The sequence below is a fragment of the Pseudomonas sp. LRP2-20 genome, assembly GCF_024349685.1.
Lineage (GTDB): Bacteria > Pseudomonadota > Gammaproteobacteria > Pseudomonadales > Pseudomonadaceae > Aquipseudomonas.
This window is the reverse complement of sequence record NZ_AP025944.1, coordinates 1,163,746-1,220,257: the sequence shown is the minus strand read 5'-3', so window position 1 is coordinate 1,220,257 and position 56,512 is coordinate 1,163,746. Positions and strand designations below refer to the sequence as shown.

Below are 56,512 nucleotides of genomic sequence, written 5' to 3'. Positions count from 1 at the left end.
TGGCAGTGGCCAGAGCAAGCCACTCCTCGCCCAGGCGGAACAGCAGCAGCGAGCGCCCGGCGCTGGTTTCGACGGGGGTATCTACATGCGCCAGGTCGGCTTCGATCAGTGCATAGCGGTCGAGCAGGCGCGTGGCCGCCGCCGCGTAGACTTCGCAGTTGCGGCAATGAATATGCCGCTCCAGCAACGGGCATTGCTTGTTGCCGTGTACGCCGATGCGGTTCCAGCAGTCGTCGATGCGCTCATCGTCCTGGGCCAGCAGCTCCATCGCCTGTTCGCCTTTCATCGTTCAGACTCCCGACCAACCCGTGCCGCGCGCTCCTGCAGGCGGCGGGCACCGACTTCGTCGCCCTGGGCCGCCAGCAGCGTGGCCAGGTGCAGCAATGCCTCAGGGTGCTGAGGCTCCAGGTACAGTGCCTTGCGGTAATGGGTCAGCGCCTGTTGCGCATCGCCTTCGGTATCGCTGAGCAGCCCCAGCCAGTAGTAGACCTGGGCCTTGGGTGCAAACTGGCGCAGATAGCGCTGGCAACTGGCGCGAGCCTGGGCGCTGTCGCCGGCATTGGCCTGGCGCGCGATACTGGCCAGCAACTCGCTTTCGCTCTCGCTCTCGCGCGGGGGCGCTGCCGAAGGTGCAGGCGCAATTGCACGCAGCGGCCGCGCAGGTGGTGCAGGCACGGGCCGTGGCCGACTTGGGGCCACGGGTTGCGCCACACGACTTAACGGCAGGGCCGGCACGGCGGGCTCATCCGCCGGTTGCCGAACGTAGGCAAACGACTGGGCGATCCCCAACGGCCGCATCCCCAACCGCGCCAGCAGACTGCCCTCGGCCGGGCCGATGAACAGCACGCCCTGTGGCTGCGCCAGGCGCTTGAGCACTTCGAATACGCGCTGCTGGGTCGGCACATCGAAATAGATCAGCAGGTTGCGACAGAACACGAAGTCGTACTGGCCATTGCGGCTGGCGAGCGCCGGATCGAGCACGTTGCCGACCTCCAGGTTCACCTGCTGGCGTACCCGTTCATCCAGCTGGTGGCCGTCATCGCGTTCACGGAAATGGCGCTCGCGAAACGCCAGTTCGCTGCCACGGAACGAGTTGCGGCCATAAAAGCCCTGTATGCCTTTGGCGACAGAGCTTGGACTGATATCGATCCCGTCGATGCGGAAATCCAACGGGCTGATACCGGCGTCGAGCAAGGCCATGGCAAGCGAGTAAGGCTCCTCGCCAGTGGAGCTCGGCAGGCTGAGCAGGCGCAACGGCCGCTCACCGGCCAGTTCGGCCAGGCGCTTCTGGGCCAGGCCGACCAGCGCGGTGAACGATTCCGGGTAGCGGAAGAACCAGGTTTCCGGAACGATCACAGCCTCGATCAGGGCCAGTTGCTCGTCCGGCGATTGCTGCAGGCGGACCCAATAGTCATCCAGATCGGCGGCATTCAGCGCGATGCAGCGCTGGCGCAGGGCCCGCTCGACCATCGGCACGCCCACGGATTCGACATCCAGGCCAATGCGCTCCTGCAGGAAGCGGAAGAAACGTCGCTCGCTCATGGCGTCACCTGCCTTGGCTCGTGCGGGAACAACAGCTCGCGCACGCTATCCGTCAGCAGGTCATCCACCACGATCCGCTGCAGCAGGCCCTGGGCGTCCTGGCGAACCGGGCCCAGGTAGCGCGCTTCGCCGTTGTCCAGACCATAGGGCTGGAACTCATCGGCCATGCAGCGCAGGGTTTCGGTGGCTTGCTCGAGGATCAACCCAAGCACTTGTTCGTGCCGGTAACGCACCAGCACCAGGCGCGTGCTGGCGCGCTCGGCTGCCGGCTGGGCAAAGCTCAGCGCACTCAGGTCGACCACCGGCACCAGCACGCCTCGATGCGCCAGGATGCCGGCCACCCAGGCCGGCGCCTGGGCAATCGGCTTGAGCGGACGACGCGGCAGCACTTCGATCACTTCGCGCACGTCCAGGGCAAAGCGCTGCTGGTTGAGGCGAAACTGCAGGTACAGCGTGCCCTTGGCACTGGCCGCTGCTGCCGGGTAGGGATGCAGGTTGGTCATGGTGATCAGACTTTGAAGCGCGATACACCACCGCGCAGGCCGGCGGCCACCTGGCTCAGCTCATCGATGGCGAAGCTGGCCTGGCGCAGCGATTCCACCGTCTGGGTGCTGGCATCGCTGAGCTGGGCCAGGGCCTGGTTGATCTGCTCGGCACCGGTGGCCTGGGCCTGCATGCCCTCATTGACCATCAGCACACGCGGTGCCAGGGCCTGCACCTGGTGAATGATCTGGCTCAGTTGTTCGCCCACCTGCTGCACCTCGAACATGCCGCGGCGCACTTCTTCGGAGAACTTGTCCATGCCCATCACCCCGGCCGACACCGCCGACTGGATTTCCCGCACCATCTGCTCGATGTCGTAGGTGGCCACGGCCGTCTGGTCGGCCAGGCGCCGCACCTCAGTGGCAACCACGGCAAAACCACGGCCATATTCACCGGCCTTTTCCGCCTCGATGGCGGCATTGAGCGAAAGCAGGTTGGTCTGGTCGGCCACCTTGACGATGGTCACCACCATCTGCGTGATGTTGCTGGCCTTTTCGTTGAGGATCCCCAGCTTGGCGTTGACCAGGTCGGCGGCGCCCATCACCTGGTGCATGGTCTCTTCCATGCGCGCCAGGCCCTGCTGGCCGGAGCCGGCCAGGCTGGAGGCCTGGTCGGCGGCGGAGGTGACCTCGGTCATGGTGCGCACCAGGTCGCGCGAGGTGGCGGCGATTTCACGCGAGGTGGCGCCGATCTCGGTGGTGGTGGCGGCCGTTTCGGTGGCGGTGGCCTGCTGTTGCTTGGAGGTGGCGGCAATCTCGGTGACCGAGGTGGTCACCTGCACCGAAGAGCGCTGCGCCTGGGCCACGAGGTTGGCCAACGCTTCGGCCATTTCGTTGAAGCCGCTTTCGATGGCGCCGAACTCATCCTTGCGGTCCAGGCTCAGGCGCATGCTGAGGTCGCCCGAGCGCAGTTTGTCGAGGGCATGTACCACGCGTTGCACCGGCGCGGTAATGGCGCGCATCAGCAGCAGGCCGCAGATACCGGCGGCAATGATCGCCAGCAGCAGCGAGACCATCATGCTGCCCTTGGCGGTGCTCACGGCACTGACAATTTCGTGGGTGGCGGCGTCCGCAGACTGGCGGTTGTGCTCGATCACCGTGTTCAGGTGCTTGCGCCCGTCCACCCAGGCCGGGGTGAGCACCTCGCCGATCAGCCGCTCGGCTTCGGCGTAGTTGTGCTGGCGGTAGGCGTCGAGTACCTGGCCGACCACCTTCAGGTAGTTTTCTTCGAGCTTGATGAACGTGTCGAAACGCTCCTGGTCGTCGGTGTCCTGGATGGTGCCCTGGTAGCTGGCCATGTACTGCTTGAGGCGATCCTCGAAGCTCTTGAACAGCTCCATGTCGGCCTGGGTGATTTCGCGGCGGTTGGACAGGCCCACCAGCTGCTGGCTGGTGACGTAGCTGTCGACCCAGGCGCTGCGGATCATCGAGCTGTAGTAAACACCTGGAATGCTGTCTGTCCCCACCGCTTCCTCGGCACTTTCGATCGTCACCAGCCGCGAGTAGGCGGCTACGATCATCAGCAGCATGATGGCGATGATCACGGCGAAACTTGCCAGGATCCGTTGGCGCAAGGTCCAGTTCTTCACATTCAGCCCTCAGGAATTCACAACGAGCGGGAAAAATCGCCGAAGTATAGCCCAGGCTTCCTACGCTTTTGCGGCTGAAATACGAGGTATTCAGGCCTCTATCGCTGGCGGACAGGCCATTTGCCAGTTCATTGGGCTGCGGCAAGCCGTACCTGGCTCTCCAGTTCCTGGCGCAGGGCCGGGTCGAGGCGCAGCTGGCGGGCCAGTTCGTCGAGGTAGGCGCGCTCCATGAAGTTTTCCTGATCGACCATCATCACGCTGGCCAGGTACATCTCGGCAGCCATCTCCGGCGTTTGCGCAGCGCGGGCGACTTCGGCAGGGTCCAACGGCTTGTTCAGCTCATCGTGCAGCCAGTGCTGCAGCTCGCGATCGCTGTCCAGGCGGGTGAATTCACCTTCGATCAGGGCCCGCTCGCGCTGATCGATATGGCCATCGGACTTGGCCGCTGCCACCAATGCGCGCAGCACCGCCTGGCTGTGCTGTTCGGCCTGGGCTGGCGGCAGGCGATCGAGGGTCTGCGGCTCGGCGCCCTGCCCTGTGCCCTGGCGCGCCTGCCAGTTGCCATAGGCCTTGTAGGCCAGCACGCCCAGCGCCGCCAGGCCACCGTAAGTGAGCACCTTGCCGCCATACTTGCGGGCTTTCTTGCTGCCCAGCAACAGGCCCAGCGCACCCGCCCCCAAGGCGCCTGTGCCGGCACCGGAGAGCAGGCTACCCAGCCCACCGGCGCCAGCCGACGGCTTGCCCGCCCCGGACTGCTTGTTGAGCAGTTCCTGGCCGGATTTGAGCAATTGATCGAGCAGGCCCCGAGTGTTCATGTGCATGTCTCCACGGTACGAAAGGGAAAGCCCAGCGTAAGGCTTGGCACGTGAACGGCCACGCCAGGATTTGCTTCCGGATGTTGCATTAGCTGGCAAAAAGCCAACTAGACTCGTGATCGCCAACCACTCGCACAGGCGACTACGCTTATAACCATTGCTTCACTGCTTTCTTGACGACTGCCCCGACCAAGATCTCCAAGAAGAGGGAACACCATGTCAGTGCACAAGACCGCATTGCTCGGCGCCATGACCGGCGCGTTGCTGGCCAGCGCCGGCCTGCAGGCCGCCGACCTGCCCAAGGCCGTGGGCGCCGGCGAAGGCCAACTGGATATCGTCGCCTGGCCCGGCTACATCGAGCGCGGTGAAAGCGACAAGGCCTACGACTGGGTCACCGGCTTCGAAAAGGAAACCGGCTGCAAGGTGAGCGTCAAGACCGCAGCCACCTCCGATGAAATGGTCAGCCTGATGACCAAGGGCGGCTACGACCTGGTGACCGCGTCCGGCGACGCCTCGCTGCGCCTGATCGTCGGCAAGCGCGTACAGCCCATCAACACTGCGCTGATCCCCAACTGGAAGCACATCGACCCACGCCTGCAGAATGGTGGCTGGTACGTGGTCGACAAACAGGTGTACGGCACGCCATACCAGTGGGGCCCGAACGTGCTGCTGTACAACACCAATACCTTCAAGCAGGCACCGACCAGCTGGAGCGTGGTGTTCGAGCCCCAGGACCTGCCCGATGGCAAGCCGAACAAGGGCCGCGTGCAGGCGTATGACGGGCCCATCTACATCGCCGACGCGGCGCTGTACCTGAAATCAGCCAAACCCGAGCTGGGCATCAAGGACCCGTACGAGCTCAATGAAGCACAGTACAAGGCCGTGCTCGAGCTGCTGCGCCAACAGCAACCGCTGATCCACCGTTACTGGCACGACGCCACGGTGCAGATGAGCGATGTGAAGAACGAAGGCGTGGTCGCCTCCAGTTCGTGGGGCTACATGGTCAATGGCCTGAAGGCCGAGAACCAGCCAGTGGCCTCGACCATTCCGAAGGAAGGTGCCACCGGCTGGGCCGACACCACCATGCTGCACAGCGAGGCCAAGCACCCCAATTGCGCCTACAAGTGGATGGACTGGTCGCTGCAGCCGAAAGTGCAGGGCGACGTGGCAGCCTGGTTCGGCTCGTTGCCGGCAGTGCCTGACGCCTGTACCCATAGCGAGCTGCTGGGTGCCGAGGGCTGCAAGACGAACGGCTGGGACAACTTCGACAAGATCGCCTTCTGGAAAACCCCACAGGCCCAGGGCGGCAAGTTCGTGCCATATAGCCGCTGGACCCAGGATTACATTGCGATCATGGGCGGGCGCTGAGGCCGGTTGAAGCCTGTTCTGGCCTCTTCGCGGGGCAAGCCCGCTCCCACAGAAATATCACTGGCCTGAAGGTTGTGAGAGTCCTGTGGGAGCGGGCTTGCCCCGCGAAGAGGCCCGTGCAGAAGACAGGAATCGAACGGAGCCAATGCAATGCCCCTAGCCGTCCAGTTCACCCAGGTTTCCCGCACCTTCGGCGAGGTCAAGGCCGTCGACCAGGTCAGTATCGATATCGAAGACGGCGAATTTTTCTCCATGCTAGGCCCTTCGGGCTCGGGCAAGACCACCTGCCTGCGCCTGATCGCCGGCTTCGAGCAACCCAACAGCGGCTCGATCCGCATCCATGGCGTCGAGGCCGCTGGCGTGCCGCCCTACCAGCGCGACGTCAACACGGTGTTCCAGGACTACGCCCTGTTCCCGCACATGAACGTGCGCGACAACATCGCCTATGGCCTCAAGGTCAAGGGCGTGGCCAAGGCCGAACGCTTGGCGCGCGCCGAAGAAGCGTTGGCCATGGTCGCCCTGGCCGGTTACGGCGAACGCAAACCGGCGCAACTCTCTGGCGGCCAGCGCCAGCGCGTGGCCCTGGCCCGCGCGCTGGTCAACCGGCCACGGGTGCTGCTGCTGGACGAACCGCTGGGCGCGCTCGACCTGAAGCTGCGCGAACAGATGCAGGGCGAATTGAAGAAGCTGCAGCGCCAGCTGGGCATCACGTTCATCTTCGTTACCCACGACCAGACCGAAGCGCTGTCGATGTCGGACCGGGTAGCGGTATTCAACCGTGGCCGCATCGAGCAGGTCGACACGCCACGCAACCTGTACATGAAGCCCGCGACCACCTTCGTCGCCGAGTTCGTCGGCACCTCCAACGTCATCCGTGGCGACCTCGCCGAACGCCTCAGAGGCAGTCGCTCGCCGTTTTCCATTCGCCCCGAGCATATCCGCCTGGTGGACCAGCCAGGCCAGGCGCAAGACGTTCAGCTCAGTGGCCTGCTGCGCGACGTCCAGTATCAGGGCAGCGCCACCCGCTACGAGGTACAACTGGACAGCGGCCAGCTTCTGGCAGTGAGCCACGCCAACGACCGCTGGCAGGAGCAGCCACGGCCCTGGCAGGCCGGCCAGCAGGTGCAGGTGCGCTGGCCACGCGAAGCCATGACCGCGCTGCAGGAAACCGTGCAGGCAGAGGTCCGCTGACATGCGCCGCCTATCCGACCTGCTGTACCGGCGCCCCAACCTTTACCTGGCACTGCTGCTGATCCCCCCGCTGACCTGGTTCGGCGCCATCTACCTGGGCTCGCTGCTCAGCTTGCTGTGGCAAGGCTTCTACACCTTCGACGACTTCACCATGGCAGTTACCCCGGAGCTGACCCTGGGCAACTTCGCCGCGCTGTTCAACCCGTCCAACTTCGACATCATCCTGCGCACCCTGACCATGGCCGTGGCCGTATCGCTGGCCAGTGCGGTGCTGGCCTTCCCGATCGCCTACTACATGGCGCGCTACACCAGCGGCAAGACCAAGGCGTTTTTCTACATCGCGGTGATGATGCCGATGTGGGCCAGCTACATCGTCAAGACCTATGCCTGGACCCTGCTGCTGGCCAAGGGCGGGGTGGCCCAGTGGTTCGTCCAGCAGCTGCACCTGGACGCCCTGCTGCAAGCCGTGCTGGCGGTGCCTGGCGTTGGCGGCAGCACGCTGTCGACCTCGCACCTGGGGCGCTTCATGGTGTTCGTGTACATCTGGCTGCCATTCATGATCCTGCCGATCCAGGCCTCGCTGGAGCGCCTGCCGCCGTCGTTGCTGCAGGCTTCGGCAGACCTGGGTGCCCGGCCCGGGCAAACGTTCCTGCAGGTTATTTTGCCGCTGTCGATCCCCGGGATTGCCGCCGGCTCGATCTTCACCTTCTCGCTGACCCTGGGCGACTTCATCGTCCCGCAGCTGGTCGGCCCTCCGGGCTATTTCATCGGCAGCATGGTCTATGCCCAGCAAGGGGCGATCGGCAACATGCCGATGGCTGCGGCGTTCACGCTGGTGCCGATCGTGCTGATTGCCGTGTATCTGTCCATCGTCAAGCGCCTGGGGGCCTTCGATGCACTCTGAAAAAGCGTCGGTCGGCCTGCGCCTGGCGGCCTGGGGCGGGTTGCTGTTCCTGCACTTCCCGATCCTGATCATCTTCCTGTACGCCTTCAACACCGAAGACGCAGCGTTCAGCTTCCCGCCCAAGGGCTTCACCCTCAACTGGTTCGCCGTGGCCTTCGCCCGCCCCGACGTGCTCGAAGCCATCAAACTGTCGCTGCAGGTGGCCTGCCTGGCCACGCTGATCGCGCTGGTGCTCGGCACCCTGGCCTCGGCAGCGCTGTACCGGCGCAGCTTCTTCGGCAAGGAGAGCATCTCGCTGATGCTGATCCTGCCGATCGCCCTGCCCGGTATCATCACCGGCATCGCCCTGCTCTCGGCATTCAAGCGCCTGGGCATAGAACCTGGCGTGTTCACCATCGTGATAGGTCATGCCACGTTCTGCGTGGTGATCGTCTACAACAACGTGATCGCCCGCCTGCGGCGCACCTCGCAGAGCCTGATCGAGGCGTCCATGGACCTCGGCGCCGATGGCTGGCAGACCTTCCGCTACATCATCCTGCCCAACCTCGGCTCGGCCCTGCTGGCCGGCGGTATGCTGGCGTTCGCCCTGTCGTTCGACGAGATCATCGTCACCACCTTCACCGCAGGCCACGAACGCACCCTGCCGATCTGGCTGCTCAACCAGCTCAGCCGCCCGCGTGACGTGCCGGTGACCAACGTGGTCGCCATGCTGGTGATGCTGGTGACCATGCTGCCGATTCTCGGCGCCTATTACCTGACCCGTGGCGGCGAAAGCGTTGCGGGCAGTGGCAAATGACCCACGAGGAGTCCCCCGATGCAAACGAAAATGCTGATCAACGGCAAGCTGGTCGCAGGCGATGGCCCGACCTGGACCGTGCTCAACCCGGCCGAGGGCAGCGCCCTGGCGCAGATCAACGAAGCCACCGAGGCCCAGGTCGATACCGCCGTGCGTGCCGCCGACCAGGCCTTCGACAGCTGGTCGCAGACCAGCCCCAAGGAACGCTCGCTGACGCTGCTGGCGCTGGCCGACACCATCGAAGCCCATGGCGATGAACTGGCCCGGCTGGAGTCGCAGAACTGCGGCAAGCCATTTGCCGCCGCCCTGAATGACGAAATCCCGGCCATCGCCGACGTGTTCCGTTACTTCGCCGGCGCCGCCCGCTGCCTCGGTGGCTCGGCCGCGGGTGAATACCTGCCGGGCCATACCTCGATGATCCGCCGCGATCCGTTGGGCGTGGTGGCCTCGATCGCGCCGTGGAACTACCCGCTGATGATGCTGGCGTGGAAGATCGCCCCGGCCCTGGCAGCCGGCAACACCGTGGTCATCAAGCCCTCGGAAATGACCCCGTTGACCGCCCTGCGCCTGGGCGAGCTGGCCAAGGACCTGCTGCCGCCCGGCGTGCTCAATATCCTGTTCGGCCGCGGGCAGACGGTCGGCAACCCACTGGTCACCCACCCCAAGGTGCGCATGGTGTCGCTGACCGGCTCCATCCCGACCGGGGCACATATCATTGGTGCCACTGCCAACAGCGTGAAGCGCATGCACATGGAACTGGGCGGCAAGGCGCCGGTGCTGGTGTTCGACGACGCCGATATCGACGCGGCCATCGACGGCATCCGCACGTTCGGCTTCTACAATGCGGGCCAGGACTGCACCGCCGCCTGCCGCCTGTATGTGCAGGCGGGTATCTATGAGCGCTTCGTAGAACGCCTGGGCAAGGCCGTTTCCAGCCTCAAGGCCGGCCTGCAGGATGCCGAGGACACCGAACTCGGCCCGCTGATCAGCGCCCAGCACCGCGACAAGGTGGCCGGCCTGGTCCAGCGCGCCATCGCCCAGCCACATATCCGCCTGGTGACTGGCGGCAAGGTGATTGCGGGGGATGGCTTCTTCTTCGAGCCGACCGTGCTGGCCGACGCCTTGCAGGATGACGAGATCGTGCGCAACGAGGTGTTCGGCCCGGTAGTGTCGGTGACCCGTTTCAGCACCGAGGAGCAGGCACTGGAATGGGCCAACGATTCCGAATACGGCCTGGCATCATCGGTGTGGACCCGTGACACCGGCCGCGCCCACCGCCTGGCGGCGCGTTTGCAGTATGGCTGCACCTGGGTCAACACCCACTTCATGCTGGTCAGCGAAATGCCCCATGGCGGGCAGAAGCACTCGGGGTATGGCAAGGACATGTCGATGTATGGGCTGGAGGACTACACCTGTGTGCGGCATGTGATGATCAAGCATTGAACGCAATGCCTGGATTGAGGCTTGGACCTCAATCCAGGAGCTTTCCTACATTGCATTAAGCCCGTTCCTGATCTTGCTTCCATTATTTTGTGATCTTCGAAAACGCACGATCAGAAAGCCAGAAAGCATGGAATATCGGGGACATAGAGCACTAGTGAAATACAGCAAAGAGGATCGCTTATGGGTGGGGCACCCTTGCACCACCCGCGATATCGTCGGGTTTCATACCCGATCACGTCGAACACTTTCTGCAACCTTCAAGGAAGCGGTGGATGACTATCTGGAGGTCAAACACCAAGTGCAGATTTAACGCAACCACTGTGGGAGAGGGTTCACCCGCGAACACCGGCAAAGCCGGTGCCATACACCGAGTCGCTTGCTTCGCGGGCATGCCCGCTCCTACGGGATTATCACTATCTTCCAGGCGTGCGCTGTACTTGTGGGAGCCGCGCTTGCCGGCGATGGGCCGCGAAGCGGCCCCACGATCTCAAGGTTTTTGCATAAACTGCCGGGGCCGCGCGGCCCATCGCCGGCAAGCGCGGCTCCCACAGGAATCGCGCCAGATTTAGGCAATTGAGCGAGACAGTTGCTCTCACATTGCCGCGATGGGTCAACGGCCCCTATCAATCTCGCAAATCGGACTCGTGAATCGGGTTGGCGCGGCTGGTCGCCCGTTGATACTGCGCAGGCCAGGTGGCCTTGTTACCACCCAGATCATCATCGGCATGCAACGGCCAGTAAGGATCGCGCAGCAACTCCCGCGCCAGGAAGATCACGTCGGCCTGCCCGGTGCGCAGAATATGCTCGGCCTGGGCTGGCTCAGTGATCATGCCGACGGTGCCCGTGGCAATCTCTGCTTCCTTGCGCACGCGTTCTGCAAAGCGGGTCTGATAGCCCGGGCCTGTTGGGATTTCGGCGTTGACCGAGGTGCCACCGGAGGACACGTCGATCAGGTCGACACCCAGCACCCGCAGGCGGCGGGCCAGTTCTACGGTTTCATCCGGGTTCCAGCCATCCTCGACCCAGTCGGTTGCCGATACGCGCACGAACAGCGGCAGTTCTGCAGGCCAGACTTTACGTACGGCCTCGACCACCTGCAGGGTCAGGCGAATGCGGTTCTCGAAGCAGCTACCGTACTCGTCACGGCGCTGGTTACTCAGTGGTGAGAGGAACTGGTGCAGGAGATACCCATGGGCCGCGTGGATTTCGACGACCTTGAAGCCGGCTTTCAGCGCCCGCTCGGTCGAGGCGACGAAGGCATTGATCACGCCCTGAATCTCGTCCTTGCTCAATTCGCGCGGAGGCGTGTGCTGCGGGTCGAAGGCGATCTTCGAAGGGCCCACCGGCTGCCAGCCACCGTCCTCGAGCTTCACACTGCCCTGCTTGCCCAGCCAAGGCCGATAGGTGCTGGCCTTGCGCCCGGCGTGGGCCAGCTGAATGCCCGGCACGGCGCCCTGGGCGGTGATGAAGCGGGTAATGCGCTGCAACGGCGCAATCTGGTCGTCGTTCCACAGGCCAAGGTCTTCGGCGGTGATGCGACCATCGGCAGTCACCGCGACGGCTTCGCTGATGACCAGGCCGGCGCCACCCACGGCGCGGCTCCCCAAGTGAACGAGATGCCAATCGTTGGCCAGGCCATCGATGGCGGAATACTGGCACATCGGCGAGACCGCGATGCGGTTGGGCAGCGTCAGCTGACGCAGGGTGTAAGGCTCGAGCAGCAGGCTCATGAGGGCACCTCCCAAGGACTCCAATGGTGATCCGGTCCGGACACTCAAGTGCACATCCCTGGCCCGGTGCCGGTCATTAATCAGACTAGACCAGATTGGTGGGGGGGAAGGTTCAGTGGGATGGCGGGGTGTTCGTCGGAAGGTTTGCGGCGCCTGTCAGATCGAGCGCCGCCCGCGCGGCGCATCGCGAGCTGTGCTCGCTCCTACGTTTGTTTCGGGCCAGTTGTTCCTGGGGGATTTGCGCGCGAACGCCTTGGCGCATGGCGCAATATCGAGTCGTACCAACAAGGCGGTCGCGCGCGCCTGCCACAGGCGTTACTGGCCGGAAACAAACGTAGGAGCGAGCACAGCTCGCGATGCGCCGCGCGGGCGGCGCTCGATTTCCGCCCCACCACAAAAACCGAGGCGGGCACCTGCGGTAAATTCAGCGCGGCTCCATATGCGCAATCATCAACTGCACGCTCTCATTCCCGCGAAACTCATTCACATCCAGCTTGTACGCCAACTCCACCCACCGCACCGTCGGGTTCGGCCACACATCACGGTCGATGCCAAACGCAATACCATCCAGCCGGACCGAGCCGCACTCGCTCTTGAGCACCACCTTCAAGTGCCGCTCGCCGACCACACGTTGCTCCACCAACTGGAACACCCCATGGAACAGCGGCTCGGGGAAGTGCTGCCCCCAAGGCCCAGCGTTGCGCAGGGCCTTGGCCAGGTCGAGGTGGAACTCCTCCACCGCCAGGCTGCCGTCCGACAGCAGACGACCGGTCAGGTCCTCCTCACGCAGCTGGCGCCGGACTTCTTCATCGAACGCTTCGGCAAACGCCGGGAAGTTGCTTTCGGGGAGGGACAACCCCGCCGCCATGGCATGCCCACCGAACTTGCTGATCAGCTGCGGCTGGCGCGCTGCCACGGCGTCCAGCGCGTCGCGGATATGGAAGCCCGGCACCGAACGCGCCGACCCCTTGAGCATGCCGTCGCCCGCATCGGCAAAGGCGATGGTCGGCCGGTGGTAGCGCTCCTTCAGGCGCGAGGCGAGGATCCCGATCACACCCTGGTGCCAATCGGCATCGAACAGGCACAAGCCATAAGGCATGGACTCGACCGGCAGGTCCTTGAGCTGGGCCAGGGCCTCGCGCTGCATGCCCTGCTCGATCGACTTGCGGTCCTGGTTCAGATCATCCAGCTGCTGGGCCATGTCCTGGGCCAAGGCCTGGTCTTCACACAGCAGGCATTCGATGCCCAGGCTCATGTCATCCAGGCGCCCGGCGGCATTGAGCCGTGGGCCGAGGATGAAGCCGAGGTCAGTGGAGGTGATGCGCCGATGGTCACGCCGTGCCACTTCAAGGATGGCCTTGAGGCCAGGCCGTGCACGGCCGGCGCGGATGCGCTCAAGGCCCTGGTGGACGAGGATGCGGTTGTTGGCATCCAGCGGCACCACGTCGGCAACGCTGCCCAGGGCGACCAGGTCGAGCAGCTCGCCAATGTTCGGTTGCGGCTGCGTTTCATAGCGCCCCAGGCTGCGCAGGCGTGCACGCAGGGCCATCAGCACATAGAAGATCACCCCGACCCCGGCCAGCGACTTGCTGGGGAAGCCGCACCCAGGCTGGTTCGGATTGACGATGGCGTCGGCGTCCGGCAACTGCTGGCCCGGCAGGTGGTGGTCGGTGACCAGCACCTTGAGCCCGGCCGCCTTGGCGGCGGCAACACCTTCGACGCTGGAGATACCGTTATCGACGGTAACCAGCAGGTCCGGCTGGCGCTCGAGCGCCACCTGGACGATCTCTGGCGTCAGGCCATAGCCGTATTCGAAGCGGTTGGGCACCAGGTAATCGACATGGGCCGCGCCCAGCAGGCGCAGGCCGAGCACGCCAACGGTGCTGGCGGTGGCGCCGTCGGCGTCGAAGTCGCCGACGATGAGGATGCGCTGGCGTTGGTCGAGGGCTTCGACCAGCAAGTCCACCGCCGCCTCGATGCCCTTGAGCTGCTGATACGGCAGCAGCCGCGCCAGGCTCTTGTCCAGTTCGGCTTCGGACTGCACGCCGCGAGCGGCGTACAGGCGGGTCAGCAAGGGTGGCAGGTTACCCAGAAATGGCAGGGTCGATGGCAGCGGGCGGGGTTCGATACGCATGGGGTCTTCGGCAGTCAGGTGTCAGTCGGTTCAGCCACGCTCACCGAGCAGCCATTGCAGTTGCACTTCGTGCTGGCCACGGTCGTCGGTAACAAATACGGTGCCCTCGCTGATCATCACATCCCACTTGATGGTGCGTGGCATGTCGGTGGCCAGGACTTCCAGCACCTCCTGCGGCACGGCGGCAATGCTCAGGTTCTTCAGGCCCTTGACCGCACCCACCACCTTGCCTTCCCACACCCGCAGGCTGCCGTAGGCCAGCAGGCTGGTGCGCTCGGTGCGGCGCGAGCACCAGGTCAGGCGATCGGCATCCGGCTGGCCGACTTCGATCCAGTGCAGGATGCGGTCGTCCAGGCTCTTTTCCCACAGCGCCGCTTCATCCACATCGGACAGGCCACGGCCGAACGACAGGTTCTCGTTGTACCACAGGGCATAGGCCAGCAGGCGCACGGCCATGCGCTCTTCGGTTTCCGAAGGGTGGCGGGCGATGGTCTGACGGACGTTTTCGTACACGCCGCGGTCGAGGTCGGTCAGGTTCAGTTCGAATTTGTAAGTGGTGGACGGCTGGGCCATGGTCGAAGGGGCTTCGTGCGTAGAAAAAAGTCACCTAGTCTAACCGATCCTGCCTGCGCTTGCGCCGGAGCAGTATCGGCCGCTTCGGACCTATGCTAAAACCACGGCTCTGACCAGTTGCCACGGATGCCTCATGTCTACGCCCAGCAAACCCCTCGCCGGCCTGAAAGTCATCGAGCTCGGCACCCTGATCGCCGGGCCGTTCGCCTCGCGAATCTGCGCCGAATTCGGCGCTGAAGTGATCAAGGTCGAGTCGCCGGACGGCGGCGACCCGCTGCGCAAATGGCGCAAGCTGTACGAGGGCACATCGCTGTGGTGGTTCGTGCAGGCGCGCAACAAGCAGTCGCTGACGCTTAACCTCAAGCACCCCGAAGGTCGTGAAGTGCTCAAGCGCCTGCTCGGCGAAGCCGACATCCTGATCGAGAACTTCCGCCCCGGCGTGCTGGAAAAGCTCGGCCTGGGCTGGGACGTGCTGCACGCCCTCAACCCGCGCCTGGTGATGGTGCGCCTGTCCGGCTTTGGCCAGACCGGGCCGATGAAGGACCAACCGGGCTTCGGTGCGGTCGGTGAATCGATGGGCGGGCTGCGTTACATCACCGGCTTCGACGATCGCCCGCCAGTACGCACCGGGATTTCCATCGGTGATTCGATCGCCGCGCTGTGGGGGGTGATTGGCGCGCTGATGGCACTGCGTCATCGCGAGGTCAATGGCGGCCAGGGCCAGGTGGTGGACGTGGCGCTGTACGAAGCGATCTTCGCCATGATGGAGAGCATGGTCCCGGAGTTCGACGTGTTCGGTTTCATCCGCGAGCGTACCGGCAACATCATGCCGGGCATCACGCCCTCCTCCATCCACACCAGCGCCGACGGCAAGCATGTGCAGATCGGCGCCAACGGTGACGCCATCTTCAAGCGTTTCATGCAGGCCATCGGCCGCACCGACCTGGCCAACGACCCGGACCTGGCCAGCAATGACGGCCGCGATGCCCGGCGCGACGAGCTGTACGGAGTGATCGACCGCTGGGCCAACAGCCTGCCGCTGGACCAACTGATGCAGGTGCTCAACGACGCCGAAGTGCCGGCCAGCCGGATCTACTCGGCCGAGGACATGTTCAGCGACCCGCAGTACCTGGCCCGTGAGATGTTCCTGCAAGCGCGCCTGCCGGACGGCAAGCCGTTCAAGATGCCGGGCATCGTGCCCAAGCTCTCGGACACCCCGGGTTCCGCCGAATGGGTTGGCCCGACGCTGGGTGAACATACCGACAGCGTGCTGGCTTCGCTGGGCTATGACCAGGCGGCGATCGCCAGCCTGCGCCAGGCGGGCACGGTCTGAGGCTGCTGCAGATGCGTTCACTGGCCCTGTGCTGCGCGCTGCTGCTTGCCCTGCTGGTGGCGCCGGCGCAAGCTAAGGAACGCCTGCTGTGGCTGGTGCGCGACCTGCCGCCATTCACCGTGTATGAAGGCACGGAGAAAGGCCACGGGGTCATCGACCAGATGCTGCCGCTGCTGATCGAGCAGATGCCCGAATACGACCACAGCATCATCCGGGTCAACCGTGCGCGTGGGATCCAGATGCTCCAGGACCCGGCCAGCTTCACCTGCGACCCGACACTGCTGTGGACGGCGGAGCGTGCGAAATTCGTGTACTTCTCAGAGCCGACGCTCGGCGTGCTGAGCAGCGGTGTGGTGGTGCGCAAGAACGGGCAGGCGCTGCTGGCACCGTTCCTCGACGGCCAGGAGATCGACCTCAAGGGTTTGCTCGGCAATACCCAGCTCAAGCTGGGCATCGTCGCCGAGCGCAGCTACAGCAGCCAGGTCGACGCGATCCTGCGCCAGCTGCCAGACTCGGCGTTCAGCCGCCATTACGGCAACGATGCCACCGCCAACCTGCTACAGATGCAACAGCTTGGGCGCCTGCAACTGGTGCTGGGCTACTGGCCGGAAGTGCGCTACCTGATTCAGCAACAGGGCGGCTCGCCGGCGGACTACCAGTTTCACCCGATTCAGGGCGTGAACCGCTACCAGTTCCTGCACGTAGGCTGCTCGGACACGCCACTGGGGCGCGCCGCCATCAGCCACATCAACCAGTTGCTGCCAGCCCTGCGCCAGAACACGTTGCCTGCCCTGTATGCTCACTGGCTTGACCCCGAGCTGCGCGCAAGCTACCTGGAAGAGAGCAGGCACTTCTTCGAAAACCGTTGAGCTGCAGTCAGTGGAAGCGGGGGCAAAAAGAAACCCCGGACGCTGGGGAAGACGCCCGGGGCCAATCGAAAGTCCTCATGGACTTCCAGCGGCAACCTGCCAGTACCGGAGCTGTGCACCGGCCGGCTGCCCTTGGTATTTCTGATACGCCAGTCAGGCAAAGGTTCCCTGTGGCTGCTGGCGCTGTTGCAATGCCGCGATCACACAGGGCTGCAAGCGCCCTTCGACAATCTGCAGGTCACGGTGCAAGCCGTCTACCAGGTCGATCAGCAGGCTTTGCTCCTGCAACTGGCGCAGGCTGACCGTACGTCGCAAGGCTGTGCCACCGAGGCTGTCGTACACGGTCAGTTGGCGATTGCCGCTGGCATCCGTTGCCCCCAGCTTGGCTTGGTAGGGGGTGAGGGCGTCGTTGAGCAGTCTGCAGATTCTTTCCATCCGGATCACTCGCTTGTAATGGGACATGAAGGAACTGACCAGCAAACGCGGCAGAAAGTTCGTTACGCCACGGCTGTGCTAGTGAGCATGCGTGGGTGACGTGACAGTTTGAATACGCTGCAGGGCTTGTTGCCAGCGCCCGACTGGCAGGGGCCAAGGCAGGTCAGCGAGGACCCACAAGCCTTGGCGCCGGGCCTCATCGGCGAGGTTCAGGCAGCCTGCGTTGGCGTGGCCGACGAACAGCACGGCACGGGTAGCGCTGGCCCGTTCGAGCAGCGCCAGCCCATTGCTCACGGCATGCTCAAGGATCAACAGATCGGCGCACGGCTTGCGGGCAAGGCAGGTGTCGAGGTCGGCCAGGTCGTGGGTGACGCGCACATTGAACAGGCCTTGGGCATTGCAGGCCTGGTGCAGGAGGATCTGATGGGATGGGCGTGCCGGGTGGATCAACACGTAGGGCTGTCGCATGTGCCGCTCCTTGGGGGAAGGACCGGTCACTCTAGGCAAGGCTTCCACAGCCTTACATAGGACAATTCCGTGAAAGGTATAGGAAGTTTCTGAACCTGGGGCTGCTCCGCAGCCCATTCGCGGGACGAGCCCGCTCCCACAGAGAGCCCACGTTCCTCAAGGACTGTGCAATGCCTGTGGGAACCGCGCTTGCCGGCGAAGCGGCCCCACGGTTTCAAGGTCGTTGCATGAATTGCCGGGGCCGCTTTGCGGCCCTTCGCCGGCAAGCGCGGCTCCCACAAGTACAGCGCACGCCTGGAAACGGGTGATAATCCTGTGGGAGCGGGCTTGCCCCGCGAATGGGCCGCAAAGCGGCCCCCGATATCAATGCGATTACAAAGGCTTGCCGCGATTACCATGCTGGCTGACAAAGGCTTGAACAGCCTTCAGGTCATTGGCCAGCACGGTGCAACGCTCTTCACGGCTGAACAGGTCGCTCAGGTGCGCCGGCAATTCCAGCGCCTTGCCGACACCGGCCTTCTCCACCGCTTCCGGGAACTTGACCGGGTGCGCGGTGCCCAGCACCACCATCGGCGTGTCCAGGCTGCGGCGGCATTCGCGGGCGGCCTTCACACCGATTGCGGTGTGCGGGTCGAGCACTTCACCGGTGGCGGCAAACACCTCGGCGATGGTCTCGCAGGTTTGCTCGTCGCTGACTGCCAGCGAATCGAACAGCTTGCGCGCCTCGGTCCAGCGGTCCTGTTCGACGCTGAAGCCGCCACCCTGCTTGAAGGTCGCCATCAGCTCGGCCAGCGCGGCGCCATTGCGGCCGTGCAGGTCGAACAGCAGGCGTTCGAAGTTGGACGACACCATGATGTCCATCGATGGCGACAAGGTCGCGTGCAGGGTTTCCTTCACGTACTGGTTGCCGCTCATGAAGCGGTGCAGGATGTCGTTGCGGTTGGTGGCAACGATCAGCTGGCTGACCGGCAGGCCCATGTTGCGCGCCAGGTAACCGGCGAAAATATCGCCGAAGTTGCCAGTCGGGACCGAGAACGCCACCGAACGGGCCGGGCCGCCCAGCTGCAGGGCCGCATGGAAGTAGTAGACGATCTGGGCCATGATCCGCGCCCAGTTGATCGAGTTGACCGCAACCAGGCGAGTGCCCTTGAGGAACGACTGGTCGGCGAAGCTGGCCTTGACCATTTCCTGGCAGTCGTCGAAGTTGCCTTCGATGGCGATGTTGTGGACGTTGTCGCCGAACAGGGTGGTCATCTGCCGGCGCTGCACTTCCGACACACGCTGGTGCGGGTGCAGGATGAAGATGTCGACGTTCTCGCAGCTGCGGCAGCCTTCGATGGCGGCGGAGCCGGTGTCACCGCTGGTGGCGCCGATGATCACCACACGCTCGTTGCGCTTGGCCAGCACGTGGTCGAGCAGGCGGCCGAGCAGTTGCAGGGCGAAGTCCTTGAACGCCAGGGTCGGGCCGTGGAACAGCTCCAGCACCCACTCGTTGCTGTTCAGCTGGCGCAGCGGGGCGACCGCCGCGTGGGCGAACTCGCCGTAGGTTTCTTCGAGGATCTTCTTGAAATCGGCATCGGCGATGCTGCCTTCGACGAACGGGCGCATTACCCGGAAAGCCAGTTCGTGATATGGCAGGCCGGCCCAGGAAGCGATCTCTTCCTGGGTGAAGCGTGGCAGGTTTTCAGGGACGTACAGGCCGCCGTCGCTGGCCAGGCCAGCCAGCAGCACGTCTTCGAAATTCAGGGCCGGAGCCTGACCGCGGGTACTGATATAGCGCATGGGTGCAAACCTTCGATGCTAGGGCCGCGCGAGCGGCCCGATTGGCAAATTAATTCAGCTGTTCGACGCGGATGCGCACGACCTTGCCGACCACGTCCTGCAGTGCTTCCAGGGCGACGATGGCGTCGTTGATGCGCTGCTCGACCACGCCGTGGGTCAGCAGGATCATCGGCACCAGGCCGTCCTGTTCCTCGGCTTCCTTCTGCATGATCGACTCGATGTTGATGCCGCGCTCCGACAGGATGCTCGCCACCTGGGCCAGCACGCCCGGGTGGTCCTTGGCCTGGATGCGCAGGTAGTAGGCGCTTTCGCAGGCTTCGATCGGCAGGATCGGGTGGGCCGACAGCGAGTCTGGCTGGAAGGCCAGGTGCGGCACGCGGTTTTCCGGGTCGGAGGTCATGGCACGGACCACGTCGACCAGGTCACCCACCACCGACGAAGCGGTAGGCTCCATGCCGGCGCCGGCACCGTAGTACAGGGTGGAACCGGCGGCGTCACCATTGACCATGACTGCGTTCATCACGCCGTTGACGTTGGCGATCAGGCGGTCGGCCGGGATCAGCGTCGGATGCACGCGCAGCTCGATGCCTTCGGCGGTGCGACGCGCCACGCCCAGGTGCTTGATGCGGTAGCCCAGCGCTTCGGCGTAGTTCACGTCAGCGGTGGTCAGCTGGGTGATGCCCTCGGTGTAGGCTTTGTCGAACTGCAGCGGGATACCAAAGGCAATGGACGCCAGGATGGTCAGCTTGTGCGCGGCATCGATACCTTCGACGTCGAAGGTCGGGTCGGCTTCGGCATAGCCCAGTGCCTGGGCTTCGGCCAGCACGTCGGGGAAGGCGCGGCCTTTCTCACGCATTTCGGTGAGGATGAAGTTGCCCGTGCCGTTGATGATGCCGGCCAGCCAGTTGATGCGGTTGGCCGACAGGCCTTCGCGGATGGCCTTGATCACCGGGATGCCGCCTGCCACTGCCGCTTCGAAGGCGACGATGACGCCCTTCTCGCGGGCCTTGGCGAAAATCTCGTTACCGTGCACGGCGATCAGCGCCTTGTTGGCGGTGACCACGTGCTTGCCGTTTTCGATCGCCTTGAGCACCAGATCACGGGCGACGGTGTAGCCACCGATCAGCTCGATGACAATGTCGATTTCCGGGTTGCTCGCAACTTCGAACACATCAGCGGTAATGGGGGTACCGGTAATCTGGCAGTTGGGGTTCTGCGAGCGCATGGCAATCTGTGCCACTTCAATACCGCGCCCGGCACGGCGGGCAATCTCCTCGGCGTTGCGCTGAAGTACATTGAAGGTTCCGCCACCGACGGTCCCCAACCCACAGATGCCTACTTTGACCGGTTTCACTGTGAACTCCCCATTGAACGGCCGGCGCCTTCACCGACCGTGAAACATGCCGTCACCCCATGACGACGGCGTATTGAATGAATTACTTGGCGGCCTGCTGCTCGCCAGCCAGGGCCAGCTTGGCCACTTGTGGTGCGGGCTGGTAGCCCGGAATCACCTGGCCGTTTTCAAGCACGATGGCCGGCGTGCCGTTGACGCCGATCTGCTGGCCCAGCTGGAACTGCTTGCTGACCGGGTTGGCGCACTTGGCGGCCTTGATTTCCTTGCCTTCGACCATCTTGTCCATCGCCGCGCGGCGGTCGCTGGAGCACCAGACCGCCTGCAGTTGCTGGTCACCCGGCGAGCCGAGGCCCTGACGCGGGAAGGCGACATAGCGCACTTCGATACCGCGGCGGTTGAGCTCGGGCACTTCGGCGTGCAGCTTGTGGCAGTACGGGCAGGTGGTGTCGGTGAACACGGTGATATGCGACTTGGTCTCGCCCTTGGCAGGATAAACCACGGTCTCGGCGGCCGGAATGCCGTTGATGAGCTTGGCTACGCCCTGACGCTCGGTCTTCTCGGTCAGGTTGACCGGCTTGCCATCCTGCAGCTGGTACAGGTAGCCCTGCATGACGTACTGGCCATCAGCGCTGGCATACAGCACACGGCCGCCCTGCAGCTTGACTTCATAGAGGCCGTTGAGCGGGCTGCTGCCAACGCTTTCCACCGGTACTTCGAGTTCGAGGTTCTGCAACGACTTGCGGATGGCTTGCTCGGCGCTGGCATTGCTGTCAGCCGCGGCTACGGCAAAGGTACTGGCCAGCGCCAACACGGCGGCGGCGAAAATCTGGGTCACGCGCATGGGGAACTCCTGGAGGCGGACAGGGGCCGGGGGGCGTCACCTGCGGAAAAAACGCGGCAACCGGGCGGCCCTTGATGCAAACCGCCCAAGCCTACCACATCACGCTGCTGGTGAAGGGGCCTGCAAGGACCGGTCGGCGGAACATGAAAAACATTCATCCACGCGGATGGTGCTGGGCGTGCAGCTGCTGCAGGCGCGCCTTGGCCACATGGGTGTAGATCTGCGTGGTCGACAGGTCGCTGTGGCCCAGCAGCATCTGCACCACGCGCAGGTCGGCGCCGTGGTTGAGCAGGTGGGTGGCGAAAGCGTGACGCAGGGTATGCGGCGACAGCGGCTTGTCGATACAGGCCACCCGCGCCTGGTGCTTGATGCGGTGCCAGAAGGTCTGGCGGGTCATCTGCTCGCCGCGCTGGCTGGGGAACAGCACATCGCTGGGGCGGCCGTTGAGCAGTTCGGCGCGGCCGTCACGCAGGTAGCGCTCCAGCCATACCACTGCCTCCTCGCCCATCGGCACCAGGCGTTCCTTGCTGCCCTTGCCCATCACCCGCAGCACGCCCTGGCGCAGGTTGACCTGGTCGAGGGTCAGGCTGACCAGTTCGGTGACGCGCAGGCCGCAGGCGTAAAGGACTTCAAGCATGGCGCGGTCGCGCTGGCCGATGGCTTCGCTCAGGTCCGGGGCCTGCAGCAGGGCTTCGACGTCGGCTTCCGACAGTGACTTGGGCAAGGGGCGACCAAGCTGCGGCATGTCGACCTGCAGGGTGGGGTCGACGGCGACCAGTTTTTCCCGCAGCAGGTAGCGGAAGAAGCCGCGCAGGCCTGAGAGAAAGCGTGCGGTGGAGCGCGGTTTGTAACCTTGGTCGAGGCGCCAGGCCAGGTGGTCGAGGATCAATTCGCGGCCGGCATCAGGCAAGGCCACCGAACGTTCCTGGAGCCAGCCGTTGAACAAGGCCAGGTCGCTGCGGTAGGAGACGCGGGTATTGTCGGACAGGCCTTTTTCGAGCCACAGGGCGTCGAGGAACTGGTCGATCAGAGGATGGTCTAGGGCGGGCATTCGGGGCTGCTGGGTGCTGGAAGTGGGCCTAGTGTTTCACAGCAGCTGGCAGGTTGTCTGTACTGGCCCTTTCGCGGGCAAGCCCGCTCCCACACGTGCTCCACAGGATTCAGAGGCTGCGCAGTACCTGTGGGAGCGGGCTTGCCCGCGAAGAGGCCAGCACAGGAGCGCTCAGGCCGCGGGCAAAACGGGCACCGGCCGCTTGTCCTCGTCGATGGCGACAAAACTGAACACCCCGTGGATCGCCCGCTCGCGGCCATCCAGGTACATGTTTTCGACGAATACATCCACCTGCACCTGCAAGCTGGTATTGCCCACCTTGATCACCGAACCCACCAGTTCGACGATCGAGCCTGCCGGGATCGGGTGCTTGAAATCGATGCGGTCGGTAGACACCGTCACCAGCGGCAACCGGCAGAAGCGTGTGGCGGCGATGAACGACACTTCGTCCATCCAGGCCAGCGCGGTGCCGCCGAACAGGGTGTTGTGGTGGTTGGTGGTGTTGGGGAACACGGCTTTGGTCACGCGGGTCACCGACAGCTCGGTGCGGCGCTGGATTTCCTGGTCTCGGCTGGTCATATCCGTCACTTTTACAGATTTCAGAAAGCAAAAAAGCAGCCCGAAGGCTGCTTTTTTCTCGCAAGGGGCCTTAGGCCACCGGGCAAACTGCACTCAGGACAGTTTTTCCTTGATGCGAGCGGCTTTGCCGGACAGGTCGCGCAGGTAGTACAGCTTGGCTTTACGCACGTCACCACGACGTTTCACGGCCAGGCTGTCGATCTGCGGGCTGTAGGTCTGGAAGGTACGCTCAACGCCTACGCCGCTGGAGATCTTGCGCACGGTGAAGGCGCTGTTCAGACCGCGGTTACGCTTGGCGATGACAACGCCTTCGAAAGCCTGCAGACGGGAACGATCACCTTCCTTCACTTTAACCTGGACGACGATGGTGTCGCCTGGTGCGAAGGTCGGGATTTCCTTGCTCATCTGCTCGGCTTCGAGCTGCTGGATGATCTTGTTGGTCATGCTGTGCTCCTAAGATGGATACTTGATCCACCATCGATACGTTTAACTATCGTCCCGCTCGCGGAGATATTCCTCGAGCAGCTTCTTCTCTTCTCCAGAAAGCGAGCGACTTTCCAGAAGATCGGCGCGTCGTTCGAAGGTCCTACCAAGGGACTGCTTCATCCGCCAACGCCGGATATGTGCATGGTTGCCACTTAGCAACACGTCGGGAACACGCTGATCCGCATACACCTCAGGCCGGGTGTAGTGCGGGCAATCCAGCAGACCGTCGGTGAAGGAGTCTTCCTCCGCCGAGTCCACATGCCCTAAAGCTCCGGGCAGCAGCCGCGTAACCGCATCGATCAGAACCATGGCCGGCAGCTCACCACCGGAAAGCACATAGTCGCCAATCGACCACTCTTCATCGACATGAGCCTCGATAAAACGCTCGTCGATGCCTTCATAACGACCGGCGATCAGGATCAACGATTCCTGTTCGGCCAGGCCTTTGACCGCCTGCTGAGTCAGCTTGCGGCCTTGTGGCGAGAGGTAGATCACCTTCGCCGCTGCTCCGGTCGCTTGCCTGGCGCTAACCAGGGCGTCTTCCAGAGGCTTGATTTTCATCACCATGCCCGGACCACCGCCAAACGGCCGATCATCCACGGTATGGTGGCGATCTGTGGTGTAGTCCCGCGGGTTCCAGCAAGTCACCTGAAGCAACCCCTGTTTCACCGCGCGGCTGGTAATGCCGTACTCCGTGATGGCCGAGAACATCTCGGGGAACAGCGTGATGACGTCTACGCGAAGGTTACCCATCGTTTAGAAGTCCGCGTCCCACTCAACCCGCATAACGCCTGCTTCCAGGTCGATATCGAGCACGCATTGCGCCGTATAGGGCAACAGACGCTCGCGATCATCCAGGCTGCCTGCGCAGGGTTTGACCACCATTACATCGTTCGCACCGGTCTCCAACAGGTGATCGACCTTGCCGAACAGTTGTTCGTCCTGGTTGATGACCGTCAGACCCACCAACTGGTACCAGTAGTACTCGTCGGCAGCCAGGTTGGGCAAAAGGCTCCGCGCAATGCAGATTTCGTAACCGCTCAGAAGACGGGCTTCATCGCGATCATCGAGGCCTTTCAGCTTCACGACCAGGCCCTTTTGGGAGCCACGACCGTTGACCAGCTCGACCTGCTTTACCTTGCCTTCATGCCGAAGCGTCCAGCGCGGATAATCCAACAGGTTTTCAATCGGATCGGTAAAGGAATACACCTTCACCTCGCCGCGAACGCCGTGAACCGAAAAAATCTTGCCAACGACGATGAGGTCGTCAGCCTTTTCTGGCGTCGCGTTCATACTGCTCAGGCTGCAGCCTTGGCAGCTTCCTTCAGCAGCTGAGCAACACGCTCAGACGGCTGTGCGCCCTGGCTCAGCCAGTAGGAGACGCGCTCCTGGTTGACCGACAGCTTGACTTCGGCGCCAGCAGCGATCGGGTTGAAGAAACCTACGCGCTCAACGAAACGGCCGTCACGGGCGTTACGCGAGTTGGTCACGGTCAGGTGGTAGAATGGGCGCTTTTTCGAGCCGCCACGGGCCAGACGAATGGTTACCATGTGAACATTGTTCCTATAGTCGGTGCTGCAAATCTGAATGCCAAATAGGCACACGGGTGCCCAAAAGGCCGCATATTCTCGGGGAATACACGGACATTTGCAAATGCCTTTTTCGGCAGAGTCCTGCCCTACCGTCCAGATTTGCCGGTTAAGCCACGGAATCCGCGGCCGTTGCCCCGCCGAAGCGGGGGTTCCGGGCGCCTGCCCGTATGTAAGCAGGCGCCCAAAATAGGGGTTACAGCTTCGGCATGCCGCCGCCTGGCAGCATCCCGCCCAGGCCGCGCATCATCTTGGCCATGCCGCCCTTGGCGGAGAACTTCTTCATCATTTTCTGCATCTGCTTGTGCTGCTTGATCAGCCGGCCGATGTCCTGCACCTGGGTGCCGGAACCGAGGGCGATGCGGCGCTTGCGCGAACCGCTGATCAGGTCAGGGTCGCGACGCTCGGCCGGGGTCATCGAGTTGATGATCGCTTCCATCTGCTTGAACTGCTTCTCGGCCGCGCCCTGGGCGTTGCCCATCTGCGACAGGTTGACCCCGCCGATGCTCGGCAGCTTGTCCATCAGGCCGCCCAGGCCGCCCATGTTCTTCATCTGCTGCAGCTGGTCGCGGAAGTCTTCGAGGTCGAAGCCCTTGCCCTTCTTCAGCTTCTTGGCCAACTTGTCGGCCTTGGCCTTGTCGATGTTCTGCTCGGCCTGCTCGATCAGGCTGAGCACGTCGCCCATGCCGAGGATGCGCGAGGCGACACGGTCGGGGTGGAACGGCTCGAGGGCTTCGGTCTTCTCGCCCATACCGATGAACTTGATCGGCTTGCCAGTGATGGCACGCACCGACAGCGCGGCACCACCACGCGCGTCACCGTCGACCTTGGTCAGCACCACGCCGGTCAGCGGCAGGGCTTCACCAAAGGCCTTGGCAGTGTTGGCCGCATCCTGGCCGGTCATGGCGTCGACCACGAACAGGGTCTCGATCGGCTTGACCGCGGCGTGCAGCGCCTTGATCTCGGCCATCATGTCGGCATCGATGTGCAGGCGGCCGGCGGTGTCGACGATGACCACGTCGATGAACTTCAGCTTGGCTTCACGGATCGCCGCTTCAGCGATGGCCACCGGCTTCTGGCTGATGTCGGACGGGAAGAAGGTCACGCCGATGTCGTTGGCCAGGGTTTCCAGCTGCTTGATCGCCGCCGGGCGGTAAACGTCGGCGGAAACCACCATCACGCTCTTCTTCTTGCGCTCCTTGAGGAAGCGCGCCAGCTTGCCAGCGGTGGTGGTCTTGCCCGCACCCTGCAAGCCTGCCATCAGCACCACGGCTGGCGGCGCGGCGTTCAGCGCGAGGTCTTCGTTGGCCGCGCCCATCAGGCTTTCCAGCTCGGCCTGGACGATCTTCACGAACGCCTGGCCCGGGGTCAGGCTGCGCGACACCTCGGTGCCGACCGCACGTTCCTTGACGCTGTTGACGAAATCCTTGACCACCGGCAGGGCAACGTCGGCCTCGAGCAGAGCCATGCGCACTTCGCGCAATGTGTCCTTGATGTTGTCTTCAGTCAGCTTGGCCTTGCCGGTGACATGGCGCAGCGTCTGTGACAGGCGGTCGGTCAGGTTTTCGAACATGGTGATCCTTTCAGGCCCAGTAAAAGCCGAGGTTTGTCAGGCACCCGAGGGGGAAATGCACACCCGCCAGGCACAGCAAGGCGGCGATTATAACGAAGTGCGGCGGCGGCGGACACCTTGGGAGACATTCGGTGCCTGCACCGGCCTCTTCGCGGGTAAACCCGCTCCCACAAGGACCTGTGCAGGTTTCAAGGGCGGCGCCGTACCTGTTGAAAGCGGGTTTACCCGCGAATGCCACGACGCGGGCCCGCAGTCTTCCTAGAGCAGCGGAATCTATGCCAAACTCCGTCTCTTTAAGGCTCTGCAACCAGGACTTATGGTTTCCTCACCCAGCCTCATCCCCAACCTGATCGCCGCCGCCTTATATATAGCTGCGGCCATCTACCAGGGCACCTACCTGGCCCAGGGCCGAAAGGCCGACAAACGCCTGCTTGGCCTGCTCGGCGCCCTCGCCGTGGTCGCCCAGGGTGGCGCACTGTTCTTCCAGCTGATCACCCCGCTGGGGCTGAGCCTGGACTTCTTCAGCGCCGCCAGCCTGATCGCCGTGGCGGTCATCGCCCTGACGCTGCTGGCCTGCCTGCGCATCCCGGTGGAGAACCTGCTGGTGCTGCTGTTCCCGCTCGGCGCGGTAACCGCCCTGCTGGCGCAGTTCGCCCCGCCCGGCACAGTGCCGCTGATCGACGAAGAACCGGGCATCCTCGCGCACATCCTGCTGTCGATCCTGGCCTATGGCCTGTTCACCATCGCGGTGTTCCAGTCGCTGCTGTTGCTGCTGCAGGACCACCAGCTGAAGAACAAGCACCCATCCGGGCTGATCCGCAACTTCCCGCCACTGCAAACCATGGAAAGCCTGCTGTTCGGCTTTCTCTGGGCCGGCTGGTGCCTGCTCTCGCTGTCGCTGATTTCCGGCTGGCTGTTCCTTGAGAACCTGTTCGCCCAGCACCTGGTGCACAAGACCTCGCTGGCCTGCATCGCCTGGATCGTGTTCAGCGTGCTGCTATGGGGCCGCACCCGCCTGGGCTGGCGCGGGCACAAGGCGATCCGCTGGACCCTGGCCGGTTTCTGCCTGCTGATGCTGGCCTATTTCGGCAGCAAGCTGGTTCGCGAATTCATCCTGCATATCTGACGGCCGCCCATGGACACCCTGCCGTACGCACCGCTACTCGGCATTCTGGCACTGGCGCTACTGTGGTCGGCGTTGTTCACCGCCGTGGACGCCGCCCGCCTGCTGCTCAACGGCTCGCTGCGCAATGGCGATGACGGCCAGCCGCTGCTGCCGGCACAAGCCCTGGTGCTGTGCGCCAGCCTGGGCAAGCTGCTGGTGCTGGGCCTGGCTTGCCTGATCGGCCAACGCCAGAGCGGCGAGCACGGCTTCTGGCTGGCTGGCCTGGCCGCCGTGGCAATACTGCTGGTGTTCGCCGAGTTCCTGCCGCGGCGCCTGGCTCGGCGCAATCCGCAGGCCTTCATCAGCCTGGGCCTGAGCCTGCGGCCATTTCCCCTGGCCCTGCTGCAACCCTTGGCCTGCCTGTTCGACGGCATCGCCAAGCTGATGCTGCGGCCGTTTCGCGTGCAGCCCACGGCGGTGGCCCTGCACCCGCAGGAAGCTGACGACTTCGACGAAGACGACGAGCACGAGGCACCGCGCCACGGCCTGCTGGACGGCCTGCAGTCGCTGGACAAGATCACCGTCAATGACATCCTGGTGCCGCGCAACGAAGTCGATGGCATCAATCTTGACGAGCCTATCGCGCACATCATCGAGCAGTTGATCGTCAGCCGCCACACGCGCCTGCCGGTGTACCACAACGACATCAACCAGGTCGAAGCGATCCTCAACACCAAGCTCATCAGCCACTTGCTGCCCAAGGCCGAGCTGACCCTGGAGCAACTGCTGGGCGCCTGCTACGAACCGTACTTCGTACCGGAAAGCACGCCCCTGCAGATGCAACTGCTGAACTTCCACAAGCAGCAGCGGCGCCTGGGTGTGGTGGTGGACGAGTATGGCGAGGTGCTGGGCATCGTCACCCTGGAGGACATCCTCGAGGAGATCGTCGGTGAATTCGAGGACGAACAGAGCCTCGACAACCCGCACGTGCACCCGAAGCCCGATGGCACCTTCGTCATCGAAGGCACCGCCTCGCTGCGCGAGATCAACCGCACCCTGGGCTGGCACCTGCCTTGCGACGGCGGCCCGAAAACCCTCAACGGGCTGGTCACCGAAGCCCTCGAGAGCATTCCGGAAAGCGCTGTTTGCCTGAAGATCGGCCGCTATCGCCTGGAAATCCTCGAAACAGAGGACAATTGCGCCAGCAAGGTACTGGTGTGGACCGTGACCCGATAGCTATACTCGGGTCACGCTTACCCAGCCCCGCCGTTCCGCCTGCTACCCGCACCCGGCGCCACACGGCCAGTCCGCTCCACTGACACGCCCCGCGGTCCTGCTTCAATACCCCGAACAGTGCCCGCTCCCGCCCCTACCCTCCTCGGGCCAATCGTCAGTCGCGCGAACACAACAACAATACGCTCCGGCGTCCGCCAAGCTGTGCCTGCCTTCGACCCATGCACACAGCGCAGACAAAGCCCATGGAGCGGACCAGACTGTCAGGGACCTACTTAATGACCACCAGCACCTATGCCCAAGCGCCTGCCGCGCCGGTCAACTCGCCTGCACGGGTTGCCACCGCCAGCTTCATCGGCACGGCCATCGAGTTCTACGATTTCTACGTCTATGCCACCGCTGCCGCGCTGGTGATCGGCCCGGTGTTCTTCCCGTCCGGGTCGGGCACTGCGCAGATGCTCGCGGCGTTCATCACCTTCGGCATTGCCTTCCTCGCTCGCCCGCTGGGCTCGGCACTGTTCGGCCATTTCGGTGACCGCATCGGGCGCAAGTCGACACTGGTCGCTTCGCTGCTGCTGATGGGCGTGTCCACCACGCTGATCGGTGTGCTGCCGGGCTATGACAGCATCGGTGTATGGGCACCGGTCCTGCTCTGCCTGCTGCGCTTCGGCCAAGGCCTGGGCCTGGGTGGTGAATGGGGCGGCGCAGCACTGCTGGCCACCGAGAACGCACCAGAAGGCAAACGTGCGTGGTTCGGCATGTTCCCGCAACTTGGCCCTTCGATCGGCTTCCTTGCTGCCAACGGCCTGTTCCTGACCTTGGCCATGCTGCTCAGTGATGAACAGTTCCGCGACTGGGGCTGGCGCATTCCGTTCCTGCTCAGTGCCGCATTGGTGATGGTGGGGCTGTATGTGCGCCTGAAGCTTGAAGAAAGCCCGGTGTTCGCCAAGGCAGTAGCGCGCCACGAGCGGGTGAAGCTGCCGGTGGTCGACCTGTTCGCCAAGTACTGGCTGCCGACCCTGCTGGGCGCAGCCGCCATGGTGGTGTGCTATGCGCTGTTCTATATCTCGACGGTATTCTCGCTGAGCTACGGCGTGACCACCCTGGGCTACAGCCGCGAGACCTTCCTCGGCCTGCTGTGCTTCGCCGTGGTCTTCATGGCCCTGGCCACACCGCTGTCGGCCTGGCTCAGCGACCGTTACGGGCGCAAACCGGTGCTGATTGTCGGCGGCCTGCTGGCGGTGGCTTCGGGCTTCACCATGGAGCCATTGCTGACCTCAGGGTCGACCACAGGCGTGGCACTGTTCCTGGCCATCGAGTTGTTCCTGATGGGAGTGACCTTTGCACCGATGGGGGCACTGCTGCCTGAACTGTTCCCGACCCATGTGCGTTATACCGGCGCTTCGGCGGCGTACAACCTGGGTGGCATTGTCGGGGCTTCGGCGGCACCGTTCTTTGCCCAGAAGCTGGTGAGCATGGGCGGGTTGAGCTGGGTGGGGGGCTATGTGTCGGCGGCGGCGGTGATCAGCCTGATTGCCGTGCTGTGCCTGAAGGAGACCCGCAATACCGCGCTGTGAGCCATTCGGGCTGCTGTGCAGCCCATCGCCGCGGTTCGTCGCCACGACAAGCGCGGCTCCCACAGGGATCGCACAGCCCTTGTGGGAGCCGCGCTTGCCGGCGAAAGGGCCGCAGAGCGGCCCCATACGGTCTCAGATCAGAACTCGACCTTGACCGCCTGCGCAGCACGGGTCGCCTTGGCCCGCGCCGCTTCGACCGACTCATCACGCGCCAGGCACACACCCATGCGGCGCGTGCCGTTGATTTCCGGCTTGCCGAACAGGCGGATGGCCGTGTCCGGCTCGCTCAGGGCAGCGCCCAGGTTGGCGAAGCTGGTCTGCTGCGACTGGCCTTCCGGCAGGATCACCGCCGAAGCCGAAGGGCCGAACTGGCGCACCACCGGAATCGGCAGGCCGAGAATGGCACGGGCATGCAGGGCGAACTGCGACAGGTCCTGGGAAATCAGGGTCACCAGGCCAGTGTCATGCGGGCGCGGCGAGACTTCGCTGAACCACACCTGGTCGCCTTTGACGAACAGCTCCACACCGAACAGGCCACGACCACCCAGTGCATCGGTGACCGCCTTGGCCACGCGCTGCGACTCGGCCAAGGCTTTCGCGCTCATGGCCTGTGGCTGCCAGGATTCCTGGTAGTCGCCCTTCTCCTGACGGTGGCCGACCGGCTCGAGGAAGGTGGTGCCGCCCACATGGCGCACGGTCAGCAAGGTGATTTCGTATTCGAAGTCGATGAAGCCCTCGATGATTACCCGGCCCTTGCCGGCGCGGCCGCCTTCCTGGGCGTAGTCCCACGATTTCTGCAGGTCGGCATCGCTGCGCAGCAGGCTCTGGCCCTTGCCCGAAGAACTCATCACTGGCTTGACCACGCAAGGGTAACCGACATCGGCCACGGCTTTGGCGTAGTCCTCGTAGGTGTCGGCAAAGTGATACGGCGAGGTCGGCAGGTCCAGCTCTTCGGCGGCCAGCCGGCGGATGCCTTCGCGGTTCATGGTCAGCTGGGTGGCGCGGGCGGTTGGCACCACGGTGAAGCCTTCATTCTCCAGCTCGACCAGCGTGGCGGTGGCGATGGCTTCGATTTCCGGAACGATGTAGTGCGGCTTTTCCGCTTCGATGATCGCCCGCAGGGCAACGCCATCGAGCATGTTGACCACGTGGCTGCGGTGCGCCACCTGCATCGCCGGGGCATTGGCGTAACGGTCGACGGCGATCACTTCGACGCCCAGGCGCTGCAGCTCGATCACCACTTCCTTGCCCAGCTCGCCACAGCCGCAGAGCAGTACACGGGTCGCGGTTGGCGACAATGGGGTTCCGATACGGGTCATTTCAGGTCCTCGAAGGCGTCCGGGGCCGTGCCAGGCTTGGCACGGCCCGCTGAAAAAGGACCGGTATTCTACACCATCAGCCCGCCACAGCGGCCCGCCGCGCACGAAATGCCATGGCCAGCCAGACGGCCGTGACACCGGCGAATTTCGAGGCCATGGCGGTGCCGATCACCGCCGGCGTCAGGGCGCCGATCATGCCAAAGAAGATAAAGGTATCCACCGGAATGCTCAGCGCCGAGCTCAGCCACAGGCGGTCACGCAGTGGCCGCCGGGTGATGCTGAACACCAGCCAGTCGATCAGTTCGGAGACGAAGAACGCGGTGGCGCTGGCCAGGGCAATGGCCGGCTCCGAGGTGACATACGACAGCACCAGCGCCAGCAGCATGGCGATCAGCGCGCCATGGCCGTAGCGGGTCTGCACCATGTCGCGCAGGATGAACACCAGGCCGCCCCAGCAGGACCAGATGATGTCCAGGTGCGGGGCGCTGGAGAAGGCGTAGTTGATCAGCACTACGCTACTGATATAGGCAATGAGATAGAACATGGCGAGTGATCTGTGGGCAAGCCGCACAGATTACTTGATTTTGCGGTCAGTGCCCAATAATCAACCCGGCCGCCACCGCCCGCTCATGACAAAGCTTCAACACCGCCCGGCGTTCACTGTTGTCCATCCGCCCCCAGCGGCCGATCTCGGCCACGGTGCGCTGGCAGCCGGTACAGATATCCTGCTCGTCCAGCGCGCAAATGCTCACGCATGGCGACGCCACCGGCCGTTCTACTGCAACTTCACTCATCGTCAACCACCAGTTCTCGCGAATAACGCTCGGCATTGTGTACATAGTGTGCGGCGCTGGCTTCGAGCATGCGCATCTGCTGTTCAGTCAGCTCGCGCACCACCTTGCCCGGCGAGCCCATCACCAACGAGCCGTCGGGGATTTCCTTGCCTTCGGGGATCAGCGCGTTGGCGCCGATGATGCAGTGCTTGCCGATGCGCGCGCCATTGAGGATGACCGCGTTGATGCCGATCAGGCTGTAGTCGCCCACCGTGCAGCCATGCAGCATGGCGTTGTGGCCGATGGTCACGCCCTTGCCCAGGGTCAGCGGCGAGCCCATGTCGGTGTGCATCACGGTACCGTCCTGGACGTTGCTGCCCTCGCCGATATCGATCCGTTCGTTGTCACCCCGCAGCACGGCACCGAACCAAACGCTGGCACGGGCCTGCAGGCGCACTTTGCCGATCAGGGTGGCGTTGGGTGCGGCCCAGCTGGTGGGGTGGCAGTCGACCCGGTGGTCGCCCAGGCGGTATTTCATGTTCGCTCCTCAGAGGTTCACGCAGACGGCAGGGTGTCCCCGCTCAGATTTCGATGTAGCGCTCAGGGGGTTGATGCAGGCTGATACCGGCGTCATACAACAGGTTGACCAGCTCGACGATCATGATCGCCGACAACCCCCAGATCTTGTACTCGCCGTAGCGATAGCTGGGCACGTACCAGCTGCGGCCCTGGTAATCGATCCGGTGGGTGTGATCACGCGGGTCCTGGCGGAAGAATTCCAGCGGCACGCTGAAGACTGCCGCGATTTCGGCATCGTTGGCGCGGTATTCGACGAAATCCGGGATCAAGCCGACGAACGGGGTCACTTTCAGGCCGTGCAGGGAGATCAGCGGGCTGAGCGGGCCGATCACCTCCACCAGGCCGGGTGGCAGGCCGATTTCTTCCTCGGCCTCGCGCAGCGCGGTGAACACCAGGTCCGGGTCTTCCGGATCGCGGCGCCCACCGGGAAAGGCGACTTCGCCGCCATGGGTCGAAAGCCCCTTGGCACGCAGCGTCAAAACCAGCTCGGGCGCTTCGCTGCGGGTGATGGGCAAAAGTACCGCCGCCTCGGGGAACCGTCGGTCGGTTTCCAGTGAAGCAGGTTGGTGGTTGCTCATACGGCGAAGTAGCTCGTCCAGCATTGCGCACTCTCGTTTCCAAGGCCTGCCATGCATGATGCACCAAAGCTGCGAAGCACCCAAGCCCCGTGCGCTTGCGGCAGCCCCGCCTGGCGCGCCAAGATAACCGGGTCAACAGGGAAGAACACCATGAAATTCTGCAGCGCGTGCGGCCAGCCGGTCATTCAGCGGATCCCCGAAGGCGACAGTCGCCTGCGGTTCGTCTGCGAGTATTGCCAGACCATCCACTACCAGAACCCCAATATCGTCGCCGGGGTGCTGCCCACCTGGGGCAGCCAGGTGCTGCTGTGCCGCCGCGCCATCGAGCCGCGCCGCGGCTTCTGGACGCTGCCGGCCGGTTTCATGGAAAACGGCGAGACCCTCGATCAGGCCGCCCGTCGCGAAACCGTCGAGGAAGCCTGCGCCCGCGTCGGGGAAATGGCCCTTTACCAACTGTTCGACTTGCCGCACATCAACCAGGTGCATGTTTTCTTCCGCGCCGAGCTGGCCGACCTGGCATTCGCCGTGGGTGTCGAAAGCCTGGAGGTGCGGCTGTTCGAGGAACACGAAATACCGTGGGGCGAGCTGGCTTTCCGCACCGTCACTCGCACACTAGAATGCTATTATCGCGACCGCATCAGGCAGCACTACCCGATAGGCCATGAATACCTGCCGCCGATGAATGTTTCGCCCACCACTTAAGCTCGCAGGTACTGCTTCATGCGTTGGTTGTTCGCCCTTTTCTGCCTTTGCGTTACCACGGTGTCCCAGGCGGCCTTCACCGAAGTCGTCATTCGCAAGCCACAACCGCCCGTGCCGGCTCAGTCGCAGTCCCAGGCCGCCATGCAGCCGCTGATCGACAAGGTGCTGGTGATCAAGTCCGAGCGGCGCCTGCAACTGATCAGCCGCGGCGAGCCGCTGAAGACCTACCGCATCTCCCTGGGCAAACAGCCCAAGGGCGCCAAGGAACGGGAAGGCGACAAGAAGACCCCGGAAGGCCTTTACTGGCTGGACTGGCGCAAGGAAAGCGACCGCTTCAACCTGGCCATGCACATCACCTACCCGAACATCAGCGACGCCGCCCGCGCCACCCGCGAAGGCTGGAGCGCCGGCAGCATGATCATGATCCACGGCACGCCGATCAACGATGACTACCCCGAATGGTACTTCCACACCCTCGACTGGACCGATGGCTGCATCGCCATGCGCAACCGCGACATGCAGGAAGTGTGGGACCTGGTCCGCGATGGCACGCTGATCGAGATTCGTCCTTGATAGTCCTGCAAGCAGACTGAGCTTGTAGGACCTTTCACACTTCAAATGCATAATTTCCCTACGCCCTGCCGAGGCTGGATACTGCATCCAACCGGGGGCATGGGCTTTTAGCATCCCCGCAAATGAGTACGTAATCCGTACGCCACTTGCGGGGATGTTTCATGCCATGCCGATTCCGCCCTATCGCCAGCCGTCTGCTCGCCGGGTGCCTGGCGGGCCTGCTGCTCACCCCCAACGCCCTGGCTGAGGACCCCGCCAGCCTGCAACTGCGCGACCAGCAGCAGTCACTGCGGGATTTCGAGCAGCAACAGCGGCTCAAGCGCTGGCAGCAGATTACCTTGCCCGAGGCCAGCGAGCAGGCCCCCACCCACAGGCTCGACAGTCAGTGCTGGGCCGTGTCCGGCCTGCGCATCATAGGTAACCGTCAACTTCCGGATCAGGCGCTTGAGCACTCTCTGCGCGACCGGGCACTGCCCTGCATGGGCATCGATGACATCAACAGCCTGCTCAGAAGCATCACCCAGCTGTATGTCAGCGCAGGCTTTCCAACCAGCCGTCCCTATCTGCGCCAGCAACCTCAGGCTGGTGCACCACTGGACATCGTCATCGTCGAAGGCTTCGTCGAAACCATCGAGCTCGCCGGCCCAGCATTGCCTCTGTCGCTGAGCGGCGCCTTCCCCGGCGTACTGGGCCCCCCCCTGTACTTGCCCGACTTGGAACAAGGGCTCGACCAACTCGGGCAAACCGCTCCTGTGAGGTCTAAACGGTCCGCCTTGTCCATTGCTTTCAAACACGCCAAAACGAGCTGTTTGAGGTAGCAATAAGAACTTACAGTTTTAAAAGCCCGTTAATATTTCTGCAAATGAATCGTCACAGTAGCGCCCTAAAGTCGCGGTCTCATCCCACTCAGCCACTATAAGGACATCCCGATGAGTCGAGATACCGGCGATAATCTTGACCGCAACCAGAGCGGTAACCTGCCGATGGCCAGCGTCATGGACGCTTATCTGAGCCGTCGCAGCGTGATGCGCGGGAGCCTGGGCGCCGCCATTGCCATGATTGCCGGTACCGGCCTGAGCGGCTGCTTCGACAGCAATGGCAGTTCCGGTCACGGTCCGGCCACCCAACCACCGGCGAGCGAGCCTGAAGCGCCGAAACTGGCCCTTGGCTTCCAGTCCATTCCTGGCTCGCGCAGCGATGCCTGTGTGGTCGCAGCCGGTTACAGCGCCTATGTGCTGGCCCCCTGGGGCACACCGCTGAACAGCAACGCCACCCCATGGAAATCGGACGGCAGCAACACTTCGACCGACCAGGCCAACGCCATGGGCATGCACCATGACGGCATGCACTTCTTCCCGATCAACGGCAGCTCCGAAGACGGCCTGCTGGCGATCAACTTCGAATACATCGACACGGCTGCCCTGCACCCCAACGGCCCGACCACCGACACCAGCGGCAAGCGCCCGGCCGAAGAAGTGCGCAAGGAAATCAACGCCCACGGCGCCGGCGTGGTGCGCCTGCAGAAGCGCAACGGTCGCTGGCAAGTGGTCGACAACGACCCGCTCAACCGTCGTTTCACCACCGCTTCGCGCATGGAAATCACCGGGCCGCTGCGCGGCACCGACCACGTCAAGACCAAGTACTCGGTCGATGGCACCCACTGTCGCGGCACCAACAACAACTGCGGCAACGGCTATACCCCGTGGGGCACCTACCTGACCTGCGAAGAGAACTGGCCGGGCATCTTCGTCAACAAGGGCACCCGCCCCGAAGACCAGCGCCGCATTGGCGTGGGTACCTCCAGTGGCCAGTACCAGTGGGAAAGCGCAGCCGGCGACAGCAGTGAAGAGGCCGATGAATTCGCCCGCTTCGACGTGACCGTCAAAGGTGCCAGCGCCACCGATGACTACCGCAACGAAGCCAGCACCTACGGCTACATCGTCGAGATCGACCCGTACAACAGCAGTACCCTGGCCACCAAGCGCACAGCCCTGGGCCGCTTCCGCCACGAAGGCTGCTGCCCAGGCCTGCCGGTAGCCGGCAAGCCGCTGGTCTGGTACATGGGCGACGACTCGAATAACGAGTATCTGTACAAGTGGGTGTCCACGGCCGTGTGGGATGCCGCCGACGCCACCCCGGCCGACCGCCTGGCCACCGGGGCCAAGTACCTGGACCAGGGCAAGCTGTACGTCGCCCGCTTCAATGCCGACGGCACCGGCGTGTGGCTGCTGCTCGACGTGAACACCGCCACCTCCGCCGGCAGCACCCTGGGTGCGCTTTACGGTGACCTCGCCGGCATCATCCTCAACACCCGGGGTGCCGGCGACGCCGTGGGCGCCACGCCGATGGACCGCCCGGAATGGACCGCCGTCAACCCGCTCAATGGCGACGTCTACCTGACCCTGACCAACAACAGCGTGCGGGCTGCCGACAAGGTCGATGCGGCCAACCCGCGCGGCCCGAACCGCCACGGCCACATCATCCGCTGGCACGACAGCGACGACCAGCTGAGCTTCACCTGGGACATCTTCGTGTTCGGCGCCAACGCCAGCGGTACTGCCGACATCAACCGCTCAGGCCTGACCGAACTCAACCAGTTCGCCAGCCCTGACGGCATGAGCTTCGATAGCCGTGGCGTGCTGTGGTTCGAGACCGACAACGGTGAAACCACCCTCACCGACTACACCAACGACCAATTGCTGGCGGTGATTCCCACCGACCTGGTCGATGCCAGTGGCAAGCAGGTGCCGATCAATGCCCAGAACCAGGCGGCCCTGCGCCGCTTCTTCGTCGGGCCGAATGGTTGCGAGGTTACGGGCATCAGCTTCACGCCGGACAACAAGACGCTGTTCATCAACATCCAGCACCCGGATAACTGGCCGCATACCGACAAGGCGACCGATGCGACCCCGACAGGGACCAAAGTAAGGCCACGCGCTGCGACGGTGGTGATCCAGCGCGATGATGGCGGGGAGATCGGCACCGTCTGATCGGTTACCCCGCGGCGATACAGCTGCGCCATCCGCTGCTGAGGTGGCCATGCTCTTCGCGCGCGGGGTCTGTATGCACGTTGCCGTGGGCGGCGCACGCCCCCCTCAGCAACCAAAGCGTTTCGCAAGGCCTCCTGCGGTCGTTTTCAATGCTGCCCCCTGCTCCGCCGCCAAGTCGCTCCATAGCACCAGACCGGTCCGTTTTTCGATAGCATCGACGGTTACCTGATAGTCGCAGAAACTTGCCTTCAGCGGCGTATCCTGGCCCATGATGAAGGCGACGTTGGACGCCTGCTGTGGGGCATCGCCAATGAACAGGACTTTCCAGTAGCCGCTGGGTACACGATGCGACTCGTCTGCCTCTGGCAGTGCATCCATGACGGCTTCGTACAAGGGACCGGTCAGCACGTAGACCGCCTCCACATCTTCGTCACGCGCCAGGTTGCGCTCGTACGTTTCCAGTTTCTCCCAGGCGCCCTTGTTGAGGTTGGCCTTTTGCGGGGTAATGTTCGACAGGTAATTCAGCTCTTGGGCATTTTGCGAGCCGGCCATCGACGCCAGATTGGCCTGATGCCCACGGTCGACGGCCAGGGCCGCGCTGGCGTTCTTGTAGTCTGCAGGCTCCAGCGTATGCTCTGCTGGCAGATCAGGGTCGGATTTCCACTGCCGTTTGGCGCCAGACGCCTGGGTTTGTGCAGAGATGCGATAGGCCACCCAGTTGGCGAACTTGGTCTGCGGATTGTTGTTCAGCGCGTAGGCGTAGCGGTACAGAGTCTGCTCGCTGCCTCCCAAGGGGCAACCGACCTGGCAGTGGTCGGGCAGCACAGGGTTGATTTCAGCGCGCAGGCTGGCCGAGGAAATGGCGACGACCAACGGCAGGCAAACGCACAGCCAGCGCTTGCTCGATGATGCAGGGAGCATGGGTGTTACCTCGTTCAGTGGCGTTCAAAGCGAACACCGCCGACGCTAAGGCTTCACGCCCGCCTTCAATCAGCAGGAAGCGTCCACCGCAGTCGCAGGCTTGTCACAGTAGGATCGGTGCCCTGCTGCGTACCCGCCCCTGCTGCGCACACCACTGCACCACACCCATGGCCTTCGAGATCCCGGCTGCGACGTTTATCGTGGACTGGGTGGGCTTGGCCGATGTGGCCACGCTGCGGCGCAGCAGGCCCTACGTGATCGTGCGCTGCTTCGTGGTGGGGAGGATGATTCTTACGCTGCCGGATAGGTGCTCTCAGACCCTGCCGGCGGTGCCGATCAGGGTGCTTTTCGCCTTTGGGCGTCTCACTGCACCGAGAGCAAACGCCCGCGGCCAACTGATCAAACCGCATAAGGCTGACGACCCGCTGGTAGCGTTTCTAAATGCTTTGTTGGCAGGCAACTACGCAAGCTGGTTTTTCATCCTGATCAGGTAAACGCCATGACCAACCAGCAAGATACCACCTCATTTTCCAGCACCTTCGCCCTTGAACAACTGCAAAAACTCGCCTCGGCTATCGACATTCAGCTGTTTACTCACTTGTTCAGGCCAATATTTGGCAGCCGCCTGTCACCCGCCTTGTTCATGCACCTTCAGCGGCAACTGATTGCCAAGACCTTCAACAACCCAAGTTACCAGGTCAGCGACGATATCTCCGAGCCTTGCACCTACCTGCGAGAAACGCGCGAGATACTCGTGCAAGGCAAGGCCATCGCACAGGCCATTGAGCATCCTGAGGAAGGCGCCCCGCTCATGCTTGCGCTCATGGAGGCATTTGCGCTGCACATTCATGCCCTTTTGCTGCATGGCGGCACAGAAGCTGACGCACCAGACTTTGATCCAGCAGAACCCGCGCAGATGACCAAGGCATTTGTGCAAACACTGCTTTTCTATAACGAACCGATCGATGCCGGGAGCACCTTTGCAACATTCATTGAGGCAGGCGCCAAGCACACCTTGATACTCAGCACCCCTACAAGCCCGCCAAGCCGTCAGAAACGCTTCGCTGCTGGACGAGGTCACGGTCTCAACTCTTTCGGTCATCAATCCATTGAAGATGCCCTGGAAACCGTCGGTTTCAGCGAGGCGCAACGCAAGGCCATCTACTTTGGCAACTGGCTGCGCGACTACTCGCAACTGATTGACCCAAAGATCGTTCATCCCGTGAGCAATGCCCAGATCGATACAACGGAGATCATCAAGGCCATTGCGGCACGGCAACTACCGCGCCTATCGCGAGAAAAGCTGACGGCGGTTGTCGATCTGTTTGCCCTGAAGCATTTCCACAGCTTGCAGCAAACACCTGAAGAACGTGCAGACTATCGCGTTACCCCTGAGCTGCTTGGGGTTTACCGGGCTCACGAACACATCGATAACCCAACCACACTGGACCGAGAGGCGTTCGACCCCCGTAGCATCGACCCCGATTTCACCGCACTGGTATTTCCTGAAGACAAACTCAATACGGTGCTACCCAAACGCTCGATGAAGCGTTACATCCGCCGGCCAGTCATTTACATGAGCAAAAAGCTGGAAGCTGCGAAAAAAGAAGGCACGACAGCAAAAGGCATGCGACTGTTCGGCGAAGGCCTGCATGTACTGGAAGACTATTTCGCTCACTCCAACTTTGTTGAACTCAGCTTGAGAAAACTGGGCCACGACAAGGTGTTGCCATGGACCACACGCATCGAGTCAAGGGATATCAGCCGCCATGAGTGGCCCGTCATCACCGGCATGTTCGGTGCACTGGATATCGTCGGCAGTGTCAGCGATCCGCTGGCCGAGCTGCTTTATGGCGACCAGAAGGCAGACCGCGAGCCCGGTGAGCGTAGCGACTTTGATAACGTGATGCTGATATTGCTGAAGGGTGAAGACTCTTTGCTGGCCAACGCCTACGAGCTTTATCTCAATGCGCGCGACAACGTCAGGAACAATGAGATCTACCAATGGTTGAACAATGTCAAAAACCTTACTGAGTTACCTAGCAAGGCCATCGAACACGCAATCAATCTGATCAGGAAACCACTGCTTAACTGGGCAAGTGACCATATCGCGACCTTACAGGCTCATCTGAACGGAGACCCGAACAACGACGTTAATGTCTTGGCAACCCATTCACAACTGGCCAAGGATCACGACACGCACCCTTTCCACTCCCTGGCGGTGATACTGGCGGCGCACGCAGTGAAGGACGTTGGCCAGGCCATGTTCAATCACTGGATGGCGCTGGGCAAAGAACTGGACAGCCCAGAGATTGTGGCCCAGCGTTATATCGTCCATCCCAACGATACCGATTGGTTCACGCAGATCGTTGATGAGTGGGCGCAAGCAAACCCTGAAAAGGTCGAGCAAGGCAAATCGCTCGAAACGCTCAGGCAACTTCAGACCGAAGAACTTGAGCATGCACTGAAGGAAGTACAGGAATCGCTGCAAACAGCAGTGGAACATATCAAGGAAACAGAGGAACTGACCGACACCAGTTTCTGGAGCATCGTCAACATGCCAGACACAGGGCCTGCGCCCTGGCAGTGAAAAGCTGGCCGCTTCAGAAGTCCAGCAGGCGCCAGACCTCATAGGCTGGCGTCTCATACGGGTGGCTCTGCCTGAGCGCAGCGACGACCTGAACGATCAGGTCGTCGGCCACCACCAGCTCCACCTTCCACTCCTCGACCACCTCGACCTGGCCGGTTTGCCCGAGGAACGGCTGGCTGCCGTGCAACGGGCGAAACTGGCCTTGGCCCAGGGTCTGCCAGGCGCAGTGGTCGTAGTCGCCGATACGCCCGCCACCAGCGGCGAACACGGCGGCCTTGACCACTTCAACATGGCTGGCCGGGACGAAGAAGGCGAGCTTGTACACGCCTTAGTTCACCCACACGCGGGCGTTGCGGAACATACGCATCAGCGCGGCGTCTTCCTGCCACTCATCTGGGCGCCAGGAGTTCTGCACGGCGCGGAACATACGCTCCGGGTGCGGCATCATGATGGTCACGCGGCCGTCACGGCTGGTCAGGCCGGTGATACCACGCGGCGAGCCGTTCGGGTTGGCCGGGTAGGCTTCGGTGACCTTGCCGTGGTTGTCGACGTAGCGCAGGGCCACGCAACCGGACAGGTCGGCTGCCAGCAGTGCCTCTTCACTGGCGAACTCGGCATGGCCTTCGCCGTGGGCGATGGCGATCGGCATACGCGAACCGGCCATGCCCTGCAGGAAGATCGAGTTGGACTTCTGCACCTCGACCATGGCCACGCGCGCCTCGAACTGCTCCGAACGGTTGCGCACGAAGTGCGGCCAGTGCTCGGTGCCCGGGATCAGCTCGTGCAGGTTGGACATCATCTGGCAACCGTTGCACACGCCCAGGGCGAAGCTGTCGGTACGTTCGAAGAAGGCCTGGAAGGCATCGCGGGCGCGGCTGTTGAACAGCGCCGACTTGGCCCAGCCCTCACCGGCACCCAGCACGTCACCGTAGGAGAAGCCACCGCAGGCGACCAGGCCCTTGAAGGCTTCGAAGTCCACACGGCCAGCGAGGATATCGCTCATGTGCACGTCGATGGCGGCAAAGCCTGCGCGGTCGAAGGCGGCAGCCATCTCGACCTGGCCGTTGACGCCCTGCTCGCGCAGGATCGCCACTTGCGGGCGCACGCCCTTCTTGATGTACGGCGCGGCGATGTCGTCGTTGACGTCGTAGCCCAGCTTGACCGACAGGCCCGGGTTTTCTTCCTCGAGCAGCAGGTCGAATTCCTGGTCGGCGCAGTCGGCGTTGTCGCGCAGGCGCTGGATCTGATAGCTGGTTTCGGCCCACTGGCGCTGCAGCATGCGACGCTCGTCGTCGAACAGCACTTCGCCGTTGAGGCTGATGGACACTTCACCGTTGTTGACCGGCTTGCCGATCACCGAAACGCAACCCTCGCCCAGGCCGGCAGCGCTGAACTGTGCCAGCACGTCCGGGGTGGCATCCTGGCGAACCTGGATGACCGCGCCCAGCTCTTCGTTGAAGAGAATGGCTGCCACGTCGTCCTTGCTGTCGGTCAGCGGGTCGAGTTGCAGGTCGAGGCCACAGTGGCCGGCGAAGGCCATTTCCAGCACGGTGGTCAGCAGGCCACCGTCGGAACGGTCGTGGTAGGCCAGCAGGTGGCCGTCGGCGTTCAGGCCCTGGATCACGGCGAAGAACGCCTTGAGGTCTTCGGCGTCGTCGACGTCCGGTGCCAGGGCGGCGATCTTGCCGTAGGTCTGGGCCAGGATCGAGGCGCCCATGCGGTTCTTGCCACGGCCCAGGTCGATCAGGATCAGGTCGGTCTCGCCCTTGTCCATGCGCAGTTGCGGGGTCAGGGTCTGGCGAATGTCGGTGACCGGGGCGAAGCCGGTGATGATCAGCGACATCGGCGAAGTGACGCTCTTCTCGACGCCCTCTTCGCTCCACTTGGTCTTCATCGACATCGAGTCTTTGCCGACCGGAATGGTGATGCCCAGCTCCGGGCACAGCTCCATACCGACAGCCTTGACGGTGTCGTACAGGCGCGCGTCTTCACCCGGGTGGCCAGCGGCGGACATCCAGTTGGCCGACAGTTTGATGTCGGACAGTTTCTCGATGCGTGCAGCGGCCAGGTTGGTCAGGGTTTCGCCGATCGCCATGCGCCCGGACGCCGGGGCATCCAGCAGGGCCAGCGGGGTACGCTCGCCCATGGCCATGGCTTCACCGGTGTAGACGTCGAAGCTGGTGGCGGTGACGGCACAGTCGGCCACTGGCACCTGCCACGGGCCGACCATCTGGTCGCGGGCAACCAGGCCGGTGATGGTGCGGTCGCCGATGGTGATCAGGAAGCTCTTGCTGGCCACGGCCGGGTGGTTCAGCACGCGCTGCACAGCCTGGTCCAGATCCAGCTTGCTTGGGTCGAAGTCATCGCCCAGCTCGGCTTCGCGGGTGACCGAACGGTGCATGCGCGGCGGCTTGCCCAGCAGCACGTCGAGCGGCATGTCCACCGGGGTGTTGCCGAAGTGGCTGTCGCTTACGGTCAGGTGCGGCTCTTGCGTCGCTTCGCCGACCACGGCAAACGGGCAACGCTCGCGTTCACAGATGGCCTGGAAACGCTCGAAATCGACGGCGCTGACAGCCAGCACGTAACGCTCTTGCGATTCGTTGCTCCAGATTTCGTGCGGGGCCATGCCCGGCTCGTCGTTCGGCACGTTGCGCAGTTCGAAGCGGCCACCACGGCCACCGTCGTTGACCAGCTCCGGGAAGGCGTTGGAGATACCACCGGCGCCCACGTCGTGGATGAAGGCAATCGGGTTCTTGTCGCCCAGCTGCCAGCAGCGGTCGATGACCTCCTGGCAACGGCGCTCCATTTCCGGGTTTTCGCGCTGTACCGAGGCGAAGTCCAGATCAGCCGAGCTGGCACCGGTGGCCACCGACGAAGCGGCGCCGCCGCCCAGGCCGATCAGCATGGCCGGGCCACCGAGCACGATCAGCTTGGCGCCGACGGTGATCTCGCCCTTCTGCACGTGTTCTTCACGAATGTTGCCCATGCCGCCAGCGAGCATGATCGGCTTGTGGTAGCCGCGCACTTCCTCGCCATGCGGGGTGTCGATGGCCTGCTCGAAGGTACGGAAGTAGCCAGTCAGGGCCGGGCGACCGAACTCGTTGTTGAACGCGGCGCCGCCCAGTGGGCCTTCGATCATGATGTCGAGGGCGTCGACGATGCGCTCTGGCTTGCCGTAGGCCTGCTCCCATGGCTGTTCGAAGCCTGGAATGCGCAGGTTGGACACGGTGAAGCCGGTCAGGCCGGCTTTTGGCTTGGCGCCACGGCCGGTCGCGCCTTCGTCGCGGATTTCGCCGCCGGAGCCGGTGGAGGCGCCGGAGAACGGGGCGATGGCGGTCGGGTGGTTGTGCGTCTCGACCTTCATCAGGATGTGCACCGGCTCCTGCACCGCACCGTACTGGCGGGTTTCAGGGTTCGGGAAGAAGCGGCCGGCGACGCTGCCGACGATCACCGAGGCGTTGTCCTTGTAAGCCGACAGTACGCCTTCGTTGTGCATCTGGTAGGTGTTCTTGATCATGCCGAACAGGCTCTTTTCCTGAGCCTGGCCGTCGATGTCCCAACTGGCGTTGAAGATCTTGTGGCGGCAGTGCTCGGAGTTGGCCTGGGCGAACATCATCAGTTCGATGTCGTTCGGGTTGCGCTTGAGGCCCTGGAAGGCGTTGACCAGGTAGTCGATCTCGTCTTCGGCCAGGGCCAGGCCCAGGTCGATGTTGGCCTGGGCCAGGGCGGCGCGGCCACCTTTGAGGATGTCGACCGAGGTCATCGGCTTGGGCTGGGCGTGGCTGAACAGGTCGGCTGCCTGCTCCAGCTTGGCCAGCACGCGCTGGGTCATGCGGTCGTGCAGTTCGGCGGCGATCAGCTCGGCGTCGGCGTCGCTCAGGTTGCCGGCCACGTAATAGGCGATGCCGCGCTCCAGGCGCTGGATCGACTGCAGGCCGCAGTTGTGGGCGATGTCGCTGGCCTTGCTGGCCCACGGCGAGATGGTGCCCAGGCGCGGCACGACCAGGAACAGGCGGCCGGTCGGCTCCTGTACCGGCACGCTCGGGCCGTATTTGAGCAGACGGCCCAGCACCTGCTGCTGGTCGGCGGTCAGCTCGCCTTCAACATCGGCGAAGTGGGCAAATTCGGCATACAAACCAGTAACAGCGGGGACTTTCTGGCTCAGTTGCTCGAGTAATTTACCGTGGCGAAAGGCAGAAAGGGCAGGAGCGCCGCGCAGGATCAACATCGTCGGGACAGCCTCAGGAAGGGGTGTGCTTAGAGGCCGTGCATTCTAGCCTAATTCGACGGCTTTCGGCACCCGCTCTAAGCCATGGCTGCCGGGCGGCGGAACCGGACTTCGGGGTCAAATTTGAGAGGGGTTCGCCTTGAGTGATTCAGCGCCCGTGAGATCGAGCGCCGCCCGCGCGGCGCATCGCGAGCTGCGCTCGCTCCTACGTTTGTTTCGGGCCAATCATTCCTGGTGGATTTGCACGCGAACGTCTTGGCGCATGGCGCAATATCGCGATGAACCAACAAGGCGGTCGCGCGCGCCTGTCACAGGCGTAACTGGCCCGAAACAAACGTAGGAGCGAGCAAAGCTCGCGATGCTCGCTCCTACGTTTGTTTCGGGCCAATCATTCCTGGTGGATTTGCACGCGAACGTCTTGGCGCATGGCGCAATATCGCGTTGAACCAACAAGGCGGTCGCGCGCGCCTGTCACAGGCGTAACTGGCCCGAAACAAACGTAGGAGCGAGCAAAGCTCGCGATGCTCGCTCCTACGTTTGTTTCGGGCCAATCATTCCTGGTGGATTTGCGCGCGAACGTCTTGGCGCATGGCGCAATATCGCGTTGAACCAACAAGGCGGTCGCGCGCGCCTGTCACAGGCGTAACTGGCCCGAAACAAACGTAGGAGCGAGCAAAGCTCGCGATGCGCCGCGCGGGCGGCGCTCGATCTCACAGGCGCCAATCATCTCAAGGCGGGCCCTGGTGGCCTTGATGCAATCCCACCCCAACCACACAACCCGCTACCAGACAAGCTAACCGTTGTCGAGATATGGCTGTGCCGGTCCTTTGCGTATACTGCAACCTATGTTCGCCCACACTGCTTTGCGCCAACGTTGCGCCAGATGGCTAATCGCAACCGGACTCTTTCTGCTGCTCGGTGCCTGCGTTGAAAAACCCAGCACCCTCGAGCGCGTGAAGGAGGATGGCGTGCTGCGCGTAATCACCCGCAACAGCCCCGCTACCTACTTCCAGGACCGCAACGGCGAAACCGGCTTCGAGTATGAACTGGTCCAGCATTTCGCCGAAGATCTCGGCGTGAAACTGCAGATCGAGACCGCCGACAACCTCGACGAACTGTACGACTCGCTCGGCAAGCCTTCCGGCCCGGTGCTGGCGGCGGCCGGCCTGGTCAGCAGCGACCGGCGCAAGGCCCAGGTCAGGTACTCGCACCCCTACCTGGAAGTGACCCCGCAGGTCATCTACCGCAACGGCCGCCCTCGTCCCACCGATGCCAAGGGCCTGGTCGGCAAGAAGATCATGGTGCTCAAGGGCAGCAGCCACGCCGACCAGCTGGCCGAACTGAAAAAGCAGTACCCGGGCCTGCAATACGAAGAGTCAGACGCGGTCGAAGTGGTCGACCTGCTGCGCATGGTCGACGAAGGCCAGATTGACCTGACTTTGGTGGATTCCAATGAACTGGCCATGAACCAGGTCTACTTCCCCAACGTGCGGGTCGCCTTCGACCTCGGCGACACCCGCGACCAGCGCTGGGCGGTGGCGGCCGGTGACGACAACAGCCTGCTCAACGAAATCAACGAATTTCTCGACAAGGCACAGAAGAACGGCACCCTGCAGCGCCTGAAGGACCGTTACTACGGCCATGTCGACGTGCTCGGCTACGTCGGTGCCTATACCTTCGCCCAGCACCTGCAGCAGCGCCTGCCCAAATACGAGAAGCACTTCAAGAGCTACGCCAAGGTCGAACAGGTGGACTGGCGCCTGCTGGCCGCGATCGGCTACCAGGAATCGATGTGGCAGCCAGAAGTCACCTCCAAGACCGGCGTGCGCGGCCTGATGATGCTGACCCAGCGCACTGCGCAGGCCATGGGCGTGTCCAACCGACTGGACCCGAAGCAGAGCATCCAGGGCGGTGCCAAGTACTTCATGAAGATCAAGGAAGAGCTCGACGACAGCATCCAGGAGCCGGACCGCACCTGGTTCGCCCTTGCCGCCTACAACGTCGGCACCGGCCACCTGGAAGACGCCCGCACCCTGGCCAAGCGCGAAAAGCTCAACCCGAACAAGTGGCTGGACGTGAAGAAGATGCTGCCACGGCTGGCCCAGAAGCAGTGGTACCGGCAGACCAAGTACGGCTATGCCCGCGGTGGCGAACCCGTGCACTTCGTGGCCAACATCCGTCGTTATTACGACATCCTCACCTGGGTGACCCAGCCGCAGCTTGAAGGCCAGGTGGCCGAGGGCAACCTGCATGTGCCCGGGGTGAACAAGGACAAGCCAGCGGATCAGTCGCCGCCGATGTAAACCTGTTCTGGCCTCTTCGCGGGTAAACCCGCGAAGAGGCCGGAGCAGGTTAACTCTTGGCCCGGCGGGCCTTGAAGAAGTCGCTCAGGATCTGCCCGCACTCCTGCGCCAGCACCCCACCCTCCACCATCACCCGATGGTTGAGAAAGCCCTGGCCGAAGAACTGCCCCTGGCTCTGCACGATTCCCGCCTTGGGCTCCAGCGCCCCGAAAACCACCCTCGCCACCCGCGAATGCACGATCAGCCCCGCGCACATGCTGCACGGCTCCAGGGTCACGTACAGGGTGCTGCCGGGCAGCCGGTAGTTGCTGGCGGATTTCGCCGCCGCGCGGATCGCCACCATCTCGGCATGGGCACTCGGGTCGCTGTCGATGATCGGCCGATTGAAGCCCTGGCCAATGACCTGGCCATGCTGCACCAGCACCGCGCCCACCGGCACCTCGCCCATGGCTGCGCCTTCGGCAGCCAGCGCCAGAGCCAGGGCCATGAATTCCTGATCGCGGCTGCGGTCGATGATCTGCGGACGCATCAGACCACCGCGATCGCGGCCATCAGGCCGGTTTCCATGTGGTCGATGACGTGGCAGTGGAACATCCAGGTGCCTGGGTTATCCGCCACCAGGGCGACCTGGGCACGCTCGTTCTTGCCCAGCAGGTAGGTGTCGGTGAAGTAGGGCTCAGGGATTTGCCGGCGATTGGAGCCGATCACCTTGAAGCTCATGCCGTGCAGGTGGACCGGATGCTGGTACTGGGTCATGTTCTTCAGCTCGAAGATGTAGCTTTTGCCCTTCTTCAACGTGGCGATCGGCCGGTCGGCGCAGGTCTTGTCGGTAATGTCCCAGGCCTGGCCGTTGATCTGCCACATGCTCGACGGCTTGTCCGGGTCGCTGGTGACCGAGACGCTCGCTGCCCATTCGAAATTGAAGTTGAGCTTCTCGGCATTCTCCAGGTCCGGCTCGGCAATCGGGTTCGCCGGCAGGGCCTTGGGCCACTCGCCCGGTGCTTCGCTGCTGGCCACCGAACGCAAGGTGCCAAGGCGCACGAAACCGTCACGCAGGGAGACCTCCTCGCCCGCCTCAGGAATACGGATGGCCAGGCAAATGCGCATGCCAGGGCCGAGCCAGTAATCATCATCCAGTGCCCGAGGGGTCACCGGGTTGCCGTCCAGGGCATAGATCTTCGCCTCGCAGTTGCCTTTGAGGTTGAGGCGGTAGGTCCAGGTGTTATCCAGGTTAAGCACCCGCACGCGCACCACCTGCCCGGCCGGAAGCTCGGTGACCGAATCGGCCTGGCCATTGATGGTGATAAGCCGCCCGGCGGTGCCGTTGCGCGCGGCCTCGCGGGGGATGCTGAAGGGCAGCCAGGCGCCCTGCTCGTCCACGTGCCAGTTCTTCAGGCTCAGGGTGCGTTCGTGGGCAAAACCGGTCGGCTCGCGCTCCTCGACGATCAGCGGGCCGACCAGGCCACGCCCCAGCTCCTCGGAGCTGCTGACATGGGGGTGATACCAGTAGCTGCCGGCATCCGGCACGCGGAACTTGTAGTCGAAGTACTCGCCCGGCTTGACCGGCAGTTGCGAGACATAAGGCACGCCGTCCATTTCCAGCGGCAGGCGAATGCCATGCCAGTGGATGGTGGTTTCCACCGGCAGGTGATTGATGAAGCGCACCCGCAGCCAGGTGCCCTGGCGCACACGCAACTCGGTGCCTGGCGCCGAAGGGCCGAAGGCCCAGGCCTCGGTCTTGAAGCCCGGCACCAGCTCGACGTCCAGGGGGGCTGCGATCAGCTCGTAGTCATGCCCGGCGTTGTCGTCCTCGACCTTGCCCAGCCAGTAACGCGCCGCGCCACCGGCGCCCAGGCCAACCACAACCAGGCCGGTCAGGCCCTTGAGCATTTGTCGACGGGTGAAGGACATCGGTGCGGGTACCTCGCGTTCTGCGAAATCAAGCTGCCAGCACGGCTGGCGATGAAGGGCGAATACGATACACCTGCAAATGGGAAATATTAAGTGAAGTCTGTCCATACCTTGGCTGCAGAAGCCCCACAGAGCTGGTTGAACCACTGCCGGTCATGGCCAGAGGGTTCGCGCATGGCGGCCTGCAGCAGCGCCGCGTCAAGCATCACGTCCAGATTATCGAGGCGCGCGGCGAGGGGTGGGTGCGTGTCGAAGGGATGGGGCATTGTCAGCCCGAGCACTTCCTCGCCCAGGTGCAACGGCACCTGCTGCAGGTACCGGGTCAGCGCTGCAAGCAGCCCTTCGCCACCGCGTTCGAGCAGCAATGCATCGACCACCCTGCCCAAGGCAATGGCCCGCAGCAGCGCCTGAACGAACAGCTTCGGGCCATGCACTTCGGCCCCGGCCCGATCCGCCAACAATTCCTGCGCGCGCCCCCAGTGATGCACCGCGATCTGGAAGTGATGCAGGAACTGCCCGGCCATCCACACCACTGGCCGGGCCACCCAGTCCACGGCCCGCTCGGCGTCGACAATGGCCGAGAACTGTGCGCACATCAAGCTGAAGCGAGCATTGATTTCACTGCCCTGCTCCGTATCGCGGCTGCGGAAATGGCCAAGCTCATGACCAATGAGCGCGGCGGCCTCTTGCTGGCTCAAGACGCTGAGACACGGCAATGACAGGTACAAGGTTCGTCCGCTGAGCGCCGACTGGCCAGGCTGCAGCACAATCGGCACGCTGGTGACGAAAAAGCCTTGGTCGATGCCGACCACGATATGGTCCGGCACCGGTGTCTGCAGGTGCGCTGCCAGGCCTTCGACCCATTGCCACAGCGCCGCAGCCTCTTGCCGTTCAAGCTCACGGCCGAGAAAACCAGCGTTTGACGCCCCCATGCGCGGCCACTGCTGGCGCATTCGCCAGAGGGTACGCAGGCAGACGGCCAAGACTGACGCCAGCGGCAGTACCACGACCAGGACGGTCAAGCCACCCTGCGCAGCATGGCTCAAGCCGGCGCTGGTTTCATAGAGCAGTAAAAGGCACAGCGAGCCTGCGAGCATGCCCATGTAGGCGCTCAGCCAACGCACCAGCACCCGCCAGCTGGCCGTCATGCGCTGATGCAGGTAGAGCGCCGAGCGCAAGGCGCGCCAGGCGTCGACTCTGAGCCTGAGCCAAGCGCCAATGCCGGCGACCAGAGCGCCCAGTGCCAGCCAGCCGCCGAGGCAGGCCATGGACTTGCGCATGCTCAACCATTGACGGTCGCTGTCGAGTTCGTCCAACTGCCGCTGCAGCACCTCACGCGTGTCGACGCGCCCGGCAAATTGCTTGCGTGCAGCCCAAGGCAGTGCCTGCAGCAGGGTATCGCTGGGTGCCGCCAGCCATTTCCGGGTGATCCGCGCCTGCTCTTGCGCCGTCTCCGCCCGCCAGTGCTGCACAGTGGCCCAACCGAACAGCGCCAGCGGCAACAGCAGCATGACCAGCCCCCAACCCAGGCGCTTCATGGAGCCTTTACCCCCACGCATGCCACGCCGGGAAACAGCTGTGCCAGGGTGTGCCTGGCCTGCGCGGCCTGCCGGTACGCATAGAGCAGGTCCACCAGCGCCTGCAGGTCAAGACGACGTCCGTTCACCACGGGTGTGCACAGCCACAAACGCACGCGCAAGCCACCGGCCACAGTGATCGCGTCAGGCGAGGCCAGCCCTTTGAAACTGGCCGGAAGCAGCGCGGGCGCGAGGCTGGACGCCGCCATCGTGAAAATCAGGCGGGTGCTGAAATAACCTTGCTCGACCTCGAAGCCGTCGAACGCATGCAGAGGTGTCGGTGCCTGGGCATTGGCAAAGCACAGGGTATCGGGTGTCACGCTCAATACCCGCTTGCCCTGCCGGCGGTACAGCGCGGCGGAGCAGGCCAGAGCGGCCAGCCCCACAGCGAGCAGGCCAAGGCCGCAGCCCGAAAGCAGCCACAGCGCGCCACTGCCGGCCTGAGCGCCGAACAGCAACGCCAGCCAGACCAGCCAGGCGCCCAGGCCGCAGAGCAACAGGCCGGTTATGGCGCAAGCCAGCGCTTTGCCGAACGAACGCTCCAGCAGTTCGAAGCTGTCGTGGGGACCGTCGGCCTGTGCCTGCAGGTACGCCAGATGCGCTTCGCGCTCGGCATTATCCATCTGCCTGCATCAGTTCCAGTTGCCGCTGCGCGTGGGCCGCATCGCGGTAGGCCGCCAGCATTGCGAGCACTTCCTCGTTGTCCAGCTTGCGACCATTGCAGGCCAGACCGGCGGACATGATACGGATCTGCGGTCGTGGTTTTTTCAGTGCCATCGCCTGGTTACCGAAGAACTGCAGCTTGACCACACGATGCTTCGGCAGCGCGGCTTCGCTGCTCATTTCCAGCGTCTGCACCATGACCAGGCCTTCATCCTTGACCGCGATGTCCTCGACTTCGGCCATATCAACCGGCGCATCCAGCGTATCGACGAACAACTGCCGACGTGTCAGGCGCATGAACACCTGGGTGCCAGCGTTGCGGTGCTGCCAGGTCACCGCAGCAGCAATGCAGACGATGAAGACACCCGCTGCGACCGCCCCCATGCGTTGCAAATTGAAGGTGACGCCCAGAAGGATCAGGGCGCCCACCAGGATTATCGGCCCCCAGACCTTGTAACGGCGGGAATTGGTGAACTCGCTTTGCGGCGGTACGCGCTCGATCACCTGCTTGAGCTCGGCGATTACCCGGTCGCGCTGGGCTGCACGGGATTGGTCATAGGCTTCGCCGAGCGAGCCGGAAAGCTCGGACAGCGGATCGGTAGGTTCAACCATGGTCAGTCGTTCTCCCTGCTCATTGCTGCTTGGCCAGGTAATCGGTCAGGAATGCCTGGGCATTGCCTTGACGCGACAGCCCCTCGGAATAGCCAACCTGCACCGGTTGCGGCTCGCCGGGCAGGTACAGTTCACCGCCCCAGCCGCTTTGAACGACCAGTACCACGAACTTCTTGCCGTCCACCGTCGTCGAGTAACGGGTGTCCTTTGTGGTCTTCTCCACCTGCATCTTCTGGATGCGCATGTCCCAGTCGTGATCAACCCCTTCGATCTGAACCAGTGCTTCATTGGCGGCGCGCTCGCCAATGCGCAGCGTCCATACTTTGACGCCCTCTGTCCCCATGTAGGCGACAACCTGCTCGGCCACATCCGGCCGTTGTTCTGCGTGGGCCTGGCCCAGCCAGAAGATGAGCGAGGCCACCAGCAAGGCAACCCATTTGCGATAAGCGAACATCTTTTCCATCCTGATGCGAAACGATCGACCATTGAAAACAGCAGCGCCGGCACTGCCAACCCCCATGGCCGGTTCGCACAAAAGATGGCCCATCGCGCACAATGGCTGTTGCCGAAAATGTGCGCGCGTTACCATTTGTGCTCATGCCGCCGCCGACCAAGGATGCTTAGCGCTCATGCCATCGACCAGCCCCTACCTGGACACCGACTTCTCCTTCGACAGCCCGGGGTCGCTCGCCGAAGCCGGTGTGCTGGACAGCTGCAAGGCGCGAATAATGGGTAGCGCAACCGGGCACTATCGGGCGCAGACGGTACACACAGGGTTGCAGTACTTCGATTGCAACCTGCAGTTCCCGGAGCCGCTGAAGATCGACAAGGTGCTGCCGCAGAGCCTGTGCATCGTGCAACTGTTCGATGGCGCCTGGCAGCACAAGGTCGATGGCACACTGAACCGCTACACGCCAGGCCAGCTGCACCTGCTAGGCCTCGGCGAGAGCCTGGAGGCGCAGGACCAGTTGCCTGCCGATAGCCATGCGCGCATGGCGGGCGTGCGTATTGCCGGTGACTACCTGCATGAGCTGGCCCGGGACGAAGCACAGCTGATACCCCTGCTGGCCTTGACGGCAGACGGCATGCGTTTCGATCAGTTGCCGCACTGCCCGGCAGTAAGCCGCCTGCTGCAGCAGCTGTATCTGTCACCTTATACCGGCGGGCTCAGGCGCCTGCATTGCGAAAGCCTGAGCCTGGCCATCGTACTGGAACTGGCCCGCCACCTGATCGGCCCTGCGCAAGCCACGAACAGGCCGGATCGCGGGCTACGCGACCTGGCCATCGAAGCGCGCCGCCTGCTCGACGCGCAACTGAGCGCTCCGCCAACCGCCGCCAGCCTGGCGCGCCAGCTGGGCGTGGGTGAGACCACTTTGCGCCGTGCTTTCCGCGAAGAATTTGGCCGGCCTATCCTGCAATACGTGCGGCAACAACGCCTGGAACTGGCCCGCAGCCTGCTGCTGGAGCGGCGCTGGCAGGTCTCGCAGGTGGCCTACCATGTCGGCTATGCCAACCCCGCCAACTTCTGCCATGCCTACAAGGCCTATTTCGGCCACCCTCCGGGCAGCGAATAGGTTTTCCTCGCGCAAATGAAAAGGGCCTGCAATGCAGGCCCTTCTCGTTCAGCGGCGGGTAGGGATCATTCCCACTCGATGGTCGCTGGCGGCTTGCTCGACACGTCGTAGGTGACGCGGGAGATACCGTCGATTTCGTTGATGATACGGCCGCTGACGGTTTCCAGCAGCTCGTACGGCAGGTGTGCCCAACGCGCGGTCATGAAGTCCACGGTCTCGACGGCACGCAGGGCCACGACCCAGGCGTAGCGACGGCCGTCGCCAACGACGCCAACCGACTTGACCGGCTGGAACACCACGAATGCCTGGCTGGTCTTGTGGTACCAGTCGGCCTTGCGCAGCTCTTCGATGAAGATGTGGTCGGCACGACGCAGGATGTCGGCGTACTCCTTCTTCACCTCACCGAGGATACGCACGCCCAGGCCCGGGCCCGGGAACGGGTGGCGGTAGACCATGTCGTACGGCAGGCCCAGCTCCAGGCCGATCTTGCGCACTTCGTCCTTGAACAGTTCACGCAGTGGCTCGACCAGCTTGAGGTTCATTTCCTCCGGCAGGCCACCGACGTTGTGGTGCGACTTGATCACGTGGGCCTTGCCGCTCTTGGCGCCAGCCGACTCGATCACGTCCGGGTAGATGGTGCCCTGGGCGAGGAACTGGATGTTCTCCAGCTTGCTGGCTTCGGCATCGAACACGTCGATGAAGGTGCGGCCGATGATCTTGCGCTTCTTCTCTGGGTCGGCTTCGCCTTCCAGGTTGTCGAGGAACTGCTTTTCAGCGTCGGCGCGGATCACCTTGACGCCCATGTTCTCCTTGAACATGGCCATCACCTGGTCGCCTTCGTGCAGGCGCAGCAGGCCGTTGTCGACGAACACGCAGGTCAGCTGGTCGCCGATGGCGCGGTGCAGCAGTGCGGCAACCACGGAGCTGTCGACGCCGCCGGACAGGCCCAGCAGGACGTTGGCCGAACCGACTTGCTCACGCACCTGGGCGATGGCGTCTTCAACGATGTTGGACGGGGTCCACAGGGCTTCACAGCCGCAGATGTCCTGCACGAAGCGGGACAGGATGCGACCGCCCTGCTTGGTGTGGGTCACTTCCGGGTGGAACTGCACGCCGTAGTAGCCGCGCGAATCGTCGAACATGCCGGCGATCGGGCAGCTCGGGGTGCTGGCCAGCACGTGGAAGTTGCCCGGCATCTGGGTGACCTTGTCGCCGTGGCTCATCCACACGTCCAGGCCCAGCACGCCGTCGTCGTCGACGTGGTCTTCGATGCCATCGAGCAGGCGGCTCTTGCCGACCACGTCGACACGGGCATAACCGAACTCACGCAGGTCGGAACCTTCGACCTTGCCGCCCATCTGCTCGGCCATGGTCTGCATGCCGTAGCAGATGCCCAGCACCGGCACGTTCAGGTCGAACACGGCCTGCGGGGCGCGCGGGCTGTTGGCTTCGTGGACCGACTCGGGGCCGCCGGCGAGGATGATGCCGCGCGGGTTGAATTCGCGGATCGCTTCATCGTCCATGTCGAACGGGTGCAGCTCGCAGTACACGCCGATTTCGCGCACGCGGCGGGCGATCAGCTGGGTGTACTGAGAACCGAAATCGAGGATCAGGATACGGTGAGCGTGAATGTCGAGGGCCATGACTCAATCTCGTCAGTGGAAATCGGAAACGACGCGGGGCTGTCGTGACAGCCCCGCTTTCATGTTGTAGCTGG

50 protein-coding genes and 3 pseudogenes (1 of these 53 cut by a window edge) are annotated in these 56,512 nt (G+C 63.4%); 18 read left to right on the top strand and 35 right to left on the bottom strand.

The genetic code is table 11. The annotated features are described in order from the left end of the window. From OCX61_RS05310 to OCX61_RS05290, 5 genes are all read right to left on the bottom strand, one after another. Positions 1-286, bottom strand: the 5' end (the start) of a protein-coding gene (locus OCX61_RS05310) for a chemotaxis protein CheW (protein ID WP_261942902.1). 380 nt of this gene lie to the left of the window's left edge; the window shows 286 of its 666 coding nt (coding positions 1-286); it begins with the start codon at positions 284-286; its stop codon lies beyond the left edge, outside the window. Beyond that, a complete protein-coding gene (locus OCX61_RS05305; protein ID WP_261942901.1) occupies positions 283-1,542 on the bottom strand; it encodes a CheR family methyltransferase in 1,260 nt (419 codons plus the stop codon). Before OCX61_RS05305 ends, OCX61_RS05310 begins: the two co-directional genes overlap by 4 nt. After that, entirely contained in the window at positions 1,539-2,045 is a 507-nt protein-coding gene (locus OCX61_RS05300; protein WP_261942900.1) for a chemotaxis protein CheW, read from the bottom strand. Before OCX61_RS05300 ends, OCX61_RS05305 begins: the two co-directional genes overlap by 4 nt. Positions 2,046-2,050: 5 nt before the next feature. Then, positions 2,051-3,673: a methyl-accepting chemotaxis protein gene (locus OCX61_RS05295; RefSeq protein WP_261942899.1), complete on the bottom strand. Its 1,623-nt coding sequence runs from the start codon at positions 3,671-3,673 to the stop codon at positions 2,051-2,053. Between the two features lie 128 nt (positions 3,674-3,801). After that, positions 3,802-4,488, bottom strand: a complete 687-nt coding sequence (locus OCX61_RS05290) for a tellurite resistance TerB family protein (RefSeq protein ID WP_261942898.1) — start codon at positions 4,486-4,488, stop codon at positions 3,802-3,804. 216 nt (positions 4,489-4,704) lie between these two features. Here OCX61_RS05290 and ydcS point away from each other — a divergent pair, with 216 nt between their 5' ends. The 5 genes from ydcS to OCX61_RS05265 all read left to right on the top strand — a co-directional run bounded on the left by ydcS (position 4,705) and on the right by OCX61_RS05265 (position 10,190). Next, positions 4,705-5,856, top strand: a complete 1,152-nt coding sequence (gene ydcS / locus OCX61_RS05285) for a putative ABC transporter substrate-binding protein YdcS (protein WP_261942897.1) — start codon at positions 4,705-4,707, stop codon at positions 5,854-5,856. Positions 5,857-6,006: 150 nt separating this feature from the next. Then, positions 6,007-7,047, top strand: a complete 1,041-nt coding sequence (locus OCX61_RS05280) for an ABC transporter ATP-binding protein (RefSeq protein ID WP_261942896.1) — start codon at positions 6,007-6,009, stop codon at positions 7,045-7,047. Between the two features lies 1 nt (position 7,048). Further along, positions 7,049-7,951 (top strand): ABC transporter permease, encoded by a 903-nt coding sequence (locus OCX61_RS05275; RefSeq protein ID WP_261942895.1) that lies wholly within the window; start codon positions 7,049-7,051, stop codon positions 7,949-7,951. Continuing rightward, complete coding sequence (locus tag OCX61_RS05270; RefSeq protein WP_261942894.1) at positions 7,941-8,747, top strand: ABC transporter permease; 807 nt, start codon at positions 7,941-7,943, stop codon at positions 8,745-8,747. Before OCX61_RS05275 ends, OCX61_RS05270 begins: the two co-directional genes overlap by 11 nt. A gap of 18 nt (positions 8,748-8,765) precedes the next feature. After that, entirely contained in the window at positions 8,766-10,190 is a 1,425-nt protein-coding gene (locus tag OCX61_RS05265; RefSeq protein ID WP_261942893.1) for a gamma-aminobutyraldehyde dehydrogenase, read from the top strand. Between the two features lie 623 nt (positions 10,191-10,813). Here the strand turns inward: OCX61_RS05265 and OCX61_RS05260 are convergent. The 3 genes from OCX61_RS05260 to OCX61_RS05250 all read right to left on the bottom strand — a co-directional run bounded on the left by OCX61_RS05260 (position 10,814) and on the right by OCX61_RS05250 (position 14,627). After that, positions 10,814-11,920: an NADH:flavin oxidoreductase/NADH oxidase gene (locus OCX61_RS05260; protein ID WP_261942892.1), complete on the bottom strand. Its 1,107-nt coding sequence runs from the start codon at positions 11,918-11,920 to the stop codon at positions 10,814-10,816. A 424-nt stretch (positions 11,921-12,344) separates the two neighbouring features. After that, on the bottom strand, positions 12,345-14,054 hold the full coding sequence (gene recJ, locus OCX61_RS05255) for a single-stranded-DNA-specific exonuclease RecJ (protein ID WP_261942891.1): 1,710 nt from the start codon (positions 14,052-14,054) through the stop codon (positions 12,345-12,347). A gap of 30 nt (positions 14,055-14,084) precedes the next feature. Next, on the bottom strand, positions 14,085-14,627 hold the full coding sequence (locus tag OCX61_RS05250; protein ID WP_054887014.1) for a YaeQ family protein: 543 nt from the start codon (positions 14,625-14,627) through the stop codon (positions 14,085-14,087). Positions 14,628-14,760: 133 nt separating this feature from the next. Between OCX61_RS05250 and OCX61_RS05245 the strand changes: the two genes are divergently transcribed. Beyond that, positions 14,761-15,960: a CaiB/BaiF CoA transferase family protein gene (locus OCX61_RS05245; protein WP_261942890.1), complete on the top strand. Its 1,200-nt coding sequence runs from the start codon at positions 14,761-14,763 to the stop codon at positions 15,958-15,960. A gap of 11 nt (positions 15,961-15,971) precedes the next feature. Further along, positions 15,972-16,829, top strand: a complete 858-nt coding sequence (locus OCX61_RS05240) for a TIGR02285 family protein (RefSeq protein WP_261942889.1) — start codon at positions 15,972-15,974, stop codon at positions 16,827-16,829. A gap of 153 nt (positions 16,830-16,982) precedes the next feature. Here OCX61_RS05240 and OCX61_RS05235 read toward each other — a convergent pair whose 3' ends face one another. The 12 genes from OCX61_RS05235 to ffh form a co-directional block, all read right to left on the bottom strand. Then, a complete protein-coding gene (locus OCX61_RS05235) occupies positions 16,983-17,264 on the bottom strand; it encodes a DUF3509 domain-containing protein (RefSeq protein ID WP_261944272.1) in 282 nt (93 codons plus the stop codon). A gap of 78 nt (positions 17,265-17,342) precedes the next feature. Continuing rightward, entirely contained in the window at positions 17,343-17,732 is a 390-nt protein-coding gene (locus OCX61_RS05230) for a histidine kinase (protein WP_261942888.1), read from the bottom strand. A gap of 372 nt (positions 17,733-18,104) precedes the next feature. Continuing rightward, complete coding sequence (thrC, locus tag OCX61_RS05225) at positions 18,105-19,514, bottom strand: threonine synthase (protein WP_027920098.1); 1,410 nt, start codon at positions 19,512-19,514, stop codon at positions 18,105-18,107. 49 nt (positions 19,515-19,563) lie between these two features. Then, positions 19,564-20,868, bottom strand: coding sequence for a homoserine dehydrogenase (locus OCX61_RS05220; protein WP_085673377.1), 1,305 nt, complete (start codon positions 20,866-20,868; stop codon positions 19,564-19,566). An 82-nt stretch (positions 20,869-20,950) separates the two neighbouring features. Next, positions 20,951-21,709, bottom strand: coding sequence for a thioredoxin fold domain-containing protein (locus tag OCX61_RS05215; RefSeq protein WP_261942887.1), 759 nt, complete (start codon positions 21,707-21,709; stop codon positions 20,951-20,953). A gap of 154 nt (positions 21,710-21,863) precedes the next feature. Next, the gene (gene xerD / locus OCX61_RS05210; protein ID WP_261942886.1) at positions 21,864-22,760 is read right to left on the bottom strand and encodes a site-specific tyrosine recombinase XerD; all 897 of its coding nucleotides are present in this window, start codon (positions 22,758-22,760) and stop codon (positions 21,864-21,866) included. Positions 22,761-22,931: 171 nt separating this feature from the next. After that, positions 22,932-23,339 (bottom strand): acyl-CoA thioesterase, encoded by a 408-nt coding sequence (locus OCX61_RS05205; protein WP_261942885.1) that lies wholly within the window; start codon positions 23,337-23,339, stop codon positions 22,932-22,934. 93 nt (positions 23,340-23,432) lie between these two features. Next, entirely contained in the window at positions 23,433-23,783 is a 351-nt protein-coding gene (rplS, locus tag OCX61_RS05200) for a 50S ribosomal protein L19 (RefSeq protein WP_023629812.1), read from the bottom strand. A gap of 42 nt (positions 23,784-23,825) precedes the next feature. Then, the gene (trmD, locus tag OCX61_RS05195; protein ID WP_003252146.1) at positions 23,826-24,578 is read right to left on the bottom strand and encodes a tRNA (guanosine(37)-N1)-methyltransferase TrmD; all 753 of its coding nucleotides are present in this window, start codon (positions 24,576-24,578) and stop codon (positions 23,826-23,828) included. Positions 24,579-24,581: 3 nt separating this feature from the next. Further along, positions 24,582-25,118, bottom strand: a complete 537-nt coding sequence (gene rimM / locus OCX61_RS05190; RefSeq protein ID WP_261942884.1) for a ribosome maturation factor RimM — start codon at positions 25,116-25,118, stop codon at positions 24,582-24,584. Positions 25,119-25,123: 5 nt separating this feature from the next. Beyond that, on the bottom strand, positions 25,124-25,375 hold the full coding sequence (gene rpsP / locus OCX61_RS05185; RefSeq protein WP_261942883.1) for a 30S ribosomal protein S16: 252 nt from the start codon (positions 25,373-25,375) through the stop codon (positions 25,124-25,126). A 235-nt stretch (positions 25,376-25,610) separates the two neighbouring features. Continuing rightward, a complete protein-coding gene (gene ffh / locus OCX61_RS05180; protein ID WP_261942882.1) occupies positions 25,611-26,987 on the bottom strand; it encodes a signal recognition particle protein in 1,377 nt (458 codons plus the stop codon). 316 nt (positions 26,988-27,303) lie between these two features. Between ffh and OCX61_RS05175 the strand changes: the two genes are divergently transcribed. The 3 genes from OCX61_RS05175 to OCX61_RS05165 all read left to right on the top strand — a co-directional run bounded on the left by OCX61_RS05175 (position 27,304) and on the right by OCX61_RS05165 (position 30,902). Then, a complete protein-coding gene (locus tag OCX61_RS05175) occupies positions 27,304-28,113 on the top strand; it encodes a cytochrome C assembly family protein (protein WP_261942881.1) in 810 nt (269 codons plus the stop codon). A 9-nt stretch (positions 28,114-28,122) separates the two neighbouring features. Beyond that, positions 28,123-29,328, top strand: coding sequence for a transporter associated domain-containing protein (locus OCX61_RS05170; protein ID WP_261942880.1), 1,206 nt, complete (start codon positions 28,123-28,125; stop codon positions 29,326-29,328). A 275-nt stretch (positions 29,329-29,603) separates the two neighbouring features. Then, positions 29,604-30,902 carry an MFS transporter gene (locus OCX61_RS05165; RefSeq protein WP_261942879.1) on the top strand — a complete coding sequence of 433 codons (1,299 nt, stop codon included), beginning with the start codon at positions 29,604-29,606 and terminating at the stop codon, positions 30,900-30,902. 137 nt (positions 30,903-31,039) lie between these two features. On the opposite strand, the gene purT is transcribed toward OCX61_RS05165, so the two are convergent. From purT to OCX61_RS05140, 5 genes are all read right to left on the bottom strand, one after another. Further along, positions 31,040-32,221, bottom strand: a complete 1,182-nt coding sequence (gene purT, locus OCX61_RS05160; RefSeq protein WP_085673393.1) for a formate-dependent phosphoribosylglycinamide formyltransferase — start codon at positions 32,219-32,221, stop codon at positions 31,040-31,042. Positions 32,222-32,297: 76 nt separating this feature from the next. Next, complete coding sequence (locus OCX61_RS05155) at positions 32,298-32,765, bottom strand: 7-cyano-7-deazaguanine/7-aminomethyl-7-deazaguanine transporter (RefSeq protein ID WP_261942878.1); 468 nt, start codon at positions 32,763-32,765, stop codon at positions 32,298-32,300. Positions 32,766-32,811: 46 nt separating this feature from the next. Then, complete coding sequence (locus tag OCX61_RS05150; RefSeq protein ID WP_261942877.1) at positions 32,812-33,015, bottom strand: DUF1289 domain-containing protein; 204 nt, start codon at positions 33,013-33,015, stop codon at positions 32,812-32,814. Next, the gene (locus OCX61_RS05145; RefSeq protein WP_261942876.1) at positions 33,008-33,532 is read right to left on the bottom strand and encodes a gamma carbonic anhydrase family protein; all 525 of its coding nucleotides are present in this window, start codon (positions 33,530-33,532) and stop codon (positions 33,008-33,010) included. Before OCX61_RS05145 ends, OCX61_RS05150 begins: the two co-directional genes overlap by 8 nt. Before the next feature lie 43 nt (positions 33,533-33,575). Next, a complete protein-coding gene (locus OCX61_RS05140; RefSeq protein WP_027920115.1) occupies positions 33,576-34,175 on the bottom strand; it encodes a CoA pyrophosphatase in 600 nt (199 codons plus the stop codon). A 126-nt stretch (positions 34,176-34,301) separates the two neighbouring features. Between OCX61_RS05140 and OCX61_RS05135 the strand changes: the two genes are divergently transcribed. The 4 genes and pseudogenes from OCX61_RS05135 to OCX61_RS05120 all read left to right on the top strand — a co-directional run bounded on the left by OCX61_RS05135 (position 34,302) and on the right by OCX61_RS05120 (position 38,416). After that, positions 34,302-34,853, top strand: a complete 552-nt coding sequence (locus tag OCX61_RS05135; RefSeq protein WP_261942875.1) for an NUDIX hydrolase — start codon at positions 34,302-34,304, stop codon at positions 34,851-34,853. 153 nt (positions 34,854-35,006) lie between these two features. Then, positions 35,007-35,426: pseudogene (locus OCX61_RS05130) on the top strand (L,D-transpeptidase family protein); the annotation flags it as partial. 161 nt (positions 35,427-35,587) lie between these two features. After that, a pseudogene (locus OCX61_RS05125) lies at positions 35,588-36,169 on the top strand (POTRA domain-containing protein); the annotation flags it as partial. A 186-nt stretch (positions 36,170-36,355) separates the two neighbouring features. Further along, the gene (locus OCX61_RS05120; protein WP_261942873.1) at positions 36,356-38,416 is read left to right on the top strand and encodes a PhoX family protein; all 2,061 of its coding nucleotides are present in this window, start codon (positions 36,356-36,358) and stop codon (positions 38,414-38,416) included. Between the two features lie 105 nt (positions 38,417-38,521). On the opposite strand, the gene OCX61_RS05115 is transcribed toward OCX61_RS05120, so the two are convergent. Beyond that, entirely contained in the window at positions 38,522-39,337 is an 816-nt protein-coding gene (locus tag OCX61_RS05115; protein ID WP_261942872.1) for a DNA/RNA non-specific endonuclease, read from the bottom strand. A gap of 167 nt (positions 39,338-39,504) precedes the next feature. On the opposite strand from OCX61_RS05115, the pseudogene OCX61_RS05110 reads away from it, so the two are divergent. Next, a pseudogene (locus OCX61_RS05110) lies at positions 39,505-39,831 on the top strand (twin-arginine translocase subunit TatC); the annotation flags it as partial. 5 nt (positions 39,832-39,836) lie between these two features. Beyond that, on the top strand, positions 39,837-41,927 hold the full coding sequence (locus tag OCX61_RS05105) for an HET-C-related protein (RefSeq protein WP_261942871.1): 2,091 nt from the start codon (positions 39,837-39,839) through the stop codon (positions 41,925-41,927). A 13-nt stretch (positions 41,928-41,940) separates the two neighbouring features. On the opposite strand, the gene OCX61_RS05100 is transcribed toward OCX61_RS05105, so the two are convergent. Both OCX61_RS05100 and purL read right to left on the bottom strand, forming a co-directional pair. Beyond that, positions 41,941-42,252, bottom strand: a complete 312-nt coding sequence (locus OCX61_RS05100; protein ID WP_261942870.1) for a YqfO family protein — start codon at positions 42,250-42,252, stop codon at positions 41,941-41,943. A 3-nt stretch (positions 42,253-42,255) separates the two neighbouring features. Beyond that, entirely contained in the window at positions 42,256-46,155 is a 3,900-nt protein-coding gene (purL, locus tag OCX61_RS05095) for a phosphoribosylformylglycinamidine synthase (protein WP_261942869.1), read from the bottom strand. An 845-nt stretch (positions 46,156-47,000) separates the two neighbouring features. Between purL and mltF the strand changes: the two genes are divergently transcribed. Beyond that, a complete protein-coding gene (gene mltF, locus OCX61_RS05090; RefSeq protein ID WP_261942868.1) occupies positions 47,001-48,458 on the top strand; it encodes a membrane-bound lytic murein transglycosylase MltF in 1,458 nt (485 codons plus the stop codon). Between the two features lie 49 nt (positions 48,459-48,507). Here the strand turns inward: mltF and tadA are convergent, their stop codons facing one another. From tadA to OCX61_RS05060, 6 genes are all read right to left on the bottom strand, one after another. Beyond that, a complete protein-coding gene (gene tadA, locus OCX61_RS05085) occupies positions 48,508-48,987 on the bottom strand; it encodes a tRNA adenosine(34) deaminase TadA (RefSeq protein ID WP_261942867.1) in 480 nt (159 codons plus the stop codon). Further along, on the bottom strand, positions 48,987-50,369 hold the full coding sequence (locus OCX61_RS05080) for a multicopper oxidase family protein (RefSeq protein WP_261942866.1): 1,383 nt from the start codon (positions 50,367-50,369) through the stop codon (positions 48,987-48,989). The genes tadA and OCX61_RS05080 overlap by 1 nt, the downstream gene beginning before the upstream one ends. Positions 50,370-50,458: 89 nt before the next feature. Next, positions 50,459-51,907, bottom strand: a complete 1,449-nt coding sequence (locus tag OCX61_RS05075) for a M48 family metallopeptidase (protein ID WP_261942865.1) — start codon at positions 51,905-51,907, stop codon at positions 50,459-50,461. Next, positions 51,904-52,569 carry a hypothetical protein gene (locus OCX61_RS05070; protein WP_261942864.1) on the bottom strand — a complete coding sequence of 222 codons (666 nt, stop codon included), beginning with the start codon at positions 52,567-52,569 and terminating at the stop codon, positions 51,904-51,906. The genes OCX61_RS05075 and OCX61_RS05070 overlap by 4 nt, the downstream gene beginning before the upstream one ends. Further along, positions 52,562-53,221 (bottom strand): hypothetical protein, encoded by a 660-nt coding sequence (locus OCX61_RS05065; protein WP_261942863.1) that lies wholly within the window; start codon positions 53,219-53,221, stop codon positions 52,562-52,564. Before OCX61_RS05065 ends, OCX61_RS05070 begins: the two co-directional genes overlap by 8 nt. 19 nt (positions 53,222-53,240) lie before the next feature. Then, positions 53,241-53,675 carry a hypothetical protein gene (locus tag OCX61_RS05060; protein ID WP_261942862.1) on the bottom strand — a complete coding sequence of 145 codons (435 nt, stop codon included), beginning with the start codon at positions 53,673-53,675 and terminating at the stop codon, positions 53,241-53,243. Between the two features lie 175 nt (positions 53,676-53,850). Between OCX61_RS05060 and OCX61_RS05055 the strand changes: the two genes are divergently transcribed. After that, entirely contained in the window at positions 53,851-54,795 is a 945-nt protein-coding gene (locus OCX61_RS05055) for a helix-turn-helix transcriptional regulator (RefSeq protein WP_261942861.1), read from the top strand. 65 nt (positions 54,796-54,860) lie between these two features. On the opposite strand, the gene guaA is transcribed toward OCX61_RS05055, so the two are convergent. Next, the gene (gene guaA, locus OCX61_RS05050) at positions 54,861-56,438 is read right to left on the bottom strand and encodes a glutamine-hydrolyzing GMP synthase (RefSeq protein WP_027920146.1); all 1,578 of its coding nucleotides are present in this window, start codon (positions 56,436-56,438) and stop codon (positions 54,861-54,863) included. Positions 56,439-56,512 lie beyond the last annotated feature (74 nt).

What these genes read in the sequence shown, in the direction of transcription:
- OCX61_RS05305 (WP_261942901.1), bottom strand. Translation starts at nt 1,542, where the DNA reads ATGAGCGAGCGACGTTTCTTCCGCTTCCTGCAGGAGCGCATTGGCCTG.
- OCX61_RS05300 (WP_261942900.1), bottom strand. Translation starts at nt 2,045, where the DNA reads ATGACCAACCTGCATCCCTACCCGGCAGCAGCGGCCAGTGCCAAGGGC.
- OCX61_RS05290 (WP_261942898.1), bottom strand. Translation starts at nt 4,488, where the DNA reads ATGAACACTCGGGGCCTGCTCGATCAATTGCTCAAATCCGGCCAGGAA.
- ydcS (WP_261942897.1), top strand. Translation starts at nt 4,705, where the DNA reads ATGTCAGTGCACAAGACCGCATTGCTCGGCGCCATGACCGGCGCGTTG.
- OCX61_RS05280 (WP_261942896.1), top strand. Translation starts at nt 6,007, where the DNA reads ATGCCCCTAGCCGTCCAGTTCACCCAGGTTTCCCGCACCTTCGGCGAG.
- OCX61_RS05275 (WP_261942895.1), top strand. Translation starts at nt 7,049, where the DNA reads ATGCGCCGCCTATCCGACCTGCTGTACCGGCGCCCCAACCTTTACCTG.
- OCX61_RS05270 (WP_261942894.1), top strand. Translation starts at nt 7,941, where the DNA reads ATGCACTCTGAAAAAGCGTCGGTCGGCCTGCGCCTGGCGGCCTGGGGC.
- OCX61_RS05265 (WP_261942893.1), top strand. Translation starts at nt 8,766, where the DNA reads ATGCAAACGAAAATGCTGATCAACGGCAAGCTGGTCGCAGGCGATGGC.
- OCX61_RS05260 (WP_261942892.1), bottom strand. Translation starts at nt 11,920, where the DNA reads ATGAGCCTGCTGCTCGAGCCTTACACCCTGCGTCAGCTGACGCTGCCC.
- recJ (WP_261942891.1), bottom strand. Translation starts at nt 14,054, where the DNA reads ATGCGTATCGAACCCCGCCCGCTGCCATCGACCCTGCCATTTCTGGGT.
- OCX61_RS05250 (WP_054887014.1), bottom strand. Translation starts at nt 14,627, where the DNA reads ATGGCCCAGCCGTCCACCACTTACAAATTCGAACTGAACCTGACCGAC.
- OCX61_RS05245 (WP_261942890.1), top strand. Translation starts at nt 14,761, where the DNA reads ATGTCTACGCCCAGCAAACCCCTCGCCGGCCTGAAAGTCATCGAGCTC.
- OCX61_RS05240 (WP_261942889.1), top strand. Translation starts at nt 15,972, where the DNA reads ATGCGTTCACTGGCCCTGTGCTGCGCGCTGCTGCTTGCCCTGCTGGTG.
- OCX61_RS05235 (WP_261944272.1), bottom strand. Translation starts at nt 17,264, where the DNA reads ATGGAAAGAATCTGCAGACTGCTCAACGACGCCCTCACCCCCTACCAA.
- OCX61_RS05230 (WP_261942888.1), bottom strand. Translation starts at nt 17,732, where the DNA reads ATGCGACAGCCCTACGTGTTGATCCACCCGGCACGCCCATCCCATCAG.
- thrC (WP_027920098.1), bottom strand. Translation starts at nt 19,514, where the DNA reads ATGCGCTATATCAGTACCCGCGGTCAGGCTCCGGCCCTGAATTTCGAA.
- OCX61_RS05215 (WP_261942887.1), bottom strand. Translation starts at nt 21,709, where the DNA reads ATGCGCGTGACCCAGATTTTCGCCGCCGCCGTGTTGGCGCTGGCCAGT.
- xerD (WP_261942886.1), bottom strand. Translation starts at nt 22,760, where the DNA reads ATGCCCGCCCTAGACCATCCTCTGATCGACCAGTTCCTCGACGCCCTG.
- OCX61_RS05205 (WP_261942885.1), bottom strand. Translation starts at nt 23,339, where the DNA reads ATGACCAGCCGAGACCAGGAAATCCAGCGCCGCACCGAGCTGTCGGTG.
- rplS (WP_023629812.1), bottom strand. Translation starts at nt 23,783, where the DNA reads ATGACCAACAAGATCATCCAGCAGCTCGAAGCCGAGCAGATGAGCAAG.
- trmD (WP_003252146.1), bottom strand. Translation starts at nt 24,578, where the DNA reads ATGGGTAACCTTCGCGTAGACGTCATCACGCTGTTCCCCGAGATGTTC.
- rimM (WP_261942884.1), bottom strand. Translation starts at nt 25,118, where the DNA reads ATGAACGCGACGCCAGAAAAGGCTGACGACCTCATCGTCGTTGGCAAG.
- rpsP (WP_261942883.1), bottom strand. Translation starts at nt 25,375, where the DNA reads ATGGTAACCATTCGTCTGGCCCGTGGCGGCTCGAAAAAGCGCCCATTC.
- ffh (WP_261942882.1), bottom strand. Translation starts at nt 26,987, where the DNA reads ATGTTCGAAAACCTGACCGACCGCCTGTCACAGACGCTGCGCCATGTC.
- OCX61_RS05175 (WP_261942881.1), top strand. Translation starts at nt 27,304, where the DNA reads ATGGTTTCCTCACCCAGCCTCATCCCCAACCTGATCGCCGCCGCCTTA.
- OCX61_RS05170 (WP_261942880.1), top strand. Translation starts at nt 28,123, where the DNA reads ATGGACACCCTGCCGTACGCACCGCTACTCGGCATTCTGGCACTGGCG.
- OCX61_RS05165 (WP_261942879.1), top strand. Translation starts at nt 29,604, where the DNA reads ATGACCACCAGCACCTATGCCCAAGCGCCTGCCGCGCCGGTCAACTCG.
- purT (WP_085673393.1), bottom strand. Translation starts at nt 32,221, where the DNA reads ATGACCCGTATCGGAACCCCATTGTCGCCAACCGCGACCCGTGTACTG.
- OCX61_RS05155 (WP_261942878.1), bottom strand. Translation starts at nt 32,765, where the DNA reads ATGTTCTATCTCATTGCCTATATCAGTAGCGTAGTGCTGATCAACTAC.
- OCX61_RS05150 (WP_261942877.1), bottom strand. Translation starts at nt 33,015, where the DNA reads ATGAGTGAAGTTGCAGTAGAACGGCCGGTGGCGTCGCCATGCGTGAGC.
- OCX61_RS05145 (WP_261942876.1), bottom strand. Translation starts at nt 33,532, where the DNA reads ATGAAATACCGCCTGGGCGACCACCGGGTCGACTGCCACCCCACCAGC.
- OCX61_RS05140 (WP_027920115.1), bottom strand. Translation starts at nt 34,175, where the DNA reads ATGCTGGACGAGCTACTTCGCCGTATGAGCAACCACCAACCTGCTTCA.
- OCX61_RS05135 (WP_261942875.1), top strand. Translation starts at nt 34,302, where the DNA reads ATGAAATTCTGCAGCGCGTGCGGCCAGCCGGTCATTCAGCGGATCCCC.
- OCX61_RS05120 (WP_261942873.1), top strand. Translation starts at nt 36,356, where the DNA reads ATGAGTCGAGATACCGGCGATAATCTTGACCGCAACCAGAGCGGTAAC.
- OCX61_RS05115 (WP_261942872.1), bottom strand. Translation starts at nt 39,337, where the DNA reads ATGCTCCCTGCATCATCGAGCAAGCGCTGGCTGTGCGTTTGCCTGCCG.
- OCX61_RS05105 (WP_261942871.1), top strand. Translation starts at nt 39,837, where the DNA reads ATGACCAACCAGCAAGATACCACCTCATTTTCCAGCACCTTCGCCCTT.
- purL (WP_261942869.1), bottom strand. Translation starts at nt 46,155, where the DNA reads ATGTTGATCCTGCGCGGCGCTCCTGCCCTTTCTGCCTTTCGCCACGGT.
- mltF (WP_261942868.1), top strand. Translation starts at nt 47,001, where the DNA reads ATGTTCGCCCACACTGCTTTGCGCCAACGTTGCGCCAGATGGCTAATC.
- tadA (WP_261942867.1), bottom strand. Translation starts at nt 48,987, where the DNA reads ATGCGTCCGCAGATCATCGACCGCAGCCGCGATCAGGAATTCATGGCC.
- OCX61_RS05080 (WP_261942866.1), bottom strand. Translation starts at nt 50,369, where the DNA reads ATGTCCTTCACCCGTCGACAAATGCTCAAGGGCCTGACCGGCCTGGTT.
- OCX61_RS05075 (WP_261942865.1), bottom strand. Translation starts at nt 51,907, where the DNA reads ATGAAGCGCCTGGGTTGGGGGCTGGTCATGCTGCTGTTGCCGCTGGCG.
- OCX61_RS05070 (WP_261942864.1), bottom strand. Translation starts at nt 52,569, where the DNA reads ATGGATAATGCCGAGCGCGAAGCGCATCTGGCGTACCTGCAGGCACAG.
- OCX61_RS05065 (WP_261942863.1), bottom strand. Translation starts at nt 53,221, where the DNA reads ATGGTTGAACCTACCGATCCGCTGTCCGAGCTTTCCGGCTCGCTCGGC.
- OCX61_RS05060 (WP_261942862.1), bottom strand. Translation starts at nt 53,675, where the DNA reads ATGTTCGCTTATCGCAAATGGGTTGCCTTGCTGGTGGCCTCGCTCATC.
- OCX61_RS05055 (WP_261942861.1), top strand. Translation starts at nt 53,851, where the DNA reads ATGCCATCGACCAGCCCCTACCTGGACACCGACTTCTCCTTCGACAGC.
- guaA (WP_027920146.1), bottom strand. Translation starts at nt 56,438, where the DNA reads ATGGCCCTCGACATTCACGCTCACCGTATCCTGATCCTCGATTTCGGT.